This window comes from Mycobacterium paragordonae, from assembly GCF_003614435.1.
Classification (GTDB): Bacteria; Actinomycetota; Actinomycetes; order Mycobacteriales; family Mycobacteriaceae; genus Mycobacterium; species Mycobacterium paragordonae.
Genome location: NZ_CP025546.1, coordinates 4,588,103 through 4,645,773, shown reverse-complemented (window position 1 = coordinate 4,645,773; position 57,671 = coordinate 4,588,103). Strand labels below are relative to the sequence as shown.

Annotated in this window: 45 protein-coding genes and 2 pseudogenes (2 of these 47 running past the window's edge); 21 read left to right on the top strand and 26 right to left on the bottom strand. The window is 67.4% G+C overall.

Going from position 1 to position 57,671, the window contains the following annotated elements; translation table 11 throughout:
• Positions 1-261, top strand: partial view of an AAA family ATPase gene (locus tag C0J29_RS20930; RefSeq protein WP_065163752.1) — the final stretch only. 615 nt of this gene lie to the left of the window's left edge; 261 of the gene's 876 nt are visible here — the last part of the coding sequence; its start codon lies beyond the left edge, outside the window; it ends in the stop codon at positions 259-261.
• The gene (locus C0J29_RS20925) at positions 261-1,703 is read left to right on the top strand and encodes a vWA domain-containing protein (RefSeq protein ID WP_120793440.1); all 1,443 of its coding nucleotides are present in this window, start codon (positions 261-263) and stop codon (positions 1,701-1,703) included. The genes C0J29_RS20930 and C0J29_RS20925 overlap by 1 nt, the downstream gene beginning before the upstream one ends.
• A gap of 12 nt (positions 1,704-1,715) precedes the next feature.
• On the opposite strand, the gene C0J29_RS20920 is transcribed toward C0J29_RS20925, so the two are convergent.
• On the bottom strand, positions 1,716-2,708 hold the full coding sequence (locus C0J29_RS20920) for a class I SAM-dependent methyltransferase (protein ID WP_120793439.1): 993 nt from the start codon (positions 2,706-2,708) through the stop codon (positions 1,716-1,718).
• A 207-nt stretch (positions 2,709-2,915) separates the two neighbouring features.
• Between C0J29_RS20920 and nadD the strand changes: the two genes are divergently transcribed.
• From nadD to C0J29_RS20895, 5 genes are all read left to right on the top strand, one after another.
• Positions 2,916-3,581: a nicotinate-nucleotide adenylyltransferase gene (gene nadD, locus C0J29_RS20915; RefSeq protein ID WP_120793438.1), complete on the top strand. Its 666-nt coding sequence runs from the start codon at positions 2,916-2,918 to the stop codon at positions 3,579-3,581.
• Complete coding sequence (gene rsfS / locus C0J29_RS20910) at positions 3,578-3,961, top strand: ribosome silencing factor (RefSeq protein WP_065043292.1); 384 nt, start codon at positions 3,578-3,580, stop codon at positions 3,959-3,961. The genes nadD and rsfS overlap by 4 nt, the downstream gene beginning before the upstream one ends.
• A complete protein-coding gene (gpgP, locus tag C0J29_RS20905; protein WP_120793437.1) occupies positions 3,958-4,629 on the top strand; it encodes a glucosyl-3-phosphoglycerate phosphatase in 672 nt (223 codons plus the stop codon). The genes rsfS and gpgP overlap by 4 nt, the downstream gene beginning before the upstream one ends.
• Positions 4,616-5,359, top strand: coding sequence for a diglucosylglycerate octanoyltransferase (gene octT / locus C0J29_RS20900; RefSeq protein ID WP_065043294.1), 744 nt, complete (start codon positions 4,616-4,618; stop codon positions 5,357-5,359). The genes gpgP and octT overlap by 14 nt, the downstream gene beginning before the upstream one ends.
• 103 nt (positions 5,360-5,462) lie before the next feature.
• Positions 5,463-6,293 (top strand): DegV family protein, encoded by an 831-nt coding sequence (locus C0J29_RS20895; protein WP_174814852.1) that lies wholly within the window; start codon positions 5,463-5,465, stop codon positions 6,291-6,293.
• An 11-nt stretch (positions 6,294-6,304) separates the two neighbouring features.
• On the opposite strand, the gene C0J29_RS34495 is transcribed toward C0J29_RS20895, so the two are convergent.
• The 7 genes from C0J29_RS34495 to C0J29_RS20860 all read right to left on the bottom strand — a co-directional run bounded on the left by C0J29_RS34495 (position 6,305) and on the right by C0J29_RS20860 (position 18,340).
• Positions 6,305-7,840: a PecA family PE domain-processing aspartic protease gene (locus tag C0J29_RS34495; RefSeq protein WP_120793435.1), complete on the bottom strand. Its 1,536-nt coding sequence runs from the start codon at positions 7,838-7,840 to the stop codon at positions 6,305-6,307.
• A gap of 78 nt (positions 7,841-7,918) precedes the next feature.
• Positions 7,919-10,840 (bottom strand): MMPL/RND family transporter, encoded by a 2,922-nt coding sequence (locus tag C0J29_RS20885; protein ID WP_065043297.1) that lies wholly within the window; start codon positions 10,838-10,840, stop codon positions 7,919-7,921.
• Positions 10,837-11,292, bottom strand: a complete 456-nt coding sequence (locus C0J29_RS20880; RefSeq protein WP_120793434.1) for an MmpS family transport accessory protein — start codon at positions 11,290-11,292, stop codon at positions 10,837-10,839. The genes C0J29_RS20885 and C0J29_RS20880 overlap by 4 nt, the downstream gene beginning before the upstream one ends.
• A 166-nt stretch (positions 11,293-11,458) precedes the next feature.
• Complete coding sequence (locus tag C0J29_RS20875) at positions 11,459-12,517, bottom strand: NAD(P)H-dependent amine dehydrogenase family protein (RefSeq protein WP_065043299.1); 1,059 nt, start codon at positions 12,515-12,517, stop codon at positions 11,459-11,461.
• A gap of 53 nt (positions 12,518-12,570) precedes the next feature.
• Complete coding sequence (gene pe, locus C0J29_RS20870) at positions 12,571-13,671, bottom strand: acyltransferase PE (RefSeq protein WP_120793433.1); 1,101 nt, start codon at positions 13,669-13,671, stop codon at positions 12,571-12,573.
• Positions 13,672-13,765: 94 nt separating this feature from the next.
• Positions 13,766-16,777: an MMPL/RND family transporter gene (locus tag C0J29_RS20865; protein ID WP_120793432.1), complete on the bottom strand. Its 3,012-nt coding sequence runs from the start codon at positions 16,775-16,777 to the stop codon at positions 13,766-13,768.
• 141 nt (positions 16,778-16,918) lie between these two features.
• Positions 16,919-18,340 (bottom strand): condensation domain-containing protein, encoded by a 1,422-nt coding sequence (locus tag C0J29_RS20860; protein ID WP_120794870.1) that lies wholly within the window; start codon positions 18,338-18,340, stop codon positions 16,919-16,921.
• A gap of 342 nt (positions 18,341-18,682) precedes the next feature.
• Here C0J29_RS20860 and C0J29_RS20855 point away from each other — a divergent pair, with 342 nt between their 5' ends.
• Positions 18,683-29,743, top strand: coding sequence for a type I polyketide synthase (locus C0J29_RS20855; RefSeq protein WP_120793431.1), 11,061 nt, complete (start codon positions 18,683-18,685; stop codon positions 29,741-29,743).
• Here C0J29_RS20855 and C0J29_RS20850 read toward each other — a convergent pair.
• The 6 genes from C0J29_RS20850 to C0J29_RS20825 form a co-directional block, all read right to left on the bottom strand.
• Positions 29,740-30,162: a PPOX class F420-dependent oxidoreductase gene (locus tag C0J29_RS20850; RefSeq protein ID WP_065163762.1), complete on the bottom strand. Its 423-nt coding sequence runs from the start codon at positions 30,160-30,162 to the stop codon at positions 29,740-29,742. The two genes, C0J29_RS20855 and C0J29_RS20850, sit on opposite strands and share 4 nt — an antisense overlap.
• 16 nt (positions 30,163-30,178) lie before the next feature.
• The gene (locus C0J29_RS20845; RefSeq protein WP_065043303.1) at positions 30,179-31,297 is read right to left on the bottom strand and encodes an acyl-CoA dehydrogenase family protein; all 1,119 of its coding nucleotides are present in this window, start codon (positions 31,295-31,297) and stop codon (positions 30,179-30,181) included.
• A 7-nt stretch (positions 31,298-31,304) separates the two neighbouring features.
• On the bottom strand, positions 31,305-32,462 hold the full coding sequence (locus C0J29_RS20840; RefSeq protein ID WP_120793430.1) for an acyl-CoA dehydrogenase family protein: 1,158 nt from the start codon (positions 32,460-32,462) through the stop codon (positions 31,305-31,307).
• A 124-nt stretch (positions 32,463-32,586) separates the two neighbouring features.
• The gene (locus tag C0J29_RS20835; protein WP_065043305.1) at positions 32,587-32,847 is read right to left on the bottom strand and encodes a DUF3618 domain-containing protein; all 261 of its coding nucleotides are present in this window, start codon (positions 32,845-32,847) and stop codon (positions 32,587-32,589) included.
• The gene (locus C0J29_RS20830) at positions 32,834-33,256 is read right to left on the bottom strand and encodes a phage holin family protein (RefSeq protein ID WP_065043306.1); all 423 of its coding nucleotides are present in this window, start codon (positions 33,254-33,256) and stop codon (positions 32,834-32,836) included. Before C0J29_RS20830 ends, C0J29_RS20835 begins: the two co-directional genes overlap by 14 nt.
• A gap of 4 nt (positions 33,257-33,260) precedes the next feature.
• Positions 33,261-34,055 carry an SDR family NAD(P)-dependent oxidoreductase gene (locus tag C0J29_RS20825; RefSeq protein WP_065043307.1) on the bottom strand — a complete coding sequence of 265 codons (795 nt, stop codon included), beginning with the start codon at positions 34,053-34,055 and terminating at the stop codon, positions 33,261-33,263.
• Between the two features lie 141 nt (positions 34,056-34,196).
• Here C0J29_RS20825 and C0J29_RS20820 point away from each other — a divergent pair, with 141 nt between their 5' ends.
• The 3 genes from C0J29_RS20820 to holA are packed head-to-tail and all read left to right on the top strand — an operon-like array spanning position 34,197 to position 37,573.
• Complete coding sequence (locus tag C0J29_RS20820) at positions 34,197-35,030, top strand: ComEA family DNA-binding protein (protein WP_065043308.1); 834 nt, start codon at positions 34,197-34,199, stop codon at positions 35,028-35,030.
• A 44-nt stretch (positions 35,031-35,074) separates the two neighbouring features.
• Positions 35,075-36,583 (top strand): ComEC/Rec2 family competence protein, encoded by a 1,509-nt coding sequence (locus C0J29_RS20815; protein ID WP_120794868.1) that lies wholly within the window; start codon positions 35,075-35,077, stop codon positions 36,581-36,583.
• A gap of 30 nt (positions 36,584-36,613) precedes the next feature.
• Positions 36,614-37,573: a DNA polymerase III subunit delta gene (gene holA / locus C0J29_RS20810; RefSeq protein ID WP_120794869.1), complete on the top strand. Its 960-nt coding sequence runs from the start codon at positions 36,614-36,616 to the stop codon at positions 37,571-37,573.
• Between the two features lie 28 nt (positions 37,574-37,601).
• On the opposite strand, the gene rpsT is transcribed toward holA, so the two are convergent.
• Complete coding sequence (gene rpsT / locus C0J29_RS20805; RefSeq protein WP_055580355.1) at positions 37,602-37,865, bottom strand: 30S ribosomal protein S20; 264 nt, start codon at positions 37,863-37,865, stop codon at positions 37,602-37,604.
• A 141-nt stretch (positions 37,866-38,006) separates the two neighbouring features.
• Here rpsT and C0J29_RS20800 point away from each other — a divergent pair, with 141 nt between their 5' ends.
• The 3 genes from C0J29_RS20800 to C0J29_RS20790 are packed head-to-tail and all read left to right on the top strand — an operon-like array spanning position 38,007 to position 41,526.
• A complete protein-coding gene (locus C0J29_RS20800) occupies positions 38,007-39,701 on the top strand; it encodes a circularly permuted type 2 ATP-grasp protein (RefSeq protein WP_120793429.1) in 1,695 nt (564 codons plus the stop codon).
• Positions 39,701-40,687 carry an alpha-E domain-containing protein gene (locus C0J29_RS20795; protein ID WP_065163521.1) on the top strand — a complete coding sequence of 329 codons (987 nt, stop codon included), beginning with the start codon at positions 39,701-39,703 and terminating at the stop codon, positions 40,685-40,687. Before C0J29_RS20800 ends, C0J29_RS20795 begins: the two co-directional genes overlap by 1 nt.
• On the top strand, positions 40,687-41,526 hold the full coding sequence (locus C0J29_RS20790) for a transglutaminase family protein (RefSeq protein WP_120793428.1): 840 nt from the start codon (positions 40,687-40,689) through the stop codon (positions 41,524-41,526). Before C0J29_RS20795 ends, C0J29_RS20790 begins: the two co-directional genes overlap by 1 nt.
• Before the next feature lie 7 nt (positions 41,527-41,533).
• On the opposite strand, the gene C0J29_RS20785 is transcribed toward C0J29_RS20790, so the two are convergent.
• The 3 genes and pseudogenes from C0J29_RS20785 to C0J29_RS20775 all read right to left on the bottom strand — a co-directional run bounded on the left by C0J29_RS20785 (position 41,534) and on the right by C0J29_RS20775 (position 44,342).
• A complete protein-coding gene (locus C0J29_RS20785; RefSeq protein WP_082994215.1) occupies positions 41,534-41,863 on the bottom strand; it encodes a PE family protein in 330 nt (109 codons plus the stop codon).
• A 634-nt stretch (positions 41,864-42,497) separates the two neighbouring features.
• Positions 42,498-43,379: pseudogene (locus tag C0J29_RS34990) on the bottom strand (PE family protein); the annotation flags it as partial.
• A 120-nt stretch (positions 43,380-43,499) separates the two neighbouring features.
• Positions 43,500-44,342 (bottom strand): ribonuclease Z, encoded by an 843-nt coding sequence (locus tag C0J29_RS20775; protein WP_120794867.1) that lies wholly within the window; start codon positions 44,340-44,342, stop codon positions 43,500-43,502.
• Between the two features lie 141 nt (positions 44,343-44,483).
• Here C0J29_RS20775 and C0J29_RS20770 point away from each other — a divergent pair, with 141 nt between their 5' ends.
• A complete protein-coding gene (locus C0J29_RS20770; RefSeq protein WP_065043315.1) occupies positions 44,484-44,912 on the top strand; it encodes a CBS domain-containing protein in 429 nt (142 codons plus the stop codon).
• Positions 44,913-45,031: 119 nt separating this feature from the next.
• Here C0J29_RS20770 and C0J29_RS20765 read toward each other — a convergent pair whose 3' ends face one another.
• Complete coding sequence (locus C0J29_RS20765) at positions 45,032-45,643, bottom strand: type II toxin-antitoxin system PemK/MazF family toxin (protein WP_065043316.1); 612 nt, start codon at positions 45,641-45,643, stop codon at positions 45,032-45,034.
• On the opposite strand from C0J29_RS20765, the gene lepA reads away from it, so the two are divergent.
• Positions 45,637-47,574 carry a translation elongation factor 4 gene (gene lepA, locus C0J29_RS20760; RefSeq protein WP_120793426.1) on the top strand — a complete coding sequence of 646 codons (1,938 nt, stop codon included), beginning with the start codon at positions 45,637-45,639 and terminating at the stop codon, positions 47,572-47,574. The two genes, C0J29_RS20765 and lepA, sit on opposite strands and share 7 nt — an antisense overlap.
• 15 nt (positions 47,575-47,589) lie before the next feature.
• Here lepA and C0J29_RS20755 read toward each other — a convergent pair whose 3' ends face one another.
• Together C0J29_RS20755 and C0J29_RS20750 are read right to left on the bottom strand one after the other, a co-directional pair.
• Complete coding sequence (locus C0J29_RS20755; RefSeq protein WP_065043317.1) at positions 47,590-48,021, bottom strand: hypothetical protein; 432 nt, start codon at positions 48,019-48,021, stop codon at positions 47,590-47,592.
• A gap of 17 nt (positions 48,022-48,038) precedes the next feature.
• Positions 48,039-49,991: a glycoside hydrolase family 15 protein gene (locus C0J29_RS20750; protein WP_162951633.1), complete on the bottom strand. Its 1,953-nt coding sequence runs from the start codon at positions 49,989-49,991 to the stop codon at positions 48,039-48,041.
• A 200-nt stretch (positions 49,992-50,191) separates the two neighbouring features.
• Between C0J29_RS20750 and C0J29_RS20745 the strand changes: the two genes are divergently transcribed.
• The 5 genes from C0J29_RS20745 (at position 50,192) to C0J29_RS20725 (ending at position 54,541) form a co-directional block, all read left to right on the top strand.
• Positions 50,192-50,395, top strand: coding sequence for a hypothetical protein (locus C0J29_RS20745; RefSeq protein ID WP_120793425.1), 204 nt, complete (start codon positions 50,192-50,194; stop codon positions 50,393-50,395).
• Positions 50,396-50,745: 350 nt separating this feature from the next.
• Positions 50,746-51,786, top strand: a complete 1,041-nt coding sequence (locus C0J29_RS20740; protein WP_065163516.1) for a sulfate ABC transporter substrate-binding protein — start codon at positions 50,746-50,748, stop codon at positions 51,784-51,786.
• Positions 51,783-52,655, top strand: a complete 873-nt coding sequence (cysT, locus tag C0J29_RS20735) for a sulfate ABC transporter permease subunit CysT (RefSeq protein WP_065043320.1) — start codon at positions 51,783-51,785, stop codon at positions 52,653-52,655. The genes C0J29_RS20740 and cysT overlap by 4 nt, the downstream gene beginning before the upstream one ends.
• Complete coding sequence (gene cysW / locus C0J29_RS20730) at positions 52,652-53,464, top strand: sulfate ABC transporter permease subunit CysW (protein ID WP_065043321.1); 813 nt, start codon at positions 52,652-52,654, stop codon at positions 53,462-53,464. Before cysT ends, cysW begins: the two co-directional genes overlap by 4 nt.
• Before the next feature lie 24 nt (positions 53,465-53,488).
• Positions 53,489-54,541, top strand: coding sequence for a sulfate/molybdate ABC transporter ATP-binding protein (locus C0J29_RS20725; protein WP_065163514.1), 1,053 nt, complete (start codon positions 53,489-53,491; stop codon positions 54,539-54,541).
• Positions 54,542-54,557: 16 nt separating this feature from the next.
• On the opposite strand, the gene C0J29_RS20720 is transcribed toward C0J29_RS20725, so the two are convergent.
• The 5 genes and pseudogenes from C0J29_RS20720 to C0J29_RS20705 form a co-directional block, all read right to left on the bottom strand.
• Positions 54,558-54,794 carry a DUF6480 family protein gene (locus tag C0J29_RS20720; RefSeq protein ID WP_082977815.1) on the bottom strand — a complete coding sequence of 79 codons (237 nt, stop codon included), beginning with the start codon at positions 54,792-54,794 and terminating at the stop codon, positions 54,558-54,560.
• Between the two features lie 138 nt (positions 54,795-54,932).
• On the bottom strand, positions 54,933-55,667 hold the full coding sequence (locus C0J29_RS20715) for a sirohydrochlorin chelatase (RefSeq protein ID WP_371872423.1): 735 nt from the start codon (positions 55,665-55,667) through the stop codon (positions 54,933-54,935).
• Positions 55,651-55,719 (bottom strand): annotated as a pseudogene (locus tag C0J29_RS34835) (16S rRNA (guanine(966)-N(2))-methyltransferase RsmD); the annotation flags it as partial. The gene C0J29_RS20715 and the pseudogene C0J29_RS34835, both read right to left, overlap by 17 nt.
• A 1-nt stretch (position 55,720) precedes the next feature.
• Positions 55,721-56,461 carry a phosphoadenylyl-sulfate reductase gene (locus tag C0J29_RS20710; RefSeq protein ID WP_120793424.1) on the bottom strand — a complete coding sequence of 247 codons (741 nt, stop codon included), beginning with the start codon at positions 56,459-56,461 and terminating at the stop codon, positions 55,721-55,723.
• Positions 56,458-57,671, bottom strand: the 3' portion of a protein-coding gene (locus C0J29_RS20705; protein ID WP_120793423.1) for a nitrite/sulfite reductase. 457 nt of this gene lie beyond the right edge of the window; 1,214 of the gene's 1,671 nt are visible here — the last part of the coding sequence; its start codon lies off the right edge, out of view; it ends in the stop codon at positions 56,458-56,460. Before C0J29_RS20705 ends, C0J29_RS20710 begins: the two co-directional genes overlap by 4 nt.

The window sequence follows — 57,671 nt, the reverse complement described above, 5'->3', positions numbered from 1 at the left end:
CTGGAACGGCGCATCCTGCTCTCGCGGGTGCCCGAACTGCCCGAACACCTGGCCGAGGAGTTGGTGCGCATCATCGGCGTGCTGCGCGGTATGCAGCTCAAGAAGGTGCCGTCCATTGCCGAGACCATCGACTGGGGACGGACGTTGCTGGCGCTGGGCATGGACACCATCGACGATGCCGTCGTCGCCGCCACGCTCGGCGTGGTCCTCAAACACCAGTCCGACCAGCAACGCGCCACCGGCGAGTTGAGGCTGAACTGATGGCCTCCCGACGCATCCGTCCGTCCCGGCCGCTCGCGCCGCACGGGCTGCCCGGGCACCTGGTCGGGTTCGTGGAAGCGCTTCGGGGAAGCGGGATTTCGGTGGGCCCGTCGGAAACGGTGGATGCCGGCCGGGTGATGGCGACGCTGGGTCTGGAAGACCGAATGGTGCTGCGCGAAGGCCTGGCGTGTGCGGTGTTGCGCCGGCCGGATCACCGTGACACCTACGATGCCATGTTCGACCTCTGGTTCCCTGCGGCGCTGGGGGCCCGGGCCGTCGTTGCCGATGCGGACGCTGCCGGGGATGCCGAAGGTTTGCCGCCCGACGACGTCGAGGCGATGCGGCAGATGCTGCTGGACCTGCTGGCCGACAACCCGGACCTGGCCGACATGGACGAACGGCTGGTCCGGATGATCGCCCGGATCGTGGAGGCCTACGGCAAGTACAATTCCTCACGCGGCCCGTCGTTCTCGTCGTACCAGGCGCTCAAGGCGATGGCGCTGGATGAACTGGAAGGCAAGCTGCTGGCCGGGCTGCTCGCCCCGTACGGCGACGAGCCCACGCCCAGTCAGGAGCAGATTGCGAAAGCGATAGCGGCGCAGAAGATCTCGCAGCTGCGGAAGATGGTCGATGCCGAGACCAAGCGGCGCACCGCCGAGCAGCTCGGCCGCGAACACGTTCAGATGTACGGAATCCCACAGCTTTCCGAGAACGTCGAGTTCCTGCGCGCCTCGGGTGAGCAGCTGCGGCAGATGCGCCGCGTGGTGGCGCCGTTGGCCCGCACCCTCGCGACCCGGCTCGCGGCGCGGCGCCGCCGGTCTCGCGCCGGGACGATCGACCTGCGCAAGACGTTGCGCAAATCCATGTCCACCGGTGGCGTGCCGATCGACGTCGTATTGAAGAAGCCGCGTCCGGCGCGACCGGAATTGGTGGTGCTGTGCGACGTGTCCGGATCCGTCGCCGGGTTCAGTCACTTCACCCTGCTGCTCGTTCATGCGCTGCGGCAACAATTTTCGCGTGTTCGTGTCTTCGCGTTCATCGACACGACCGACGAGGTGACGCATATGTTCGGGCCGGAGGCCGACCTGGCGGTGGCGATTCAGCGCATCACCCGCGAAGCGGGGGTTTATGCCCGCGACGGCCACTCCGACTACGGCAACGCGTTCGTCTCGTTCGTGCAGGCAAACCCGAATGTGCTGTCGCCGCGCAGCTCCCTGCTGGTGCTCGGGGACGGCCGCACCAACTACCGTAACCCGGCCGTCGACGTGCTCGCCGACATGGTCAACGCCGCCCGGCATGCGCACTGGCTCAACCCGGAGCCCAGGCACCTCTGGGGCAGCGGAGACTCGGCGGTGCCGCGGTACGAGGAAGTCATCACGATGCACGAGTGCCGTTCAGCCAAACAGCTGGCCTCGGTCATCGACGCGTTGTTGCCGGTGTAGCTTTCGCTGGCTTCAGCGGGTCTTACGGAACACCAGCCAGCGCATCTCGATCGGGCTCTTGTCCCGTCCGACGGGGAACACGTCGAGCCCGCTGACCCAGTCGGCGTACCAGCTGGTCGGCGGCCAGGCGCCGGTCGGCAGGTTCGCCTGCTCGTATTCGTACACCGAGTCGTCAGCGACCAGCTCCAGGGGCAGGCCTTCGCAGGCGGTCGACACCTCCTGCCGGGAGAACATGCTCGTGTACGCCTGCTGCCCGAACTCCCGTGCCGCGTCCTCGAGTTCGTAGCCGTGTCGTGGCAGAAACGCATTGAAAACCAGCCGTGCCCCGGGCGCCAGACACTTCGCGGCCAGTTCGAAGAGGCCGCGCAATTGCTGGGTTGTCCGGAAATCGGATACCACTTCCGAGAGCAGTATTAACTGATAGTCCTGTCGCAAATCGTCGGTGGTCTCGAAAACATTGCGCACGATAACGCGTAAGTCGAGATTTTCGGCCCAGGCTTGAGACCGGATGATCTCGGCGAACTTCGGCGTCAGTTCCACCACGTCGACGGGGTGTCCACGGCGCGCAAGCGCAAGTGCGTTACGACCCGTTCCAGCGCCGATGTCGAGCACCGGGTGCGAACGGGCGTCGGGCGCTTCGTTGGCCAGCGCCCAAACCCGGGCATCGGGCTCGGTGCCGAACAAGGGTGGTTCGCGGGTGGCGATCCAGTTCTCGTAGGCTTCGGCGACGGTGAACCACCGGGCGTTGACCTGGTAGTGCAGGGTCGGGCCAACGGGCGCGTTGTAGCTGACCACGATGTTGGAACGGTGTGAGATCGAGTAGGCCTCGGCCAGCTGGTTCTGTAGCACGGTCCGCAGGTGGGCGAGTTCCTCGTCGTTGAACTGCCGGCCCACCCCCGCGAAGATGTTGCTGCACATCTTCACGTACTCGTCCAGCATGTTTGGAATAGCCGGCAGTGAAAGCTCGCCGGTGACCACTGATCGGCTGGAGACACGCCGCCGCATGGCGTCTTTCCACTCTTGCGACTGCCCTGCGGTCGACAGCGAAGGTTCCGTTTCCACAGAACTTCTTCTACAGGATGACCCGCCTTCGGCATGCGACTATTCGATAAACACATAAATTTGCCGGTGATTTGCCGGGCGACCCGGCCGGGCTCCGGTCCCTGCTCGCGCGGTGATGCCAGAGCGCAGGCTCCAGTAAGCTGGCAAACCATGCAAAAGCAGCTGCGCAGGCTGGGGGTGATGGGTGGGACGTTCGATCCTATCCATTACGGCCACCTGGTTGCTGCCAGTGAGGTCGCGCACAAGTTCTCCCTCGACGAGGTCGTGTTCGTGCCCAGCGGGCAACCGTGGCAGAAGGACCGCCAGGTGTCGGCCGCCGAGGACCGGTATCTGATGACCGTGATCGCCACCGCGTCCAACCCGCGATTCTCGGTCAGCCGGGTCGACATCGACCGCGGCGGCCCCACGTACACCAAGGACACGCTGCGGGATCTGCACACCCTCAACGCGGACGCCGAGCTGTACTTCATCACCGGCGCTGATGCGCTGGCGTCCATCCTGACCTGGCACGGCTGGGAAGAGATGTTCGAGTTGGCGCGTTTTATAGGTGTCAGTAGGCCCGGCTACGAGCTGCGCCACGACCACATCACCGAAGTTCTGGGTGAGCTGCCGCAAGAAGCTTTGACGCTCGTGGAGATCCCCGCACTGGCGATCTCGTCGACCGACTGCCGGCGGCGCGCCCTGGAACACAGGCCGCTGTGGTACCTGATGCCCGACGGCGTCGTGCAATACGTCTCCAAACGACGCCTCTACCGCACCCCCGAGAGGAGCGAGAACCCGGCCGCCCCCAGCGTGGCCGCCGGGAACAGCACATGAGCGCAAATCAGGAAGCGATCGACATGGCCACGGTGGCGGCCGCCGCCGCCGCATCGAAGCTGGCGGACGACGTGCTGGTCATCGACGTGTCCGGCCAGCTCGTCATCACCGACTGCTTCGTCATCGCGTCGGCGTCCAACGAACGGCAGGTCAACGCCATCGTCGACGAGGTCGAGGAGAAGATGCGCCGGGCCGGCTACAAGCCCGCCCGGCGTGAGGGCGCCCGGGAGGGCCGCTGGACACTGCTGGACTACCGCGACATCGTCGTGCACATCCAGCATCAGGACGACCGCAATTTCTACGCGCTCGACCGGTTGTGGGGCGACTGCCCGCAGGTGCCCGTCGACCTCGGCGACCAGCGTGACGGGACCGCGGAATGAAAGCGCGCCGGCTGGTGATGCTGCGGCACGGGCAGACCGACTACAACCTCGGCAGCCGGATGCAGGGTCAGCTGGACACGGAACTGAGTGAACTGGGGCGTGCTCAGGCCGTCGCCGCCGCCGAGGTGCTGGGCAAAGTGCAACCGTTGCTGATCGTGTCGTCGGACCTGCGGCGTGCCTTCGACACGGCGACCAAGCTGGGCGAGCAGACCGGCTTGGCGGTTCAGGTGGACCCGCGGCTGCGCGAGACCCATCTGGGCGACTGGCAGGGTAAGACGCACACCGAGATCGACAACGAAGTCCCCGGTGCCCGATTGGCCTGGCGTGAGAACGCAGGCTGGGCGCCGCACGGCGGGGAAAGCCGCGTCGACGTGGCCGCCCGCAGCGTGCCGCTGGTGGCGGAACTGGTTGCCGCCGCGCCGGACTGGGGTGGCGCGGGCGAGCCCGAGCGGCCGATCGTGCTGGTGGCCCACGGCGGACTGATCGCCGCGCTGTCGGCCGCGCTGTTGAAAATCCCGGTCGCCAACTGGCCGATCCTGGGTGGCATGGGCAACTGCAGTTGGGTCCAGCTGAGCGGTCACTCGAAGGCGGACGCCGACTTTCAGGACATCCGGTGGCGACTGGACGTGTGGAACGCTTCAGCGCAGGTGTCCAATGACGTTCTCTGATGCCGGGGCCAGGCCCACCCTGTTGATCTTCGCCGACTCGCTGTCTTATTACGGCCCTACCGGCGGTCTGCCTGCCGACGACCCGCGTATCTGGCCCAATATCGTTGGCGCCCAACTGGGTTGGGACGTGGAGTTGATCGGTCGCATCGGCTGGACCTGTCGGGACGTGTGGTGGGCCGCCACCCAGGACCCGCGGGCCTGGGCGGCGCTGCCGAAGGCCGGCGCGGTCATCTTCGCCACCAGTGGCATGGATTCGCTGCCGTCGGTGTGGCCCACCGCGATGCGCGAGCTGATCCGTTACGTCCGGCCGCCCTGGTTGCGGCGCTGGGTGCGCGAAGGCTATGGCTGGTTGCAGCCCCGCCTCTCGCCGGTGGCCCGGTCGGCGCTGCCGCCGCAGCTGACCGCGTACTACCTCGAACACACCCGCGGCGCAATCGATTTCAACCGCCCGGGGATCCCGATTGTGGCATCGCTGCCGTCGGTGCACATCGCCGAAACTTACGGCAAGGCGCACCATGGCCGCGAAGGTACCGTCGCGGCGATCACGGAATGGGCCGAGCGGCAGGAGATACCGCTGGTCGATCTCAAAGCGGCTGTCGGCGAAGAGATCATGAGCGGGCGCGGCAACCCGGACGGAATCCACTGGAACTTCGAGGCTCATCAGAGCGTCGCCGAACTGATGCTGAAGGCGCTCGCCGAGGCCGGGATTCCTCCCGAGAAAACGCGCTGATCGTGCCCTGCGCCGGCGACGATGCAGTGTGGGCGCCACCCGCTTGCGGGGGACGTAGCGATGAGGTGGGGGCCCCACCCGCTTGCGGGGGAGAGTGGCGCCGTTGTCCATAGTGGTAGTCACCGACAGCTCGTCGCGCCTGCCGGCCGACCTGCGGGACCGGTGGGGGATCCGTGAAGTGCCGCTGCACATCCTGCTCGACGGCGCCGACCTGCGCGACGGTGTGGACGACATTCCCGACGACATCCACAAGCGCCACGCCACGACCGCGGCTGCCACCCCGTCCGAGCTGTGTGCGGCCTACCGGCTGGCCCTGGCCGACAGTGACGGCGAAGGTGTTGTGGCCGTGCATATCTCGTCGGGTCTGTCCGGGACCTGCCGGGCCGCCGAGGTGTGCGCGGCCGAGTTGGGGTCGTCGGTCCGGGTGATCGATTCCAAGTCGACGGCGATGGGTACCGGGTTCACGGCGTTGACCGCGGCGCGGGCCGCCGCGGGTGGGGCCGATCTCGACACCGTCGCCCGGGTCGCCGCGGATGCGGTGACCCGCACGCACGCCTACATGGTGGTGCACCGCCTGGACAACCTGCGCCGCAGTGGCCGCATCGGCGGCGCGAAGGCCTGGTTGGGCACGGCACTGGCGCTCAAGCCGCTACTGCACATCGATGACGGAAAACTTGTTCTGGCGCAACGTATAAGGACCACCAGAGGTGCGATCGCCGCCATGGTCGACGAGGTCTGCGAGATCGTGGGGGAGCACCCCGCGGCGCTGGCGGTGCACCACGTCGCCAACCCTGCCGGCGCAAGCGACGTGGCCGGCGCGTTGGCCGAACGGCTACCGGCCTGCGAACCCGCGATCGTGACGCCGTTGGGCCCGGTGCTCGCACTGCACGTCGGTGACGGAGCGCTGGCGGTCTGCCTGCAGCTGGGCGAGTGACTCCGGCCGGGTCAGATCTGCTGGACGAAGACCGTCCTACCTATTCCGTCGGCGGTGTTCTCGAAATAGACCGGCAGCAGTGAGAAGGGGTACGACCCTGTGTTGAACACGTAATAGCCGGAACCATACGTGGGGCCCGTCGCTGACGTGACAACAAATGGGGTGTTGTCAGCTGTGACCGTCTGCGTGTAGAGGGGCACGCCATTGATGGTCGAGACGCTGATCACCGTTCCCGCCGGCAGGTGGTTACCGATGTTCAGGCCCGGCACCAGCGACTGCGGGACGGCTCCGAGTGCACCGCCGGTATCGATGAACGCGCCGACGGTCTGCGGTAATTCATGGTTGATCTGAACTTGCACAACGGTTCTGGGTGATCCGCCTAACCCGACATAAGGCGGCAGCGGATTGGGTCCGAACTGCATCGTGCCGCGCGGCAGGTTGACCAGCACTCCATCGTCCAAGTGGTCAGGTAGAGCCTCGATCACCGAAGTCGGGAACGGGTAATCGTTGTTCTGGCCCACGCCCAGATAGGCGGGCAGGGACGACAGGTCTACCGCCCTTCCGCCCAGCGAAGCCGAGGTGGCGACGCCGATGGTGGTCGGTTCCGTGACGATGCCGTTCCCGAAGTTCAGGGTGGTCTGATACGTCTGGTAATTGACTAACAGCGAGCCGCCGTAACTGACGCTGCCCGTTCCGGTGGGGGCGCCGAGCGTGGCCAGGTCGACGTACTGAGGCGGCACCACCAGGCCGGACGCGCCGGAGTCGACGATGACGGGCGACGTCGGTCCGCCACCCACCTTGATATTCAGCATCGGGCTGCCGTACTGACCGGGATAGATCAGCGTTTGATCAGGGCCCAGCGCGGTGCTGATCCCCGCGGTGCCGGGCTCGCCCAGCAAGCCGCCCCGGCCGCCGATGCCGCCCACGCCGCCGGGACCGCTGGCCCCACCGGTGCCGCCCATGCCGATCAGGCCAGCCGAGCCGCCCGCGCCCCCGGGCATCCCGCCGTAGAGATTGGCGCCGCCGGTGCCTCCGTTGCCCACCAGCAACCCACCGGCGCCGCCGGCGCCCCCGGCCGCCCCGTAACGGACGCTGACGCCGCCGGTGCCGCCGTTGCCGAACAACCAGCCACCGGCTCCGCCGGGTGTTCCCACCCCTTGAGCGGTCGTGTAGCCGTCGGCGCCGTCGCCGAACAGCGGGCGCCCGGTGGCCTGTAGAACGGGGTCGTTGATGAGGTGTGAGACGTTGGAAACCAGGTACTTGGCGAGGGCGGTCTCGGCTGCGGCATACTCGCGCGCCGTTTCCAGAATCCTGACCCGGAATTGCTCATAGGAAATGGAAAACTGTTCGGCCGCTTGCTGATACTGCTGGCCGTGCTCGGCGAAGAAGGTGGCTACCGCTTGCGAGATTTCGTCGGCACTCGCGGAAACGACCTGGCTGGTGGGCAGCGCCGCCAAGACGTTGACGGACCTCAGGGTCGACTCCAGATCTGCGAGGTCGACGGTCGCCGCCGCAAGGAGCTCAGGAGACACCAGTACCGACGCCACGCCGCCCCCTCACCACCGATCACGACTGCGGGAAGCGTACCTCGGAGCAAATGTTTTCCGATGCGGAACCGGAAATGATCAGGCACCGGCTCCCGTACGAACTGCGCGGACATTGTCGCTGCCCCGTGGATGTACCACTTGCGGCCACCAGAACCACCGACCCAGCAAAGTCGCAATGGACGGCATCAACAGCGTGCGCACAATCAATGTGTCGAGCAGCAGGCCGATACACACCGTTGACCCGAACTGACCGAGCACCCGCAGGTCGCTGCCGAGCATCGATGCCATGGTGAAGGCGAACACCAGGCCTGCGGCGGTCACCACGCCGCCGGTGCCGGCCATCGACCGGATGATGCCGGTCTTGAGACCGGCATGAATCTCTTCTTTGAACCGGGACACCAGTAGCAGGTTGTAGTCGGAGCCGACGGCCAACAGGATGATCACCGACAGCGCCATCACGATCCAGTGGATCTTGATACCGAAGAGGTCCTGCCAGATCAGCACCGACAGCCCGAACGACGCGGCGATGGAGCTGGCCGCGGTGCCGACGATCACCAGTGCGGCCACCACGCTGCGGGTCAGCAGCAGCATGATCATGAAGATCAGGGTCAGTGCCGACACCACCGCGATCATCAGGTCGTACTTGGCGCCGTCATGCATGTCCTTGAACGTCGCGGCGGTGCCGCCGAGATACACCTTCGCGTCGGACAGCGAGGATTGCTTGAGACCCTCCTGCGCCGCGGTCCGTTCCGAATCGACCCGCGAAATCCCTTCCGGCGTCATCGGATCGCCCTGGTGGGTGATGAAGAAGCGCGCAGACTTGCCGTCCGGCGACAGGAACATTCGCAGGCCGGTCTGGAAGTCCGGATTGTCGAACGCTTCGGGCGGGAGGTAGAAGAAGTCGTCGTTCTTGGAGGCGTCGAAACTCTGGCCCATCACCACGGCGGTGTCGCTGAGCGCCTTCATCTGGTCCAGCATCGCCGAGAACGTGGCCTGCATGGTCAGCGTCAGCCCTTTGGTCGTCTTCATCGTGGTGATCATCGGCGGGATCAGCACCAGCATCGAGTGCGTCGCATCGGCCGTGCGCTGGATGTCTTTGGTCAGTAGGTCGAATTGCCCAGCCAATTGGTCGAATCCGTCCAGCGACTCGAACAGGGACCGCAACGACCAGCAGATGGGAATGTCGAAGCAGTGCTTCTCCCAATAGAAGTAGCTGCGGATCGGGCGCCAGAAGTCGTCGAAGTCGGCGATGTGGTCGCGCAGGCGGTTGGTGATGTCGGCGGTCTCCGCGGTGGTTCTGGCGCTGTCGTCGGCGGCGTTGGACAGTTCCGTCGTCACCTTGTACATGCGCTCCATGGTCTCGATCATGAACTGCATCTCGTCGGCCATCTTGGTGATGTCCTTCATGCGGTCCTGCAGGAAAGCCATGTTCTGCATCGTCGTCTGACTCTGCATGCTGTTCTGAAAAGGTATGGAGCTGTGCTGAATTGGGATGCCCAGCGGCCTGGTGATGTCCTGCACCATAGCAATGCCTACGGTGCGCATCACGTTCTTGGCCACCCGGTCCAGCACCAGCATGTCTGCCGGGTTCCGCATGTCGTGGTCGGCCTCCACCATCAACATGTCCGGGTCCATTCGCGCCTGCGAGAAATGCCGGTCCGCGGCCTGCTGACCGAGATTGGACGGGGCAGAAGCCGGCAGGTAGTAGCGATCGTTGTAGCTCGTCACGAAGCTGGGCAGGGCCACCATCCCGATCAGGACGATCGCGGTGCTGACCGCCAGAATCGGTGCGGGCCAACGCACCACCGCGGTGCCGACGCGCCGCCACATCCGCCCCTGCCGGGCGGTGCTCTTGGATTCGAACAGGTGGAACTTGCTTCCGGCGAAGACCACCGCGGGCCCGAGCGTCACGCCCGCCAGCACGACGACCAGCATGCCGATCGCCACCGGCGCGCCCATGGTGTTGAACCAGGGCAACCGGGTGAAACTCAGGCAGTACGTCGCACCCGCGATGGTCAGGCCCGAGCCCAGGACGACCGGAGCCACCCCACGAAAGGTGGTGTAGTAGGCGGTTTCCCGATCTTCACCCGCGCGCAGTGCTTCCTGGTAGCGCCCGATCAGGAAGATGCCGTAGTCGGTTCCCGCGGCGATGGCCAGCATGGTGAGGATGTTGGCGGCGAACGTGGTGAGGCCGAACACGTTGTGGTAGCCCAGCACCGCCACGATTCCCCGTGACGAGGCCAGCGCGACAAAGGTCATGAACAGCTGCACCAGAGTCGTGACGATCGACCGGTAGACCAGCAGCAGCATGAGCGCGATCGCGCCGAGGGTGAACAGGGTGATGGTGGCCAGGCTGGCGTTGCCGATGATGTGCATGTCATCGGACAGCGCCGCGGGCCCGGTCACGTAGGCCTTCACCCCCTGCGGTGGGGGATTGTGCTCCAACACCTTTCGGACGGCTTCGACCGAGTCGTTGGCCAGCGTGGTGCCCTGATTGCCGGCGAGGTTCAGCATCACGTAAGCGCCCTTGGCGTCGGCGCTCTGGGCGCCCGCCGCGGTCAGCCGGTCACCCCAGAAGTCCTGGATGTGCTGGATGTGCTCGTGATCCTGGCGCAGTTGCCGAATCACGTTGTCGTAGTAGCGGTGAGCGTCATCACCGAGCGGCTGCTTGCTTTCCAGCACGATCATGACGGTGCTGTTGGAGTCGAATTCCTTGAAGTTGTGCCCGAGTCGCATCATCGCCACCATGGACGGCGCGTCGACCGGCGTCATCGGAGCGGAGTGCTGTTCGCTGACCTTCTCCAAGGTCGGAACGATGACGTTGACCAGGACCGTCAGGACAACCCAGCCGATGATGATCGGCACCGCGAAGATGCGGATGGTGTGCGGGATGAGTGGCCGGTGGCCGCGTTCCTTCGTGCCGGTGGGCGCCGCGCTTTCGGTGGCGATCGGGGCCGTATCCTCGTTCGCCACATGGGTTCTGCTGTTGAGATCGCTCATGCCGACTTCACCAGGCAGAAGGTCTGGGGATTGACGCCATCGGACTGCTTCTCTTCCTTAACCACGTTGTCGACCGTGATACGGCAGCCGATCTGGCTGCCGTCGCTCTGCGCCATGATGTTGGCGCTCACCGAAGGCAGCGTCGTCGAAATGGTGAACGTCCACGGCAGCGGCGCCGCATCGACCTGGTGAGTGTTCGCATCGGCATCCCAGTAGTTGATGTTGGCGGTGGCTCCGGCCGGCCCGAAGATCTCGTACTTGACGACCTTCGGGTTGAACTGGACGATCTCGATTCCGGCACCGGCGTTGGCGTTGAGGTCCTGGGAACCGAAGATCTTGTGCAACCGCGACACGACCAGTCCGGAGACGGCCAGCACCACGATGAGGATCAGCGGTATCCATGCCTTGCGGAGAAAGCGGGTAAGGGGACCCGCGACCGCACCAGCCTTCATCGCCACCGCCTTTAACGAGTCTCCGGCCACACCTGAAGGGTTGTAACGCACCGTGGGACAGCTTGCTTCCCCGGCGCCCCGCCAGAATATTTGCTCGGCTAAGTATGTTAGCGCTTAGTGGACGGCAGCGTTCCGTCAGGGGCCGGTACTGTGCCACAGCACACAGTCAGCGTGCCACCCGGCCGGTGACCGGCGGCAGGTCGGCGAGCGTCATGATGCCCGGTCTGGCCGCCACCACCGCGGGCACGGCGTTGGTGACCGGCATCGCGGTGTAGATCATGCCCAACCCCATGAAGCCGGGCTCCGTCCAATCTTTGGGCGGCAGGCAGTGCAGCACCGTGCGCATATTGGGCAGCCCGAACACCTGGATGACGTGCCCGTGCTCGAGCGGCTTGGGTGGGACGACGTGGTCTCCCATGGTCCAGTTGAAACCGACGCTGACGACGTTGCGGTCGCCCTCCCAGCCGCGGTGGTATCCGTAGACGCCGCCGACGGTTCCCGCGGGGATCTTCATGAAACCCAGGTCGGTGTCGCCGGTGGCGGCGGTGAACGTCACGTCGAAGGTCATCCGGTCCAATCGGGCGCCGATGGCGTCGGCCATCATCGCGGCCGACTCGGCGAACACCTCGCTCTCCCGCCGCACGCTCTCGGCCAGGCCGGGCGTGGCGGGGTCTTGGGAGAAGCCCATCGCCGTCTGGGTTCCCGCCGACTCGTAGGTCGAGCAGTCGACCGACTCGGTGATCCGGATCTCGTCGACGCGCTCGCAGGAGGCGGACAGCACCATGCCGACCATGTTCGTCATGCCCGGATGCGCGCCGCTGCCGAAGATGGTCGAATTGCCGCGTTCGCAGGCCGCGACGATGCGCTCGCGGTCTTGCGGTGTCTGCTTGCCGCCGGTGATCCACGCCGCGCTGGTGCACACGTTGACGCCGGCCTCCAGCAACCGCACCAGCTCATCGATGTTGGGCCACAACGGGTTATAGCAACATGCGTCGGCGCCCAGGGCGATCAGTGCGTCGATGTCGCTGGTGGCCTGCACGCCGGTCGGCTCCGGCCAGCCGGCCAGCTCGGCGGCATCGACACCGACCTTGTCCGCTCCGTGCGCGTAGACGCCGACGAGTTCCATGTCGGGCCGCCCGATGATGGCGTGCAGGGAGCGGCGCCCGATGTTTCCGGTCGTCCACTGGATGACCCGCAGGGGACGGTCAGTGCTGGTTGTGCTCATCGGGCTCCTTTGCGCCGGTCGACGGGAGCCATTATCGCCGCTGCCGTCCGGCGTTAGTGAGCACCCCGGTTCAGCACGGACATGGCGCCGGACAGGATCTGCGAGAGGGGATCCGAGCCGCCGCCGAAGGTGGCCTGGGTGGCCGGGGCGGTGACGGCCGCTGGGTCGTAGCCGTTGACCGGGTCCACCTGGATGGGAGCGGTCAGCGGATCGTCGTTGCGCGAGTAGCCCGCGTTGACCATCGGCAGCAACACCGCGTCCAGCTCGTTCAGCGTCGGCTCCGGCACGCCCGCGTACTGGAACGGCAGCACCAGCGGAAGATGCCGCTCGGGAATGAGATACGTGGTCGTCGTCGCGCCGCGCGAGTTGACCGTCGACCTGATGTTCTGCGGCGGCACCATGCTCGGATTGGTGAACGCCACCGCGGTATGGCCGGTCATCAGGCCCGCCAGCGTGTTGGCCAGCGACATCCAGTTGTCCGGCCGGTCGGGGAAGTCCGCGATCGAGTCATAGGCCGAGATGAACATCTTGGTGTCGTACTGGCTTTCGACGGGCGGCGGTACCGGATAGTCGAGTGCGGGAACGACGCTGCCGACCGGGAACATGGCGGTCAGGAAGCTCTGGCCGAACGCGTGGCGCGCCACGGGGTCGCCGAATGTGGCGAAGCTCAGTTGGTCCGGCGGGGGAGCGGTGGGGTCATTGGCGAGCCGGGCCTGTAGCGCGTCGAGTACCAGCGCGCCCTCGGACAGGCCGATCGTCGTCCCGGGACCGCCCCGGCGGATCGCCGCATCCAAGTTGTCCGCGCCGACGACGACGGATTCGCCGACGCTCGGCCCGTCCGCGCCCAGACCGGGGAACATTTCGTCCAGCCGGCCGATGCCCGGAAACAATCGGCCGAGCACGTGGCCCTGCACCTGCCCGGCGGGGTAGTCGACGATCTGTCGCCGCAAGCCCGGGAACCAGTCGGCGCCTTCGCGGCGGATGTACTCGTCGTACGGGATGCCCAGCACGTGCGCGCCGCCCAGCGCGTAAGCCGTGCCGCCGTCAGGGGCGGGGTCGGCCGGCGTTTCGTCGGCGATGGCCGTGCCACCGCCGAAAAATCCTGTGGCGGCAACGATTCCCAGCGCGGAAACGCCCGCGATTAGCTTCTTCATCCCCACTCCCGCCTGATCGGGTTGCCTGATCGGGGCCTGATCGGCTTGGTTCCGCGAGTCTCGCACACCGCGCGCGGTCCCGCTAAATCGCTCGTCACGCGGCGCGTCCGGACAGCGGCCGCCGCATGCTCAGCCGCTTGCTCAGCCGGGAAGGCCACCAACTGGCCCGGCCGACCAGCGTGGCAACGGCCGGAACCGTGATGGTCCGGACCAGGAAGGTGTCCAGCAGAATGCCGACGCCGATCACGAAACCACCCTGGACCACGGTGCCGATGGTGGAAAACAGCAGGCCACCCATGGACGCGGCGAAGATCAGGCCCGCGGCCGTGATCACACCGCCGGTAGAGCTCAGGGCCCGGATGACGCCGTAGCGCACGCTGCCCGGCGATTCGTCCCGCATTCGCGAGATGAAAAGCATGTTGTAGTCGGCGCCCACCGCGACCAGGACCACGAAAGCCAAGGGCGGTACCGACCAGTGCAATTGCTGGCCGAGCAGGAATTGAAAGAACAGCACGCCCATTCCGACCGCCGACAAGAACGAAACCACGACGGATCCCACCAAATACAGCGGCGCGACAACCGCACGCAGCAGCGCCATCAACGTCAATAAGACGACGATCAGAGTGACGGCGATGATGAACCGAATATCGTGCTGGTAAAAGTCGCGGGTGTCGCGCAGTGTGACCGGGTATCCCGCCATCGAAATTGACGCGTCCGACAGTGCGGTGTTCGGCTGGGCGCTGCGCGCGGCGTCGGTGATGGCATTGACCTGATCCATCGCTTCCGCACTGAATGGGTTGAGTTTGGTTTGGACCAGGTAGCGCACCGAGTGGCCGTCCGGCGATATGAATATCCGGGCCGCCTTCTTGAATTCGTCCATGCGGAGCAGCTCAGCGGGAATATTGAAGCCCGCCATCGACGGATCGGCCGCGTCATTTTTCAGCGACAGCAGAAAAGCGGCTGCCTCGGCCAGGCCGGCACCCATCTCTTTGACCTGGCCGACGAGCTGTTCCACCCCGTCGGCTACCTGCCGGCTGCCCCCTGCGGCCCGGTCGGCGCCGCGCTGGAGGTTGTTGAGACCGGCCTGCATTCCACCGGGCTGGTCCAGGCCCATGGCATGCATCGCCCTGGTGAGGCCGTTCAGGGCGTTGCGCAGCCGGTCCACCGTCGCGTTCAGGGTTTGCCGGTCCTGGAAGGTTTCCAGCTGGCGAGCCAGCTCGTTGATCTCGTCCAGGCTCCCGTCGTTGCGTGCGGCGACGACCCGCTCGAATTGCGCCCGGGTGGCGCTGCACGAGGTGTCGAGGTCGCAAACCGGGTTGCCCTGCAGGGCGATCAGTACCGGGCCCACCCAGGCGAACATGTCCTTCACGGCGGTGAAGCTCAACCCCATGGAGTTGCCGAGCGAGTTGATGCGGTTGACCAGCTTGGCCGCGGTCGCCACCTCTTTGACCAGCTTGTCGCCGCCGTACTGGCTTCTCATCGACGAGAACGAGTCGAGCAGACCCTGCATGCCGGAAACCATCTGGCTGACCTGACCCCGTACGTCGCCGAGATTGTTTGCCAGCGTGTCGGCGCCTTTGACCAGCCGGTTCAGGTCGTCGTTGTGGTCGCTGATCACGTTGGACCCCTCGCCGAGCCGCGCGCCCACGGCGCCCGCCTGATAGGTGGCCCGGAACTCTTCGGGAACCGCCCCGGTGGGCCGGGTGATACCGGTGACCGCGGCGATATTCGGCAGTTTGCTGACCCGGTCTGCCATCTGCTCCAGGTCGGCCAGGGCCCGCGGCGTGCGCAGATCATGCGGGGACTGGACCAGGATGTATTCGGGAATGGACTGATTCACCGGGAAATGCCGGTCCAGCGCGGCGTAGCCGAGCGAACTCGGGGCGGATGCCTGCACGGCCTTGCGGTCGTCGTAGTTGTAGCGCACCAGGCCCGCGCAGCCCGCCAGGATGATCAACACCAGCACGCTGGCGACCAGGTGGGTCTTCGGCCGGCGGACGATGCGTATCCCGGAACGCCGCCAGAACCCGGCGGTCAACTCGCGCCTGGGTTTGACCCAGCCGCGCGGGCCGGCCACCACCAGGATGGCCGGCAGCAGCGTGACCGCCGCCAGGAATGCGACGCCGACGCCGATCGCCGAGGACACTCCGACCGAGGAGAACACCCCCATCCGGGCAAAACTGATGCCGAGGAAGGTGAGTCCCACCGTGGCGGCGGATGCGGCGATCACCTTGCCGATGGAGATGAGGCCCCGCCGCACGGCTTCGTCATAATCCGGGTCGTGATCCGAGTCGCGGCGCAGATAGTCGTGGTAGCGGCTGATCAGGAAGACCGCGTAATCGGTTCCCGCTCCGGCGATCATCGCGCTCAGAAACACGATGGACTGGTTGGACACACCCAGGCCGCCCGCCTGGGAGAAACCCGCGACCACGGCTTGGGCGATCGCCATGGATATCCCGATCGCCAGCAGCGGCAGCAGCATGGTGACCGGGTTGCGATAGACCACCAGCAACACCAGGAGCACCAGCACCGCGATCGCGACCTCGATCGGGAGTCGATCCCGCTCGCCGGCCACCGTCAGATCAGCGACGGTCGCCGCCGGTCCGGTCAGGTTCGCCGTCAGCGGGCTGCCGGCGAGGCTCTGTTTGACCACGCCGGTGACCTGTTTGAAGGCGGCATAGGAGCGGGGAGTGCCAAGTTCACCGGCGAGGCCGACCGGCAGCACCCAGGACTTGCGGTCCTTGCTGGTCAGCGCCGACCGCAGGGGCGGTGTGCTGACGAAGTCCTGCAACATGACCACGTTCCGGGTGTCCTGACGCAGCGCGGCCACCAGTTTGCGGTAGGCGGCTTCGTCGGCGGGTCCGAGGCCCTTCTCGTTGGTCAGGACCACCAGCAGCAGATCCTCGCTGCCTGATTCGTGGAACGCCTCGGTCATCTTGCGGGCGGTGACGGCGGACGGCGCGTCGCTGGGCAGGATGGCGAGCGGGTGCTTGTCGGCCATCTCGTTCAGGGACGGCAACGTCAGCGGTAGCGCGACCGCCATCGCGACCCAGATACCGATTACGGCCCAGGGCCACCGCACCACAAAATCGGCTAGCCGTCGCAAATTGCCCCCACCTCAAGTTCTCGCGGTCCGTGCCCGCCGGTCACCGCCGGTCCCACTGCCCAATTATGTGTCGCGCCCCGCCGCGACTTCGGGTATTCAACGAAAATAGCGTGCATCAAAGAACTCCGAAGTACTCCCAGACTACGTGACGCGGCCCCAATGTCCGCTATCGGCGACCCGGGTGCACACGGATTTCATTGCCTCGACATAGCGGGCGACCGATTTCTGCGCGATCGGATTATCCGGGAACATGACCGCCATGGCGGTACCCTGCTCATACCGGAATATGTAGATCGTTAATTGATAGGAATACCGGCGGTCGGAATAGATTCCGATGCTCTTGGCCGCGCTCATTTCGGCGGCGGCAATCACGGCGTTCAGCGGGGCGGCGCCGCCGTGCAGAAAATTCGAAACCGGAAAATTGGGCCGCGGCCATTTCAGCCAGGGCGCCAATTCCAGCACGCGGTAATAAGGCACCTTGGCCATATCGAGGCTCGAATCGAATGACTCCTGCGCCGACCACGCGGCTTCGCCGAAAGATGCCGCCGCAATGGGAATGGTGATAGGCACTAGCCCGGTGAACCAGCCCTGGGTCATGAAATTCTCGTTACTGCTGCGCGAGTCCCGGGGAGTGAGCGCGTAATAGGTGGCCGCACCGGTGAACTCGTGGTCCACCAGCGCCATACAGGCGAACAGGCCGCCGACAAAGCGCGCACCGGCCGCTGTGCAGGCCGATTCGAATCTGGCGGTCTGGTCGGCGTCCATCAGGTTTTCGGTGACCATGTCGCTGTTGGTCAGCTCCAATGGGTTGCCCAGCGGAAGCGGAAATTCGGGAAGGCTGCCATTGTTATTCTCGGCGAACTCGATCCATTTGCGGACCTGCGGCGAATCCAGGTCCAACTCCGACGTGCGCTCGCGCTCGCGGACACAGAAATCGTCGTAGCTGCCGCTGTCGGGCAGTGCCAGGGACCCGTCGCCGCCCGCCATCGATGCATACACGGCGTTGGACTCCAGCATGGTGATGCCGATCAGCGTCGCATCACCGTGGACGTGGTCGATGCTCGCGTAGAAGGTGAAGTGGTCCTCGTGCTGGATGATCCCGAAGGAGAAGCAGCCCCACTGCAGCGGGTCGGGCGTCGCCACCACGTGATCGTGAATTTCCTCGACGGTCAACTCGCCCTGGTCGACAGGCACGAATTCGATATCGTCGGGATCCGTCATCGTGTGCCTGATGATGTCGCCGTTGTCGCCGTACTTGAACCAACTGCGGTACGTGTCGTGCCGGCGCAAATATGCGTTGAGCGCCTGATTCATGATCGCGATATCACAATTACCCGGTGCCTCACAGGTGGCGATCAGCAGCCGGGAAAAGTCGAGACCGGAATCGGTTCGCTGCCGGTAATTCTGCAGATGCTGACCCTGCATATAACTGACCGGTACCGAACTGACGGGCGCTTGTAGCGCCTTTTCCCTTGCCGTCGGTGTGGGGTGCCAAGAAATGAGGGTGCCGGGGCGCACTTCCCAATCCTCGAGTGAACCGATCGTGATTTTCCCGATCTGCAAAATCATCCCTTCCCCGGTCGCGCCACCAGGTTTTCCGTGGCTTTCCGCTGTCTTTCCTGGCTTTCCCTGGCTGTGCGGCGGCGCCGATATCACGATAACCGCATCGGAAGCCACGGTAGCGGCCACGGGCTAATGCGCGCGGCGACTCGCATTCGGCCAGCGCCCATGGTAAAGCCCGGCACCTGGCCGAGCGTCGGCAGCACTACCTGGTAATTTGCGCATGTCGGCGCGCGGCGCATTCGTGCTTGCAATAATCGCGGTGGGGGAGATCCATCTGCTGCACGACCGGGCCGTGTCACAGAGCGAACAGTCTCCGCCCACGTCAGTCAGAGAGGACAGTGCATGGCAACCGCCGATGCAGAGGTGACGGAGCCGCCGGCCGGGTTTGCGATAGTCGGCTACGCGGCCCGCTTTCCGGGCGCCGGCGACGCGGAAGAGTTCTGGGAGTTGTTGCGCGAGGGGCGCGACGCCGTCTCCGAGGTGCCCCGGGGCCGCTGGGACGCCGACGAATTCTTCGACCCGGATCCCGACGCACCCGGGAAGGTGGTGACTCGCCGGGCGGGCTTCGTCGACGACGTCACCGGCTTCGACGCGCCGTTCTTCGGGTTGTCGGCACGTGAGGTCAACTTGATGGACCCGCAGCACCGGCTGCTGCTGGAGACGGCGTGGCGGGCGGTCGAGCATTCGGGTACGGCGCCGACCGCCCTGGCCAACACCAACACCGGGGTGTTCATCGGCCTTTCCACCCACGATTACCTGGGTATGGCCTCCGACGAACTGGACTATCCCGAGATCGAGGCCTACATGGCGATCGGGACGGCCGCTGCCGCCGCAGCGGGCCGGATCAGCTATCGACTCGGTTTGCAGGGTCCGGCAGTCACGGTGGACACGGCCTGCAGTTCCTCTCTGGTGGCGATCCATCAGGCCTGCCAGGCGTTGCGGTTGGGCGAGTGCGACCTCGCCCTGGCCGGTGGCGCCAACGTGCTGCTCAGCCCCGCGACCATGATCACCTTCTCCCAGGCCCACATGCTGGCGCCGGACGGCCGGTGCAAGACGTTCGACGCCGCCGCGGACGGTTACGTACGCGGTGAGGGCTGCGGCGTCATCGTCGTGAAGCGGCTCGCAGACGCGATTCGCGACGGCGACCGGATCCGCGCCGTCATCCGCGGCAGCGCGATCAACCAGGACGGCGCCTCAGGTGGTCTGACGGTGCCCAACGGTGTCGCGCAGCAACGGGTCATCGCCGAGGCGCTGCAGCGCGCCGGCGTCGCGCCGGCCGAGGTCGGCTACCTGGAGGCGCACGGGACCGGAACATCGCTGGGCGATCCCATCGAAGTCCAGGCCGCCGGAGCCGTCCTCGGTGCGGGACGCGACGGTGGCCCGCCGCTGCTGATCGGTTCGGCGAAGACGAATATCGGACATCTCGAGGCCGCCGCCGGGATCGCCGGCGTTCTGAAGGTCGTGCTGTCGCTCGAGCACGAGCTGTTGCCGCCTCATCTGAACTTCCGGGAACCCTCGCCCCACATCCCGTGGGACCGGCTGGCCGTGCAGGTTGTTAAGGAGGCCACGCCCTGGGGGCGTGACGGCCGTCCGCGTCTGGCCGGCGTCAGCTCGTTCGGCTTCTCCGGCACCAACGCGCACGTCATCCTCGAGGAAGCGCCCGCAGCCGCCGAAAAGGTGGACGCGGCACCGGATCCGGCGGGGCCACGGTTCAGCGTGCTGCCCCTGTCGGCCCGTACGCCGGCGGCGCTGATCCAGCTCGCCGAGCAGTACCGCAGCTGGCTGGACGAGCATCCGGGGGCAGCCCTGGCTGACGTGAGCTTCTCGGCCGGCGTCGGGCGCGCGCACTTCGAGCACCGCGCCGCGCTGGTGGCCAACTCGACGGATTCGGCGCGTGAGTTGCTCGCTGCGCTCGCCGACGACCGCCCGGCGCCGGGACTGGTGCGCGGCGAATGCGCCGACCCGCCGAAGACCGCCTGGTTGTTCCCCGGGCAGGGCAGCCAGTTCCCGGGCATGGCCCGCGAATTGTTCGACAACGAACCGATTTTCGCCGAGACGCTGAACCGGTGTGCGGCCGTCGTCGCCGACGTGCTCGAAAGGCCGTTGCTGGAGGTGATTTTCGACACCGACCACCCGGACGGCCAAGACTTGTTGCGGCAGACCGCCTACGCCCAGCCGGCGTTGTTCGCGGTGGAGATGGGTCTGGCGCGGCTCTGGCAGTCCTGGGGTTTCGAACCCGACGTCGTGCTGGGGCACAGTGTGGGCCAATATTCCGCGGCCTGCGTGGCCGGCGTGTTCAGCCTCGAGGACGGGGCGTTGTTGCTCGCCGAGCGCGGACGCCTGTTCGGTGATCTGCCGGCCGGCGGACGGATGGCCGCGGTGTTCGCCGACAGCGAGCGGGTGGAAAGCTTCACCGAGGAGTTTCCGCGTCTGTCGGTGGCCGCCTACAACGGCGCCAACACGGTTTTGTCGGGACCTGGCGAGGATCTGGACCGGGCGGTGGCCGGACTCCAAGCCGACGGCGTCCGCTGCGAATGGCTGGACACCAGCCACGCGTTCCACTCCGCGCTGCTGGATCCGGCCCTCGACGAATTCGAGGCGTACGCCGACCGGTTCGAATACCGTTCTCCGCAACGGATTCTGGTGTGCAACCGGACGGGTGCGGCGCTGGGCCGACAGGTGAAACTGGACGGCCTCTACTGGCGTCGTCATGCCCGGCAGCCGATCGAGTTCGCCAAGAGCGTCGCCACCCTGGCCGACCTCGGCTGCAAGCTGCTGCTGGAGGTGGGCCCGCAACCGGTGCTGACCGCGTCGGCGCTGCGAGCCTGGCCGGACCCGTCGACCGCGCCGCGGGCGATAGCGTCGATGCGCCGCAACGGCGCCGACCTCCGCCAGATCACCGAAGCCGTGGCCGACGCCTACGTCGCCGGCCACCTGCCCCGCTTCGGCGCATTGTTGCCGGGGCAGCTGCGCAAGCTCGACCTGCCCACCTATCCGTTCCAGCGCCGCCACTACTGGTACCGCGACAAGCAGGCCAGGCCGACCGGGAAACCCGACCGTTCGGCGGCGCTGCGCACCGAAGCCGTCCGGCTCCTCGAGGACGGCCGGATCGACGAGCTGGCCGCGCTGCTCGACGGGGCGGGCGGCAACCCGCAGACCGTCGATGTGCTGACAAGGCTTGCGGCGCAACACAACCAGCAGCTCTCGACGCAGTCCGTCGCACAGGACCGCTACGAGATCCGCTGGCAGACGTCGAATGTCGCCGCAACGGGTACGGACGCGACCTGGCTGCTGATCGCCGACGACGGCGATGCACTGGCGCCGCTGGTCGACGTGCTGACGGCACGCGGGCATCGGCACCGCGTCCACGGACTACCGGCCTCCGACGCCGACGAGCACCGACTGGAAGCCGTGTTGCGCGAAGCGGTCGCCGACGAACCGGCGCTGCGCATCCTGGTCCTCTCGGCCATCGAAACCGACACCGCGCCGTCCATGCGGTCTCTGTTGCGCATGCAGCACCGGGTGCTGGGTGGCGCGCGGCGACTCTTCCGCGCCGCGGCGGCCGCCGAAATACGCAACCCGATCTGGCTGATCACCGCTGGGGCACAACGGGTTACCGGTACCGACGCGGTGTCGCCGGTGCAGACCTGCCTGTGGGGATTCGGGCGGTCCGCCTCGCTGGAGCATCCCCAGGTGTGGGGTGGGCTGGCGGATCTGTCCTCCCGAAGTCCCGACGAGTGGTCACGGTTGATCGACGCCGTCACGGCCGGCCCGGCGGGTGCGGCGGCTGCAGCGGAAGACCAAGTGGCGCTTCGGGATCAGGCGGTCTACGTGCCGCGCCTGGTGCGCCGTGCCGGTGCGCCGATCGCGACGCCGCCGGCACTGCGCGGTGACGCGACTTATCTGGTGACCGGTGGCCTGGGTTCGGTCGGCCTGGAAATCGCGGGCTATCTGGCCGCCCACGGCGCCAGGCATCTGGTGCTGACCGGCCGTCGTGCGCCGAGCATCGACACGCAGCAGCGCGTCGATGCCCTTCAGCAGCAGACCGGCGCCGAGATCCGGACCGTCGCGGCCGATGTCGCCAACCCGCACGACGTCGACCGGCTGATCGCCACGGTGGCGGCCGAGTTGCCGCCGCTGGTCGGCATCGTGCACGCCGCGGGCGAGATCGGCAGCACCCCGCTGCGCAGCCTGGACGACGCCGAGGTCGATCGCGTCTTCGCCGGAAAGGTCTGGGGCGCATGGAATCTGAGTGAGGCCACGGCGGACAAGCCGCTGGATTTCTTCCTCAGCACCTCCTCGATCGCCTCGGTGTGGGGCAGCTTCGGGCAGACCGCCTACAGCGCGGCCAACGCCTTCCTCGACGGGTTGTCCTGGCGGATGCGCGAGCAGAACTATCTCAGCGTGAACTTCGGTCCGTGGATGTCGGGCATGGCCGATGAGGAGGCCCGCGCACAGCTGAAGAAGCGCGGCGTGGTGACCATGGGGCCGGGCGATGCGCTGGCCGGGATGGCCGAGCTCATGGTCACGCATTCGGCGCAGGGAGTGGTGGCCCGCATCGACTGGGACCGCTTCCTGCCGATCTACCAGCAGACCGGTAGACGGGCGTTTCTGGCCGAACTCGAACGGGAGTTGCCCGAGTCGGCGACGGCACCCACCGCGTCCGGCACCACGAAGCTGGTCGAACAGCTCACCGTCGCCCCGGTGCAGCAGCGCAAGAAGCTCGTCGTGAACTATCTGCGCGACGTCGTCGCGGAGGTCACGCGGGTCGATGCGGCCGAGATCCGCGACGAGGCCGGCTTCTTCGACCTCGGCATGGATTCGCTGATGGCCGTCGAGTTGCGCCGCCGCGTTGAGCACGGGGTCGGCAAAGCCCTGCCCGCGACCCTGGCGATGGACTACCCGCGGCTGGTCGACGTGGCGGATTATCTGCTCACCGACGTGCTGCGGCTGAATGCTCCGGCGGCGGCGAAACCAGAGGCCCCCGCGCCTACGCCGGTGGCGAGCGGCTCCGTCGATGAGCCGATCGCGATCGTCGCGGTCGCCTGCCGCTTCCCGGGCGCCGCTGATCCCGAGGCGTACTGGGACCTGCTGGCCAACGGGGTCGACGCGATCCGCGAGATCCCGGACGACCGCTTCGACGTCGACGAGTACTACGACCCGGACCCCGAGACGCCGGGCAAGATCTACAGCCGCTGTGGGGGATACCTCGACGCGATCGACGGGTTCGATCCCGAGTTCTTCGGCATCTCGCCACGCGAAGCCGTGTGGATGGACCCGCAGCAGCGACTGATGCTCGAAATCGCCTGGGAAGGCCTGGAACGTGCCGGCTATTCGCCGGCGTCGTTGCGCGGCAGCCGAAGTGGCATCTTCGTCGGCGTAGCGGCCAACGAGTATTCGCACCTGTTGACGGCCGAGTCGGTCGACAGCATCGAAGCCCACTTCATCACCGGCAACGCGCTCAACGCGATTGCGGGCCGGGTCGCCTTCGCCCTCGGCCTGGAGGGTCCGGCCGTGGCGGTGGACACCGCCTGCAGTTCCTCGCTGGTGGCCGTGCACGAGGCTTGCGGGGCCCTGCGGTCCGGCGACTGCGATCTGGTGCTGGCCGGTGGGGTGAACGTGTTGCTGAGCCCGGCGTCCCTGATCGCCGCCTCCCGCGCCCGGATGCTGTCCCCGGACGGCCGGTGCAAGACGTTCGATGCCGCCGCCGACGGGTACGTGCGCAGCGAGGGCTGCGGCATTCTGGTGCTCAAGCGGCTCAGCGACGCGGTACGCGACGGCGACCGGGTGCAGGCGGTCATCCGGGGCAGTGCGGTCAATCAGGACGGCGCGTCCAGTGGCCTGACCGTGCCCAATGGCGGTGCGCAGCAACGGCTTATCGCCGCGGCACTGGCGCGTGCGCAGGTTGCCGGCACCGATGTCGACTACCTCGAGGCGCACGGCACCGGCACATCGCTGGGTGACCCGATCGAGGTGCAGGCCGCCGCCGCAGCCTACGGCGCCGGCCGCGACCCGAACCACCCGCTGCTGATGGGCTCGGTGAAGACCAACATCGGCCACCTGGAATCGGCTGCCGGGGTCGCGGGTCTGATCAAGATCGTGCTGTCCTTGCAGCACGAAGTGCTGCCGCAGAACCTGCATTTCGAGAACCCGTCGCCGCATATTCCGTGGGATTCGCTGCCGGTGCGCGTCGTGGACGAAGCGACCCCGTGGCACGCCAACGGCCGCCCGCGCCGCGCCGGTGTCAGTTCGTTCGGGTTCACCGGTACCAACGCGCACGTCCTCATCGAAGAGCCGCCGACGCCGGCGCCGGGCGCCGCGCCCGACGTCTCGGACGGGCCGGTGCAGGTGCTGCCGCTGTCGGCGCGCTCCGAGCAGGCCCTGGTGTCGTTGGCGCAGCGGTATGCCTCCTGGCTGGAGGCTCATCCGGACGTCGACATCAGTGACGTCTGCTACACCGCGGGCGTCGGGCGTTCGCACTTCGAACACCGGAGCGCGCTGGTCCTGGATTCCGGCCCGAATTCTGGGGGTTCTCCGGTCGCTGCGGCCCGCGACCTGCTGGCCGACCTGGCCGCAAATCGGTTGCGGCCCGGCGTGTTACGCGGCGTGTGTGGAGACCGGCCCACGACGGCATGGTTGTTCACCGGCCAGGGCAGCCAGTACCCGGGCATGGCACGCGAACTTTTCGACACCGAGCCGGTGTTCGCCGAAACCGTGCAACGGTGCGCGGACGCGATCGACGGCATGCTGCCGCGTCCGTTGTTGGAGGTGTTGTTCGCCGCCGACCGGGAAACCGGGGAAACCTTGCGGCACACCTCTTTTGCCCAGCCCGCCCTGTTCGCGATCGAGATGGGCCTGGCCCGGCTGTGGCAGTCCTGGGGCATCGAGCCCGACGTGGTCCTCGGGCACAGCGTGGGCCAGTATGCGGCGGCGTGTGTGGCCGGCGTGTTCAGCCTCGAGGACGGGGCACGGCTGATGGCCGAACGCGGCCGGTTGTTCGGCAGCCTTCCCGAGGGCGGCCGGATGGTGGCGATCTTCGCCGACCCGCGTCACGTGGAGGACGTCGCCAACCGGTGGCCGCAGGTGTCGGTTGCCGCCTACAACGGCCCGAACACGGTGCTGGCGGGCCCCGGCACGGATCTCGAGCAGATCGTCGACACGTTCAACGAAGAGGGCATCCGCTGCACCTGGCTGGACACCAGCCACGCCTTCCACTCGGCGCTACTGGACCCGGTGCTCGACGAGTTCGAGGCGTACGCGGCGCGGCTGGAGTTCGCTGTTCCCACCCTGCCGCTGGTCTGCAACCGCACCGGGACGGTCCTCACCGCGGAAACCCCGCTGGACGGCCAGTATTGGCGCCGGCACTCCCGCCAACCCGTGCAGTTCGCCGACAGCGTGCGCACCGTCGCGGCGCTGGGATGCACGGTGTTGATGGAGATCGGCCCGCAGCCGATTCTCACGGCGGCAGCGGTGCAGGTCTGGCCGGAACATTCGGCTGCGCCGCGCGCCATCGTCTCGTTGCGCAAGGGCGCCGACGCCCGCCGGCAGATCTCCGAAGCCCTGGCCGCGACGTACGTCGCCGGGCACCGGCCGGACTTCGCCGCACGCTACCGGCGGCCGGGCCACCGGCTCGAGCTGCCCACCTATCCCTTCCAGCGCCGGCACTTCTGGCCCAAGAGTTCCGGCGTCACGCCCGGCGACGGTGCGGTGGTCGCCGGAATCCTAGGCAGCGCAAAAGATCTCGCCTCCGGCGACGCCGTCTACACCAGCCGCCTCTCGGTCAAGACGCAACCCTGGCTGTCCGACCACGTCATCTACGGCACCGTGGTGGTTCCCGGTGCGACGTACGCGGCGATGGCCCTGGCCGCCGTCGGCGCGCCGGCGCACGTGCGGGACGTGTTCTTCTACGAGCCGATCATCCTGCCGGACAAGAGTTCCCGTGAGGTACAGCTCACGTTGCACCCGCTCGAGGACGGTGGCGGCTGGACATTCCGGGTGCACAGCCGTCCGTACGGCGTTCGCGACGCGGAGTGGTCCCTCAACGCCGACGGGACCGTCGTGAGCGGTGTCCTGGATGAGCCGGCAGAGCCGGCGGCCGAGGCGCCGGATTCCATCGAAGCGGCCACCGAGCGGTTGGGCCGCACGCAGACCCAGCAGCTGTTCGACACTTTCTCGGACATGGAGTTGGCTTGGGGCCCAACGTGGTCCACGTCGCTGAAATCGTTGTGGGTCGGCGACGGCGAGGCGATCGGTGATGTCGCCATCGGCGAGGAACTCGCCGAGCACATCGGCAGCGAGCCGATTCACCCGGTGCTGCTGGACCTGTGCACCGGCGTCGCCTTCCCCGCGTTCCCGGCGCTGCTGGCGGCCGAGCACGGCGTCGCGGATCTGTTCCTGCCGCTGCGGTACGGACGGGTGATGCTGAGCGAACGGATGCCGCGGCGGTTCTACTGCCGCGCGCGTTGGCAGGCAGGCGGTCTGGACAGCGAAACCCAGGTCTTCGATCTCGATTTCGTGGATCGCGATGGACGCCTACTGGGCGGCATTCGCGAATTCACCGTCAAGCGTGCACCTCGGGAGGCGTTGCTGCGCGGGCTCGGCGGCGACGCCACCCGGCTGCTGTACACCCTCGGCTGGAACGAGGTGCCCCCGCCGCCGTCGGAGAGCGCAGCCGAAACCGCCGACGCCACGTGGTTGATCGCCGGATTCGACGAGCTGGCGGAAGTGGTCCCGGACAGCTTGCGCACCAACGACATTGTCGATTCCGAGCACTGGCTGCAGCTGTTCGCGCAGGCCTCGGAGCGGGGCGCGCCTGTCTCCGGCATCGTCTGGCGCAGCGGCCGCCGACCGGGCAGCGATGAGTCGGGCACCGAATTCGCCGGACGCCTGGAGGGCGAGCTTGACCGGCTGCTGACGCTGGTGCGGACGGCGCTCGGGCAGCAGGACCTGAAACTGCCCGGCGGGCTGTGGGTCGTCACCGAGCGGGCCGTGGCCACCGAACCCGGCGAGCCGGTCGACCCCGTTCAGGCCGCGTTGTGGGGTCTGGGGCGCACCGTCATCGCCGAGCAGCCACAGTTGCGCTGCAGGCTGGTCGACCATGACGGGTCGCAGGACGCCGTGCAGTGGCTGGCCAGGCTGCTGACCGGCCCGGCCGCTCCCGTCATCGAACCTGAAATGGCGCTGCGGCAAGGGAAATTCCTGGTATCGCGCCTGCTGCCGTGGTCGCGCGGCGGGCATCTCGCGGTGCCCCGTGCCAGCGACTACGTGCTGGCGCCGACCGAACGCGGCGCCATCGACAACCTCCGTCTGGTCGAGACCGAAGTGACGGCTCCGGATGCGGGCCAGGCGCAGATCCAGATCGAGGCGGCGGGTCTCAACTTCCGTGATGTGCTCAACGTGCTGGGCCTCTACCCGGGCGACCCCGGCCCCATTGGCGGGGACTTCTCCGGGATCGTCACCGAGTTGGGCGACGGCGTAACGGGACTCGAGGTCGGCCAACGCGTCTTCGGCTTCATGCAGGGCGCGTTCGCCAGCCGGGTCAACGTGCCGGCACAGTTGGTCGCGCCGGTGCCGAAGGGTCTGGGCGCGATAGCCGCGGCGAGCATTCCGGCGGCGGCGCTGACCGCGCGCCTGGCCTTCGACTGGGCCAAACTGCGGCCCGGGGATCGGGTCCTGGTCCACGCCGCCAGCGGCGGTGTCGGCCTGGCGGCGGTGCAGTTGGCACGCCAGTGCGGCGCCACGGTGTTCGCCACCGCCAGCGCCTACAAGCGCGCCGCGCTGCGCGAGCTGGGTGTGGAGTACGTATACGACTCGCGCAGCACGGATTTCGCGGACCAGATCCTGGCCGACACGGACGGCGCCGGCGTCGACGTCGTGCTCAACAGCCTGACCAACGAGGGATTCCTCGAGGCCACGGTGCGGGCGACCGCCCGCAGTGGCCGCTTCGCCGAGATCGCCAAGCGGGACATCTGGACACCCGAGCAGATGGCCGCGGTACGGCCCGACATCGACTACGAGATCGTGGCGCTGGACGGCACCATCATGACGGACCCGGAGCACATCCACCGGCTGCTGTGCGAGGTGTCCGACGGGTTGGGCAGCGGAGAGTGGGAACCGCTGCACGCCGAGATTTATCCGCTGACCGAGGCGAAGACGGCGTTCCGCCGCATGCAGCAGGCGCGGCACATCGGCAAGATTGTGTTGCAGATGCCGAATCCGCTTGCGCCGCGCAGTGATCGGACCTATCTGGTCACCGGTGGCCTGGGGGCGCTGGGCCTGCACACGGCGGCGTATCTGGCTCAGCTGGGGGCCGGTGACATCGTGCTGACCAGCCGGCACCTGCCCGACGCGGAGGCCCAGCAGGCGATCGACACCATCATCGAGCGCTACCGGTGCCGGATTCACGTCTTCGGCGCCGACGTCGGCGACGAGTCTCAGGTCGCCGAACTGCTGCAGCGGATCCGCGCCGAGTTGCCGCCGCTTGCCGGCGTGGCACACCTGGCCGGGCTGCTCGACGACGCGCTGCTACCTCAGCAGAGCCTGGAGCGCTTCCGGACGACGTTGGCGCCCAAGGCGTTTGCGGCATGGCACCTGCACCGGCTGACCGAGAACGACGACCTGGAATTCTTCATCATGTATTCGTCGATCTCCGGCGTCCTCGGCTCCCCGGGGCAAGCCAACTATGCCGCGGCCAACGCGCTGCTGGACGGACTGGTGGCTGACCGCAACGCGAAGGGCCTGGCCGCGACCAGCGTCAACTGGGGGCCGTGGGCGAAGGGCGGCATGGCCGCGTCGCACGCTGCGCGCGTCAATCTCGGTGCGCAAGGCCTGATTCCACTGGAACCCACCGCCGCGCTGAGCGCGCTTGGCGAGCTTTTCGCCGAGGGGACCGGGCAGGCAACCGTCATCAAGGCGAACTGGCAGCGCACGGCGAAGGTGCTGGGCGGTTCCCGTCCGCCGATACTCGACTACGTGCTGCCCAGTGCCGTCGCGACCACGCAGGGTGACAGCGAGCTGTTGCGCCAGTTGCACGAGATTCCAGAGGGGCAGCGCGCCGACTTCCTGACCGAATATCTGCAGCAGGAGGTGCAGAGCTTCCTCAGGCTCGCCCAGCCGCCCGCGGCCAGCAGCCGGTTCCTGGATCTGGGCACCGACTCGCTGATGGCGGTCGAACTGCGCAACCGGTTGCTCGGACAGTTCGGCGGCAAGCTGACGATCAGCGCCACCGCGGTCTTCGACTATCCGACGATCAGGTCGCTGGCGGAGTACCTGGCCGAGCAACTGCCGGAGATCATGGCGGGGTCTGACGCGGCGCCGGCCGCCGAAGCCGTCGAACCTGCCGAAGCCGGCGAACCTGCCGAAGCGGCCGAGCCCGCCGAAGTTGCCGAACCTGCCGACGGTTAGTCGCTGATGTCGAACCCGGCGATGACCTTCGTCGGGCGCACCCGCACCACCAGTTCGCCGGGAACCGCGTTGCGGCGCCCGAATTCGCCGGCCCGTTCGGCGCCCATGTACCGGGCGCCGGTGCGGGTGGCGATGTCCAGCAGTTCCTGCGGGTCATCGCTCACCGTCGCCACACCCTGCACCTGCACGAACGAGAAGGGCGGGTGAGGGTCGTCGACGCAGATGACGGTCCGTGGATCCCGCTGCAGGGCGCGACCTTTCGGCGTTTCCTCGTGCGTGGTGAACACCAGCTGGCCGCCGTCGACGACGAACCACACCGGCGCCACCAGCGGCCGGCCGTCCGAGGCGACGAACCCGAGCATCCCGGTGCGGGTGCCCGCCGAGAGGAACTCGACGACTCGGTCCGACAGTTCGGCTATCGCGTCAGGCATCGGCTCAGAGCTTGGCTAAGTCGTATTCGCCGAGGTGCGTTATGAGGACCCGCAACTGATCCGCCGTGGAACCCAGCGTCTGATCGATCGCGGTAAGCCGGGCCGTGTAGTGGCCCACCGGGTATTCGGCGGTCATGCCGATGCCGCCGTGCAACTGGATCGCCTCCTGCCCGATGTGCCGGCCCGAGCGGCCGATTTGCAGCTTGGCGCGCGCGGCGATCACCGGGTCGTAGTTGCCGTCGGCGATCGACATGGCCGCGTACAGATTCATGCTGCGCGCCAGTTCCAGCGACACGTACATGTCGGCGGCCCGCTGCGTGAGCGTCTGGAACTTGTTGAGGGTGACCCCGAACTGCTTGCGGGTCTTCAGGTATTCGGTGGTCAGGCGAAGCGCTTCCTCCATGGCGCCCATCGCCTCCGCGCACAGCGCCGACTGGATCCGGATGATGGCGTTGGCGATGGCCTGACAGGCATCGCCGCCGTCGCCCAGTGGTTGCGCCGCGGCTTCGTCCAGATCGATCTGAGCGCCGCGCTGCCCGTCGAAGGTTCGGAACGGCGCACGCGTGACGGTGGTGTTGTCCTGGGAGGCGTCAACCAGGAACAACCCGGTGCCGCCGTCCGGCAGTGCCGCACTGACCACCAGCGTTTCGGCGCAGTCGCCGGCTAGGACGGGGTTCTTACGCCCGCTGATCGTCCACGAATCACCTTGCTGCACAGCGTGAGTCGCCGGTTGTACCGACCCGCCGCGCTGACCAGGCTCCTGGTGGGCGAAGGCCAGCAGCCGCTGGCCCGCGGCGACCTCGTCGAGCAGTTCTTTCTGCGCGTCGTTGCCGAGTTCGGCGATCAGCGAACCGGGCGCCAGCGCGGCGTGCACGATCGGTTCGGGCGCCAGCCGGCGTCCGACCTCGATGAGCACCGCCATGATCTCCAGCTGCCCGGCCTCCTCGGGCTCGAACCCGAGGCCCAGGATCCCGATCTCCGCGAGCTGGTTCCACACCTCGCGGCTCCAGCCCAGCTCCGTGTCGATCGCCTTGTTGCGGCTTTCGGCGTCGTAGCTTCGCGACAGCAGTTCCCGGGTCGTGTCGCGCAGCAGTGCCTGCTCTTCGCTCAACTGAAAGTCCATGACAGCCTCACAATCCGAGAATGGTCGAGGAGATGATGTTGCGCTGCACCTCGTTGCTACCGCCGTAGATCGAGGTCTTGCGGTAGTTGAGGTAGGTCGGTGCACTGGCCTGCGCCCACTGGGGGGAGGCGATGCCGTCCCCGCCCACCGGCAGCGCGTCGGGACCGGCGACCTCGACCATCAGTTCGGTGGCGATCTGCTGCAGTTGGCTGCCGCGCAGCTTCAGCACGGACGACGCCGGGTTGGGTTTGCCACCCGCGGAACTCGACACCACCCGGGCCTGGGTGAGTTCCAGTGCGAGCACCTCGTTTTCGGCCTCGGCCAGCCGTGCCGCGAACAGCGGGTCCTCGAGCAGCCCGTTCTCGGCGGCATGCCGCTTCACCTCCGCGAGGCGCACTTTGGTGCGGCCCACCTGGGCGATGCCGGTGCGCTCGTTGCCGAGCAGGAACTTCGCGTAGCTCCAGCCCTGATTCTCTTCTCCGACAAGCTGATTGGCCGGCACGCGAGCGTCGGAAAAGAACACCTCGTTGACCTCGACGCTGCCGTCGATCAACTTGATCGACCGCAGCGTGATGCCCGGGGTGTCCATCGACATCAGCAGGAACGAGATGCCGGCCTGGCGTTTGGGTGCCTGGGGGTCGGTGCGAACCAGGCAGAAGATCCAGTCCGCGTACTGGCCGAGCGTCGTCCAGGTCTTCTGGCCGTTGACGACGTAGCTGTCGCCGTCGCGGACCGCGGTGGTGCGCAGGGAGGCCAGATCGGATCCGGCTTCGGGCTCGGAGAAGCCCTGGCACCACCAGATATCCAGGTTTGCCGTCGGCGGCAGGAACCGTTCCTTGACCTCCTGCGAGCCGAACTCGGCGATCACCGGGCCCACCATCTTGGTGTTGAAGTTCAACGGCTCCGGGACGCTGGCCAACTGCATCTCGTCGGTCCAGATCTGAAACTGGGTGGGCGTCCAGTCTTTTCCGCCCCATTCGACGGGCCAGCTCGGCACCGCGATCCCGTGCTCATGCAGCCGTTTGTGAGTGGCGACGATCTCGTCGCGCGTCAAGTGCCCACCGTCGCGGACCCGCTCGCGGATGTCGACCGGGATCTCGGTGGTGAAGAAGGTCCGCAGTTCGTCGCGGAACGCGGCTTCGTCGGGCGTGAGCGCCAGCTTCATCGGCAGCCTCCTGTGTCCGGGGTGGCCGCCGGCGCAGGGGTTACGGCGGTCCTGTACTGCACGTTAGGCGCTGCGCGGCAGCATTGGCCAACCGGGTGGTGGGTTGACGGTGAACGGCGAGTCCTCAGCTGCGCCGGCGTCGCCACCACAGCAGGGCGACCAGGGCGACCCCGACGGCCGAGGCGGCCAGGATCAGCGTTGGTTGTGCGGCGCGGGCTGTTTCTTTCGCCCGCTGGGGAACGTTGGCCTTGGCCGCGAGAGCTTCGACGGTGCCGCTCAGTTGGCTACGGGTGCGCTCGATGTCGCGCTCGATGTCGTCCATGTCGGCGTCCGGCCCCGGCTCGGCCGGCTGGGCTGCGGACGGTGTGCGGTCAGGTTCGGCCATGGCGGGCGCCCTTCACTTCCTGGAGGTCCTTTTTGACGCTGGCGACGGTCTGCGGCGCGGCGGGGGTCACCTCTTTGGTCTGCCGCCTGCTCAACAGCGCCGTCACGCCGGCGACGGCCAGCAGCGCTGCGCCCACGATCAGTGCGGCCGCCCACGTCGGGAGCACCACAGCCAGCCCGGCGATCGCGGCCGCGATCAGACTCGCCACCCCGAAGAACGCCAGCAACCCGGCCGCGCCGAACAGGCCCGCGCCGGCACCGGCGTGCTTGGCCGATTGCGCGAGTTCCTTTTGCGCCAACCGCATTTCGTCGCGGACCAGACGTGAAGTCTGGGCAGAGAGTTGAGATACCAGCTCGCCGATCGACGCGTCGGCGTTGGGCCCGGTGTCCGTCCCGGCATTCACGCTCATCGGTTTACCTCCGTACTTCCTCACTGCGGACCGGCGTCGACATCACCCGGTTGGCCACGGCCTTGACCGAGTCGGGCAGCAGCCTGTTGGAGATGCCCATGGCTTTGGTCAGCATGGATTCCGCGACGACCTTGCGGTCGCCGTCCATCAACGCGTCGAAGCCCTCTCTGGCGACTTCGGCCGGGTCGTCTTTGCGGTTCATGCGGCCCATCCGGGTGCCCGCCATGCCCGCGCGGCGGAAGAAGTTGGTGTCGGTGGGCCCGGGCATCAGAGCCGTGACCGTGACGCCGGTGTCGCGCAACTCGTCGTGCAGCGCTTCGGACAGCGACTGAATGAACGACTTGGACGCGTTGTACACCGCCTGGTAGGAACCGGGCATCGTCGAGGCGATGGACGACGTGAACAGCACCTTTCCGCTGTTGCGCCGCACCATGTCGGGCAGCACCAACTTAGCCAGATGCACGGTGGACCGCACGTTCAGGTCGATGAGGGCCAGCGCATCCTGCACGGTGCTGTCCAGGAATGCCCCGCCGAGTCCCACGCCGGCATTCAGCGCCGCCACGTCCAGCGGTCGACCCTCGGTGCTGACCTGCCGGTAGAGCTCTTCCACTCCCTTGCCGGTGCGCAGGTCCACTTGAATGGAGCGGATGTTGACGCCCGAACGCCCGAGTTTCTGTGCGGCGTCGTGGATGCCGGAGTCATCCGCCGCGATCATGAGGTCGTAGCCGTGCTCGGCGAACCGCCTGGCCAACTCCAGGCCGATCCCACTCGATGCGCCGGTGATCAAAGCCAAACCCATGGCGTCGTGGCTACCCGCCGAATGCGTCCCCAAACGTGCTCGGCCAGACGCTTTTCCACAGTTCCGGATTGATCCACAGTCGGCCCGGCCGGCGCGGCGGCGCGCGCCACGTGCGACGGTGGCCGGACATACCGTCACGGCATGCGAACCGAACTACCCGCCGAGCGACTGCAGCGACGGCTGGCCGGCGACCCTGATCCGCATCCCGCCGACGCCGAATCGGAGCCCGACGAAGACGACCCGAATTCATTGTTGCCGCGGTGGCTTCCCGACGCTGCCGCGCAACGGAACTGGATGGCTCGCTTGCGCGCCGACCCCGGCCGTGCCGGCGCCATCGCGCTCGCGGTGATCGCCGCGCTCGCGGTGCTCATCACCGTCTTCACGGTGGCCCGCGACCGGCCGCCGCCGGTCACGTCGGCCAAACTTCCACCGGTGGAACGGGTTTCGTCACGTAGCCCCGGGGCCTCGACCACTCCGGGGCCAGACCGGCCGGTGGTGGTCAGCGTCGTCGGCCTCGTGCACAAGCCGGGACTGGTCACCCTGGCACCGGGCGCGCGGATCGCCGATGCGCTGCAGGCCGCCGGGGGACCGGTTGACGGCGCCGATACCATCGGACTCAATATGGCCCGGCCACTGGGTGACGGTGAACAGATCGTGGTCGGGCTGGCGCCGGCTCCGGGCAAGCCGGCGGTGCTGGGCAGCTCCGTCGGCGCCGGCGGCCCGGCCGCGCAGTCGCCTTCGGCCGCGCCGAGCACCTCCGGAAAACCCAGGGCAGGCCCCAGGGACGCGCTCGACCTGAACACCGCCACCGCCGAGCAACTGGATGGACTGCCCGGGGTGGGGCCCGTCACGGCCGCGGCGATCGTTGCCTGGCGCCAGACCCACGGGCGGTTCACCAGCGTGGATCAACTCGCCGAGGTCGACGGAATCGGGCAGGCGCGGTTGGACAAACTGCGTTCGCTGGTCCGTGTCTGATCCGCGTGCAGCAGCCGCAGCGCGAGCCGGCCGAGCGCCTGGATGTGCGGCTGGTCCCGGCCGCGCTGACCGGATGGATCGTGACGGCCGCGGGCACGGTATGGCCGGCCGGCGCGGCGCTGGCCGCATGCTGCGCGGTGGTGGCCGCCGCGGCCGCAGTGCTGTGGCGGCGGGTGCGGTGCCGACCGGCGCCTGCCGCGATCTGCGCCGGGTTGATGGCGGTCGGTGTGGTCGGCGCGGGGTACGGGATGGCGATCGCCGTGCGCGCCGACGCGGTCGCTCACCACCCGATCGCCGCGGCCTTCGGCACCGTGGCGCCCGTGACCGTGGTCCCGAGCGAGAGCCCGCGGCCGTTGCCACGGGGCCGGTTGATGTTCCGGGCCACCCTGCAACGGCTCCGCGATGACGAAATAACCGGTCGTGTAACGGTTTTCGCGAGCGCCGCCGATTTCGGTGAGTCGGCAGACGAGGTGATGGTGGGCCGGTCGATGCGGTTTACCGCGCGCATCACCCGGCCGAACCGTCGCGATCTGACGGTCGCGGTGCTGACCGCGACCGGCCGGCCGGAGGTGGGCCACGCCCCCGCGGTGTACCGGGCTGCGCACACCGTCCGCGGCCGGTTCGCGGCGGCGGTGCGCCGGGTGCTGCCCACCGATCAGGCTGCGATGTTGCCCGCTCTGGTGCTCGGCGACACGTCGCTGGTTTCCAGCGTCACCAGCGGGGAGTTCCGGGTGGCGGGCATGAGCCATCTGACGGCCGTATCGGGGGCCAACGTCACGATCGTGTGCGCCGCGATGCTGTTGTCGGCGCGGCTGGTGGGGCCGCGGCCGGCCGTGCTGTTGGCCGCGCTGGCCCTGGTTGCCTTCGTCTTCGTCGTGCAGCCGACGGCCAGCGTGCTGCGGGCGGCCGTGATGGGCGCCATCGCGCTGGTGGCGATGCTGTCTTCCCGCCGGCGTCAGGCTGTCCCGGCGCTGTCGGCGACCGTACTGGTGTTGTTGGTGATGGCTCCGCAGTTGGCCGTCGACCTGGGGTTCGCGCTGTCGGTGGTCGCCACCGGAGCACTGGTGGTGGTGGCGCCGGGCTGGTCTCGCCGGCTGGTCGGGCGGGGCTGGCCGAAACCGCTGGCGGATGCGGTCGCGGTCGCCGGAGCGGCCCAGGTGGTGACCGCGCCGCTGGTCGCCGCCATCTCCGGCCGGTTCAGCCTGGTGGCCGTGCTGGCGAACCTGGTGGTGGCACCGGCGGTCGCCCCGATCACCGTGCTGGGCACCGCGGCTGCTGCGCTGGCGGTCTGCTGGCCGTCCGCAGCCCAGCTGCTGATCCGGTTCACCGGACCCGAGGTGTGGTGGGTGCTGCACGTCGCCCACTGGGCCGCCGGCGTTCCGGGCGCGAGCGTGCCGGTGCCGGCCGGAGCGGCCGGGCTGCTGGTGGTCGGCGGCGCGACCGTACCGATCATCGTGCTGGCGCGACGGCGTGGTGGTCGCGTCGCGCTGGCCTGGGTGACAGCCGGGTGTGCGCTGGCCTGGTCGGTGTCGGCAGCCGTCGTACCCCCGTGACACCATGCTGGGGTGAGCGAGGATTCGTCGTTGCACCTGGTTCTGGGGGAAGAGGAACTGCTGATCGAGCGGGCCGTCGCCCAGATACTGCGGTCGGCGCGCAAGCGGGCCGGCGCGGGCGCGGACTCAGGGATCGCCGACGTCCCGGTCAATCGGATGCGGGCAGGTGACGTCAGCACCTATGAGCTGACCGAACTGCTGAGCCCGTCGCTGTTCGCCGAGGAGCGGATCATCGTGCTCGAAGCCGCCGGCGAGGCGGGCAAGGACGCGGCCGCCCTGGTGGCTTCGGCCGCCGCGGACCTCCCCGCCGGCACGGTGCTGGTGGTGGTGCACTCCGGCGGTGGGCGGGCCAAGGCGCTGGTTTCGGATCTGCGGTCCCTTGGTGCCCGGGAGCACCCGTGCGCGCGGATCACCAAGGCCGGCGAGCGCAGCGACTTCGTCCGCGGCGAGTTCCGCGCGTTGAAGGTCAGGGTCGACGACGAGACCGTGACGGCGCTGCTGGATGCCGTGGGCTCCGATATCCGGGAGCTCGCGTCCGCGTGTTCGCAACTGGTCGCCGACACCGGCGGGGTGGTCGATGCCGTCGCAGTCCGGCGCTACCACAGCGGCAAGGCCGAGGTGAAGGGCTTCGACATCGCCGACAAGGCCGTCACCGGCGATGTCGCCGGCGCCGCCGAGGCGCTGCGGTGGGCGATGCTGCGCGGCGAGCCGCTCGTGGTGCTGGCCGACGCGCTCGCGGAGGCGATCCACACCATCGGCGTGGTGATGCCGCTGTCCGGCGACCCGTACCGGCTGGCCGGACAACTCAAGATGCCGCCGTGGCGGGTGCAGAAGGCGCAGAAGCAGGCCCGGCGATGGTCGCGCGATCGATTGGCTGTCGCGTCGCGGGTGGTCGCCACCCTGAACGCGAATGTGAAGGGGGCCGTCGTGGACGCCGACTACGCGCTGGAGTCCGCCGTACGGCAAGTGGCGGAGTTGGCCTCGAACTGACGGCCCCGCGGGGTTAGCGGGAGAACACTCAGCCGAGCTTGTTGAGCGAGCGCGCCAGCGCCGACTTCTTGTTGGCGGCCTGGTTCTTGTGGATCACGCCCTTGCTGGCGGCCTTGTCCAGCTTGCGGCTGGTGGCCTGCAGCAGCTCGGCCGCCTTCTCCTTCTCGCCTGCGTGGGTGGCCTCGCGGAAGGCGCGGATGGCCGTGCGGAGCGAAGACTTCACCGACTTGTTGCGCAGCCGCGCGCGCTCGTTAGTGCGGTTGCGCTTCTGCTGCGACTTGATGTTGGCCACGCTTCAGTTCCCTATTCCGTTTCGTTTTGGCTTTGCTCGGGGTACCTGCAACCCGACAGCGACTGCTCAGGTTATCAGTCGGTTACGTTTTCGCCCAAAAGCGGAACTCTCGGTCTGCCGGGATGGGGGAATTGAGGCAGCATGACACAGGTGAGTCTTCCGAACCAGATCGAGGCAACCCAGCGCCGGTCGCGCGTCCGTTCCGAGCGCATCTTCGAGGGCTACAACACCTCAGATGCGTATTCGGCCGCCTTCGACGAGATGTTCGACGCTCAGGGCAACGTCCGGGGCCCGTACAAGGGCATCTACGCCGAGCTCGCGCCCACCGACGCCTCCGAACTGAAGGCCAGGGCCGACGCGCTGGGCCGGGCGTTCATCGATCAGGGCATCACGTTCTCCCTGTCCGGCCAGGAACGGCCGTTTCCGCTGGACCTGGTGCCGCGGGTCATTTCGGCTGCCGAGTGGACCCGGCTCGAGCGCGGCATCACGCAGCGGGTCAAAGCCCTCGAGATGTACCTCGACGACATCTACGGCGACCAGGACATCCTGCGGGACGGAGTGATCCCGCGCCGGCTGATCACCTCGTGCGAGCACTTCCACCGCGAGGCGGTGGGAATCGTCCCGCCCAACGGGGTGCGGATCCACGTCGCCGGCATCGACCTGATCCGCGACGACAAGGGCGATTTCCGCGTCCTCGAGGACAACCTGCGTTCGCCGTCGGGTGTGTCGTACGTCATGGAAAACCGGCGCACGATGGCGCGTGTCTTCCCCAATCTGTTCGCCACCCACCGGGTGCGGACCGTCGACGACTATTCCGCGCACCTGCTGCGCGCGCTGCGCAACTCCGCGGCCACCAACGAGGCCGATCCCACCGTGGTGGTGCTGACTCCGGGCGTCTACAACTCCGCCTACTTCGAGCACTCGCTGCTGGCCCGCCAGATGGGCGTCGAACTGGTCGAGGGCCGCGACCTGTTCTGCCGCGACAACCAGGTCTACATGCGCACCACCGAGGGGGAGCGCCAGGTCGACGTGATCTACCGGCGCATCGACGACGCCTTCCTGGACCCGCTGCAGTTCCGGGCCGACTCGGTGCTCGGGGTGGCCGGGTTGGTCAACGCCGCACGCGCCGGCAACGTCGTCATCTCCAGCTCGATCGGCAACGGGGTCGGTGACGACAAGCTCGTCTACACCTACGTGCCCACCATCATCGAGTACTACCTCGGCGAGAAGCCGTTGCTCGCCAACGTGGACACCTATCGCTGCTGGCTCGACGACGAACGCGAAGAGGTGCTGGACCGGGTCCACGAGCTGGTGATCAAGCCGGTGGAGGGCTCCGGCGGGTACGGCATCGTATTCGGCCCGGAAGCCTCCGACAAAGAACTCGCCGCGATCAGCAAGAAGATCCGCGACGATCCACGTGCCTGGATCGCCCAACCCATGATGGAGCTCTCGACCGTCCCCACCCGGATCGAAGGCAGTCTGGCGCCGCGCTACGTCGACCTGCGGCCGTTCGCCGTCAACGACGGCAACGAGGTGTGGGTGCTCCCCGGGGGGTTGACCCGGACCGCGCTGGTCGAGGGATCCCGGGTGGTGAACTCCAGTCAGGGCGGCGGTTCGAAGGACACCTGGGTGCTGGCACCGCGTACCTCGGTGGCCGCCCGCGAGCTGGGCCGCGCCCAGGTCGTGCGGTCGCTACCCCGCTCGGTGCCCGAACAGCACCCCGAGACCGGAAGGACGGCACAGACCCAGCCGCAGCAGCAGCCGCACCAGCCGCTGGACGAGCCCCCGAAGAAGGAACAGCAGCAACAGCAGCAGCAGCAGAGGGCGATCGACTGATGCTGGCCCGCAACGCGGAGGCGCTGTACTGGATCGGCCGCTACGTCGAACGCGCCGACGACACCGCACGCATTCTCGATGTCGCCGTGCACCATCTGCTCGAGGATTCCAGCGTCGACCCCGACCAGGCTTCCCGGCTGCTGCTGAAGGTGCTCGGCATCGAACCGCCCGACCACCGCCTGGATGTCTGGTCGTTGACGGACCTGGTGGCCTTCAGCCCCAATACCGAAGGCGGCTGCTCGATCGTCGACGCGATTTCGGCGGCTCGGGAGAATGCGCGGTCGGCCCGCGAAGTCACCTCCAGTGAGACCTGGGAGTGCATCAACACCACCTACCACGCGCTGCCCGAACGGGAGCGTGCTGCCAAACGTCTTGGGCCGCACGAATTCCTGTCGTTCATCGAAGGCCGTGCGGCGATGTTCGCCGGGCTCGCCGACTCCACGCTGTCCCGCGACGACGGTTACCGATTCATGGTGCTGGGACGCGCGATCGAACGCGTGGACATGACGGTGCGGCTGTTGCTGTCCAGGGTCGGGGACAGTGCGTCGTCCCCGGCCTGGGTCACGCTGTTGCGCTCGGCCGGTGCGCACGACACCTATCTGCGCACCTACCGCGGCGCGATGGACGCCAGCCGGGTGGTCGAATTCATGTTGCTGGACCGGCTTTTCCCCCGCTCGGTCTTCTACTCGCTGAGGCTGGCCGAACACAACCTCGAGGAACTGCTGCACAACCCGCAGAGCCGCATCGGGGCCACCACCGAGGCTCAGCGGCTACTCGGTCAGGCGCGCAGCGAGCTGGAGTTCGTCCAGCCCGGGGTGCTGCTCGAAACGCTGGAGAATCGCCTCGGGGGCCTACAACGAACCTGTCGAGATGTCGGAGATGCGTTGGCGCTGCAGTACTTTCACGCTGCGCCCTGGGTGGCGTGGACGGATGCCGGGCAGCGTGACGTGTTGGCTGAAACGCTGGAAACTCAAGGAGAATCCTGATGTGGCGGATGCGGGTGGTGCACACCACCGGATACGCGTACCGGTCACCGGTGACGGCGTCCTACAACGAGGCGCGGCTCACGCCGCGTTCCAATACCCGGCAGAACGTCGTGCTCAACCGGGTGGAGACCATCCCGGCCACCCGGTCCTACCGCTACATCGACTATTGGGGGACGGCCGTCACCGCCTTCGACCTGCACGCCCCGCACACCGAGTTGACGGTGACGTCGTCCTCGGTGGTGGAGACCGAGCGGCCCGAGGCGCCGGCGACGAAGACGAGTTGGGAGGAGCTGCAATCGGCGGCCGTCATCGACCGCTTCGACGAGGTGCTGCGGCCCACCGACTACACGCCGACCAGCAAACGTGTTGCCGCCGTGGGCAAACGGATCACCAAGAATCACGACCCGGGCGAGGCCGTCATCGCCGCCTCCCAATGGGCGCGCAGTGAACTGGATTATCTGCCCGGTACCACCGGTGTGCGTTCGTCGGGCCTGGATGCGCTGGAGCAGGGCAAGGGCGTGTGTCAGGATTTCGCCCACCTGACGCTGATTTTGTTGCGCAGCATGGGAATTCCCGGACGGTACGTGTCCGGGTATCTGCACCCCAAGCGCGACGCCGTGATCGGCAAGACCGTGGCGGGCCGCAGCCACGCCTGGATCCAGGCGTGGGTGGGTGGCTGGTTGAACTACGACCCGACCAATGACACCGAGATCACCGAGCAGTACATCAGCGTGGGCGTCGGTCGCGACTACGCCGACGTGTCGCCGCTGAAAGGGATCTACTCCGGGCTGGGCGCGACCGACCTCGACGTGGAAGTCGAGATCACGCGGTTGGCCTAGTGCTCCGTCAGGCCGACGGGCCCAGCAGGTCCCGGACGCCTTGCAGCGACGAGGCTGCGGCGGCTTCCGCGTTGCTGTAGGCGGCGCCCCCGGCGTTCAATGCCTGGACGAACTGGTCGTGGAAGTTCGACATCTGAGCGCTGATGTCCTGGTAGCCCTGAGCGTGCGCGTTCCAGAACGACGCGATGGCCGCGGAGACCTGATCGGCGGCAGAGGCGGGAACTCCTGCGGTCTGTTGCGCCGTCGCCGTGTTGGAGTCGCCGATGACGGCGCCGATGCGGGCGAGGTCGCTCGCCGCGGCGGCCATCGCCGCTGGGCCTGCGACAAACCACGACATCCGGCAAACCTCGAGTTCGGTAACGGGCGACGACGGAAGTCCGCCGGTTCGCCTCGCTAACTATTATTACGCGCTCCGAGAGCTTACCGCTGCACAAATTTTGTATTCGAATGCGTGTTCAGCCGTGTTGGCCGGGGCTACCGAGGATGCCAGGTGCACCACCGGCCCCACCTGCACCATTGGTGCCACCGGCCACAGCGGTGCCGCCCGGACCGCCGTTCCCGCCGTTGCCGATGAAGCGGGCATCCCCGCCGGCGCCGCCCGGTCCGCCGCCCGCGCTGCCTGCGATTCCGACGCCGCCGGCGCCGCCATTGCCGCCGCTGCCGATAATGAACGCACCTTCGCCGCCCTGGCCGCCGAAGCCGCCGCCGATTCCGCCGCCCGATCCGCCATTGCCGCCATTGCCGGCGAAGCCGAACAATCCGGCCCCGGCGCCGGTGCCGCCGGTACCCCCACCGGTGACGCCTGCGCCGCCGTCGCCGCCGTTGCCGGCCCAGCCGAAGATTACCGCCGAGCGACCGCCTGCTCCGCCGGTGCCGCCGAATGCCGTGCTGCCGTTGCCGCCGTGGCCTCCCGCGCCGCCGTTGCCGAACGCGTACCCGGAGGCGCCACCCTCGCCCCCGTCACCGCCGAAGTTGCCGGCTCCGCCGCCTCCGCCGAGACCGCCGTTGCCGAACAGCGCGCCGCCGCTGCCGCCATTACCGCCCAGCCCGCCGGCGGCCGCGCCCGAACCGCCGGCCCCACCCACGCCGCCGTTGCCGAACACCTGCGCGTCGCCGCCCAGCCCGCCGACGCCCCCTGCGGCGCTCAAGCTGCCGACGCCACCGGCGCCACCGGCGCCGCCGTTGCCGTAGAACAGGCCGCCCGTGCCGCCGTTTCCGCCGATTCCGCCCAGAACCGTTGCCCCGGCGACGCCGCCGGTCCCACCGGCGCCGCCCCCGCCGAGTAGCCACGCGTTACCACCGGCGCCACCGGCCGCACCGAGGCCCCCGGCGCCGCCCGCGCCGCCGTTGCCGATCAGGCCGGCCGCCCCGCCTGCACCTCCGCCAACCCCGGCCGCCGTGCTGGTGCCCCCGGCGCCGCCGTTGCCGTAGAGAAGTCCGCCGGCGCCGCCCGCCGTCCCGACACCTGCGGCGTTGGTGACGCCGGCGGCGCCGTCACCGATCAGCGGCCGTCCGAGCAGCTGCTGCGTGGGCGCATTGATCACACCGAGCAGATCCTGCAGCGGCGACGCGGCCGCCGCCTCCGCGTTGGCGTAGGCGGCGCCGCTGCTGGACAGCGCCTGGACGAACTGCTCGTGAAACGCCGACATCTGGGCGCTGATGTTCTGGTAGCCCTGCGCGTGCGATCCCCAGAACGCCGCTACCGCCGCCGAGACCTGGTCGGCCGCGGACGCCGGCACTCCGGCCGTTTGCAGAGCCGCGGCGATGTTGGCCTCACTGATCGTGGAGCCGACCCCTGCGAGGCTGTTCGCGGCAGCCGAGACTGCCTCCGGCCCCACGGCGAACCACGACATGCGGCACCTTTCGACGAATCGGCAGGAGCGGATAGTACCGCGATGTCAGCACGGAAACAGCCCTTTACAGCTGCATAAAGCTTTGGTGGCGCCGTCAGTGACGATGTCAGTGGAAGGCCGCTATTGCCGCGCCGAGACCTCGACCCGGTGCAGGTCGTCACCCACCTCCACGCGTCCGCCGAATTCAGTAGACGCCAGCGACCGCCACTGCTCCTCCTGGCCCGGCGCGATGGCGGGCACGTAGTGCGTCATGATCAGGGTGTCCACGCCCGCGCGAGCGGCGGTGGCCGCGGCCTCCTGCACCGACGAGTGGTAGTCGCAGACATCCTTGACCCGCTGCTGCGGAACCTGGGTCAGGATGTCCTTGCGGATCACGGTGTGCACCAAAGCATCTGCGCCAGAAGCTAATTCGTCCAGGGTGGGGCATGGCACCGTGTCGCCGGCCAGCACCACCGACGCGCCGTCGAACTCGATCCGGAATCCGATGGTGGGCGCGACCGGGCGGTGATCGGTCGGCGCCACCCGGATCGTCACGCCGTCGCGGTCCCACACCAGCCCGTCGGTGTGCTCATGGACCTCGATCGGTGGCGGTGCGTTCAGGTCGGCATGGTGGGCGATGCGGTAGCCGATGTCGTGGCCGAACGCCTTGAGCGTCGCCTCTACCACCTCGGCGGTGCCCGGCGGCCCGATGATTTGCAACGGCGGGGGATCCGGCGCGAAGTTGGTCACCCAACTGGTGATCAGTACGTCCCCGAGTTCGGCGATGTGGTCGCTGTGCAGGTGGGTGAGCAGCAGCGCCGAGAGGCCGGCGGCGCCCACGCCCACCGCCGCCGCACGCTGCAACACCCCACGGCCGCAATCCACCAGGAACACCTGGCCACCCGCACGCACCAGGGTGGCCGGTCCGGCGCGGTTGGGATCGGGGATGGGGCTTCCGGTTCCGAGCAGGGTCACCTCGATCATGGCCCCATCCTTGCAAGCCGACCCGGTGTTGTTCACCGCAATCGACCGATTCGGGTGCAGACGTGTTCAGGCGTGTCCTTTCCCGCCGGGCGAGTTAGTCGTAGCCTGTGTGAATCAGATCACCACCGACGGGAGGCATTGATGCGGATCGCGGACGTCTTGCGGAACAAGGGTGCGGCGGTGACGACGATCAACCCAGATGCGACGGTCCGGGAACTGCTTGCCGGTCTGGCCGAACAGAACATCGGCGCCATGGTGGTTATGGGTGACGAGGGCGTGGTCGGCATCGTGTCGGAGCGCGATGTCGTGCGCCAGTTGCATGTGCACGGTCCCAGCGTGCTGTCGCGCCCGGTGTCCAAGATCATGACCAGTGCCGTGGCCACCTGCACCAAGGGCGACACGGTGGACAGCATCAGCGTGCTGATGACAGAGAACCGGGTGCGTCACGTGCCGGTGCTCGACGGCCGCAAGCTGATCGGCATCGTCAGCATCGGCGACGTGGTCAAGACGCGCATGGGTGAACTCGAGGCGGAGCAGCAGCAGCTGCAGTCCTACATCACCCAGGGCTGAATTCGCCTGCGACCAAACCTCTTGCGCCGAACGTGAACTGACGGCGAGAAATCGCGCGCGAAATGTCGCCGTGGTTTCACGGTCGGCGACAGGGGCCGGGCAGCGGGACAGCAGACGACTCAGCGCCAGGAATACTCGGTACGCAGCCGGGCAGCGACCACCTCGAAGGTTTCGCGTTCCAGAATCGCGCCCTCGCGGCGGATACCCTCCTCGGGCACGTCGAGCACCCGGTCCAGGCGCACCCAGCTCGGCCGGCCCTCGTAGTCCCAGTCTCCCGAGCCGATGGCAACCCAGTCCCGATCGTCGGAGTGGCGTTCCTGGCTGGACAGCATGAGGCCCAGCAGGACACTGCGGTCGCGGCCCACCACCAGCACCGGCCGGTCTTTGCCGCGGGTCGGATCGTCCTCGTAGACCACCCAGGTCCAGACGATCTCGCCGGGATCGGCCCGACCGTCGAGGTCGGGTGAATACATCACTTTGCGGGCCCGCTGCGCAGTCGGGAAGCTCGTCTTGGTCACCGGCCGGCCGGCGGTGATCTCCGTCGGCGGCGCCGGCAGACCCATCGCCATGATGTTCGCGGTGACCTTCACCGCCTGCTGGATGGTCTTCAGCGTCTCCTGCGTGTTCTGCAGCCGCTGGACCACCCTCGGAGCCTCGTTGACCAAGTTCTCCGCGAACCGCTGGAACGTCCTCCACTGTGACTTGCCGGACGACTTCTTACCCGGTGCCATGCTCGCAGCATAACCGCGTGATTGTGTCCCGGCTGCCGCGCACCGATACGCTGGGCATACTCGTTGACCGCTCGACCAGGAGATTTCCCATCAGCAGTTTCGCTGACAAGACCTTCACCCCGCCGGCGCAGATTCGCAACTTCTGCATCATCGCTCACATCGACCACGGCAAGTCGACGCTGGCCGACCGGATGCTGCAGCTGACCGGGGTGGTCGACGAGCGCTCGATGCGCGCCCAGTACCTGGACCGGATGGACATCGAGCGCGAGCGCGGCATCACCATCAAGGCGCAGAACGTGCGGCTGCCCTGGAAGTTAGATGAAACCGAGTACGTGCTGCATCTCATCGACACGCCCGGCCACGTCGACTTCACCTACGAGGTCTCCCGCGCGCTGGAAGCCTGCGAGGGAGCCGTCCTGCTGGTCGACGCCGCTCAGGGCATCGAGGCGCAGACACTGGCCAACCTGTATCTGGCGCTGGACCGCGACCTGCACATCATTCCGGTGCTCAACAAGATCGACCTGCCGGCCGCCGACCCGGATCGGTACGCGGGCGAGATCGCGCACATCATCGGGTGCGAACCCGGCGACGTACTGCGCGTGTCCGGCAAGACCGGCGAGGGCGTCGCCGACCTGCTCGACCACGTGGTGCGCGAGGTGCCGCCGCCGCAGGGCGATGCCGACGCCCCCACCCGCGCCATGATCTTCGACTCCGTCTACGACATTTACCGCGGCGTGGTCACCTACGTCCGCGTGGTCGACGGCAAGATCACCCCGCGCGAACGCATCGCCATGATGTCCACCGGCGCCACCCACGAACTGCTCGAGGTCGGCATCGTCTCGCCCGAACCGAAGGCGTCGGCCGGCCTCGGCGTCGGCGAGGTGGGTTATCTGATCACCGGTGTCAAGGACGTCCGGCAGTCCAAAGTGGGTGACACGGTAACGACTGCCCGCCACGGCGCCACCGAAGCGCTGACCGGCTACCGCGAACCCAAACCCATGGTCTACTCCGGCCTCTATCCCGTTGACGGCAGCGACTATCCGAACCTGCGCGACGCCCTGGACAAGCTGCAACTCAACGACGCGGCCCTGACCTACGAGCCGGAAACCTCGGTGGCACTGGGCTTCGGGTTCCGCTGCGGATTCCTAGGCCTGTTGCACATGGAGATCACCCGGGAACGCCTCGAGCGCGAATTCGACCTGGACCTGATCTCGACCTCGCCCAACGTCGTTTACCGGGTGGAGAAAGAGGACAACACCGAGATAATCGTGACCAACCCGTCCGACTGGCCGGAGGGCAAGGTCCGCACCGTCTACGAACCCGTGGTGAAGACCACCATTATCGCGCCCAGCGAATTCATCGGCACCATCATGGAATTGAGCCAGTCCCGCCGCGGCGAGCTCGGCGGCATGGACTATCTGTCGCCCGAGCGGGTGGAGTTGCGCTACACCATGCCGTTGGGAGAGATCATCTTTGACTTCTTCGACTCGCTGAAGTCGCGCACCCGCGGCTACGCCAGCCTGGATTACGAGGAGGCCGGCGAGCAGGAAGCGCAACTGGTCAAGGTCGACATCTTGCTGCAGGGCGAGGCGGTCGACGCGTTCTCCGCCATCGTGCATAAGGATTCGGCCTTCGCCTACGGCAACAAGATGACCACCAAGCTCAAGGAGCTGATCCCGCGTCAGCAGTTCGAAGTGCCGGTCCAGGCCGCGATCGGCTCGAAAATCATTGCGCGCGAGAACATTAGGGCCATCCGTAAGGACGTGTTGTCCAAGTGCTACGGCGGTGACATCACCCGTAAGCGCAAACTGCTGGAAAAGCAGAAGGAGGGCAAGAAGCGGATGAAGACCATCGGCCGGGTCGACGTGCCGCAGGAAGCGTTCGTGGCCGCCCTGTCCAGCGAAGCCCCCGGGGACAAGGGCAAGAAATAGCAACGGTTTTCGCGCTCAGTTCGTGAGTTCGGTGAACAGCGCATGCCGGTATCCGGTGATGATGACGTTGCGGCTCAACTTGTATGGGATGTCCAGCAGATACAGCCGATAATTGAACTGGTCGTTCTGATACTGCCGCAGCGGCGGATGATTCTGAAACCGCGTCACGGGATCGGAAGTGGCAGGAACAGTTCGGTAACCGAGCCCCGCCAGTTCAGCGTCGAAATACCCGATGATGTCGGCTGTTTCAGCGTCGGTTGCGTAACCGCGCACCCGATAGGCGCTCGCTCCGAAGATCGCGTCGGATGTGTTGTCCTCGATGAGTTTTCCGGCGGGGTAAGTCAAGTCGAGCCCCGGAGCACCAGCCAGTGCACGCCGGCTCCCGCTGGCGGCGAACAGCACTAACGCCACCGCGGCGGCGATCAGCACGGCGACCGCCACCAGCACGGCGACGTGACGGGATCTCACACGGGCGCGTTGGCCGGCTGGAACGTTCCCGAACCGTCGGCCTCCTCTTCCGCCCTGATCACGTGGACCACCGCGTTGATCAGCGCCAGGTGGGTGAACGCCTGCGGGAAGTTGCCCAGGTGCCGGCCGGTGCGCGGCTCAATCTCCTCGGCGTACAGGTGCAACGGGCTGGCATAGGCGAGCAGTCGCTCGCACAGCCGCTTGGCGCGAGCCACCTCACCGATCTCGACCAGCGCCGACACCAGCCAGAACGAGCAGATGGTGAACGTGCCTTCCTCGCCGGACAGGCCGTCGTCGGTCTCGTGCACCCGGTACCGCAGCACCAGGCCTTCCTCGGTCAGTTCGTCGGCGATCGCCAGCACGGTCGCGCGCACCCGCGGATCGTCGGGCGGAAGGAACCGGGTCAGCACCACCAGCAGCAGTGATGCGTCGAGCGCGTCGCTGCCGTAGCGCTGGGTGAACACACCCCGGGAGTCCACGCCGTGCTCGAGGATATCGGCTTTGATCTCGTCGGCGATCTCCCGCCACTGCTGGGCATAACTCAGCTCACCCTGCTTATCGGCCAGCTTCGCACCGCGGTCCAGCGCCACCCAGCACATCACCTTCGACGACGTGAAGTGCTGTGGCTCGCCGCGCACCTCCCAAATCCCGCGGTCGGGCTCCCGCCAGTGCTTGATCGCTTCGTCCACCTGCTTTTTCAGCACCGGCCACAGCGTCTCGGGGACCTGCTCGCGAGACTTGGCGTGCAGGTAGAACGAGTCGAGCACCGAACCCCAGATGTCGTGTTGCACCTGGTCGTAGGCCCCGTTGCCGATGCGGACCGGGCGTGCGTGGTCGTAGCCGGAGAGGTGGTTGAGTTCTTCTTCGACCAGGCTGCGCTCGCCGCCGACCCCGTACATCACCTGCAGCGGGTGACGTTCGTTGCTGTTGGCGCCGGACACATCGGCGATGAACGCGAAGAAGTCGTCGGCCTCGCGGTCCAGGCCCAGCGTGTAGAGGCCCCACAAGGCGAACGTCGAGTCCCGGATCCAGGAGTAGCGGTAGTCCCAGTTGCGTTCCCCGTGCGGCGTCTCGGGCAGCGAGGTGGTGCTGGCCGCCAGCAGCGCACCGGTGGGCGAGTACGTCAACCCCTTCAGCGTCAGGGCGCTGCGCTGCAGGTAGGCCCGCCACGGGTGGTCCGGGAAGTTGCCGATGTTGATCCACTGCCGCCAGCACTCGGTGGTCTGCCACATCTTGTCGGCGGCCTCTTGATAGGTTTGCGGCGGCGGATGCTTGGTCCAGCTCAGCGCGACGAACACGTCGTCGCCCTCTTTCATCCGGGTACGGGCGCGCGCCTCGCGGCCCTCCAACCCGATCCGCAGGTTAGTCGTCAGCCGCAGCGTCGGGTGCGCGTCGGGCTGCTTGCTGGCCCGGGCGATGGCCTCGCCGTACGCGTTGGACGAGTATTCCCAGGTGGCGCCCAAGCGGTGGTAGTCGAACGCCGGTTCGCAACTCATCATCAGCTCGACGGTGCCGCTGACGCAGCGCACTGTGCGGAGCAAGATATGTTCGGCATCCCAGTCCATCGGGGTGCGGCGATGCGTCCGGGAACGCCGGTCGATGTCGTGCCACGGACCCATCACCAGTGCGTCGCGCACGATCAACCAGCCGGTATGGGTCTGCCAGGTGGTCTCCATGATCAGGCTGCCGGGTAGGTAGCGCCGCGCCGACGGCACCGAGACGCCGTAGGGGCCGAGCCGGAAATGGCCGGCGCTGCGGTCCAGGATCGCGCCGAACACGCTGGGGGAGTCCGGCCGCGGCACACATAGCCACTCCACCGAACCGGCCGGCGAGATCAGGCAGGTCGTCTCCCAGTCCGACAGGAAGGCGTAGTCGGCGATCGGCGGAAACGGGTTGCGCGACGACGAACTGGACGGGTACGGCGCGATCGATTCGATCTCGACGGGCATCGAAGGGTCGACCGTTTGAAGTTCAGTGGACGCGGAGATCGTTGGCGACTCCTCGACCAATGGGACCACCTCGTCATTAGCTGTATCAGCGGCATCGGGGTGCAGGGCCATCCCGACATCATCGACTGTGGACCCACTTCGCGTCCACCACTGCAACCGAGGTGTTACGTGGGCGCGAACGCACCCGGGCCAGGACTAGGGTGGTCACGGTGAACGGCTTCCTGAATTGGTGGGACGGCGTTGAGCTGTGGCTGTCCGGTCTGCCGTTCGTGCTGCAAGCCCTGGCGGTGATGCCGGTGGTACTCGGCCTGGCGTACCTGCTGGCGACGTTGCTGGACGCCGCGCTCGGCCGGGGCATCCAACTGTTGCGGCGCGCCCGGCACTCCGATGAGACCTCCGGATAACTTCGATGCCCCGTTCGCACGTCACCCTCGTTCTTGTTGCGCTCGTGGCGCTGGTCATCGTCACATGGCTGGTCACACATTGATTTGCCCGCCAAATTGCCAGCGGCGTGAACTCTGTTAGGCTTCGCGACATGCATGCCGCAGCTACGGTTTTGGAGCGCCGCGTTTCGGCGTCCGGCTGCGCCTCTTTCGCCGTGGTGAGTTGCGCCGCGGTCGACGCACGCTGTTGTCGCTGACTCCTGAACCCGTGTGCGGTCTGGGATGGAGTTCGTGATCTCCGTCGTTACTGACTAATCGCCTTTCCGCAGCACGGGACCGCAATCCGACAGTCCCGCACCGAGAGGCAATCAATGTCGCAGAGGTTCTCCGACATCAGATCGCGCTGGCGACAGTTCGCCGCCCTTGCGCTGATCACCGCTGTCGCTGCCGCGTGCAGCGGTGGTCCCAGCGATGTCGTCGGGGGCGGGGGGCTGGCCGACGCCAAGTCGAGCATTACGTTGGTCGCCTATTCGGTCGCCGAACCGGGCTGGAGCAAGGTGATCCCGGCGTTCAACGCCTCCGAAGAGGGCAAGGGTGTGCAGGTCATCACCTCCTTCGGCGCCTCCGGGGACCAGTCGCGCGGCGTCGCCGAAGGCAAGCCCGCCGACCTGGTCAACTTCTCCGTCGAACCGGACATCACCCGGCTGGTCAAGGGCGGCAAGGTCGCCAAGGACTGGGACACCGGCGCTACCAAGGGCATCCCGTTCGGTTCGGTGGTGACATTGGTGGTGCGCAAGGGAAATCCGAAGAACATCCACGATTGGGACGACCTGTTGCGGCCGGGCGTCGACGTGGTGACCCCCAGCCCGTTGAGCTCGGGTTCGGCGAAGTGGAATTTATTGGCCCCGTACGCCGTCAAGAGTGAGGGCGGTCGCAATGGCCAGGCCGGCATCGAGTTTGTCAATCGATTGGTGAGGGAACACGTCAAAATGCGTCCAGGCTCGGGACGAGAGGCGACGGACGTTTTTGTCCAGGGCAGTGGAGATGTGCTGATCAGTTACGAGAACGAGGCCATCGCCGCGGAGCGGGCCGGCAAACCGGTCGAACACGTCACGCCGCCACAGACATTCAAGATCGAGAACCCGATGGCGGTGCTGAGCACCAGCACTCATCTCGCTGCGGCCGTCGCCTTCAAGAACTTTCAGTACACCGCCGCGGCGCAGACGCTGTGGGCGAAGGCCGGTTTCCGGCCGGTCGATCCCTCCGTCGCGGCGGCGTTCCGCGATCAATTTCCGGTGCCGCTGAAGCTGTGGACCATCGCCGACCTCGGCGGTTGGGGCACCGTCGACCCGCAACTGTTCGACAAGAACTCGGGCAGCATCACCAAGATCTACACGCAGGCCACCGGATGACCGCCGTGACGACAACACCGAATCCCGAGGCGATCCGGCCGGAGCTCGACGCCGAGGCCGAAGCGCCGGCCGGCAGCCGCCCGGGCGGCACCTCGCTGCGCGTCGGCGTGGCGACCATCTGGCTGTCGGTGATCGTGCTGATGCCGTTGGCCGCCATCGTCTGGCAGGCCGTCGGCGGCGGCTGGGATGCCTTCCGGCTGGCGGTCACCTCGCACGCGGCGCTCGAGTCGCTGCGCGTGACGCTGACCATCTCCGCCGGGGTGACCCTGCTCAACACCGTGTTCGGCCTGCTGATCGCCTGGGTCCTGGTGCGCGACAACTTCTTTGGCAAGCGCATCGTCGACGCGGTGATCGACCTGCCGTTCGCGTTGCCGACCATCGTCGCCAGCCTGGTGATGCTGGCGCTGTACGGCAACCACAGCCCGGTCGGCCTACATCTGCAGCACACCGAGTGGGGTGTGGGCGTTGCGCTGGCATTCGTCACGTTGCCGTTCGTGGTGCGCGCCGTGCAACCGGTGCTGCTGGAGGTCGACAGGGAATCCGAGGAGGCCGCAGCTTCACTGGGTGCCAGTGGCCCGAAGATCTTCACCGCCGTGGTGCTGCCGGCTTTGTTGCCGGCCCTGTTGTCCGGTGCCGGACTGGCCTTTTCGCGCGCCATCGGTGAGTTCGGTTCGGTGGTGCTGATCGGCGGTGCGATACCCGGCAAGACCGAAGTGTCCTCGCAGTGGATCCGGACGTTGATCGAGAACGACGATCGCACCGGCGCTGCCGCGATATCCATTGTGCTGCTGTCGCTTTCATTCATTGTGCTGCTGGTGCTGCGCGTCGTCGGTTCGCGCGCGGCGCGGCGAGAGGAGGTGTCCGCGTGAACTCCTCCCGGACCGTCCGCTACCTGCTTCGTTACACCGCGCTGACGTATATCGTTGTACTGCTGCTCATTCCGGTGGCGCTGATCCTGTGGCGCACCTTCCAGCCCGGGCTGGGTCAGTTCTACGACTGGGTCAGTACGCCGGCCGCGGTGTCGGCGCTGAACCTGTCGCTGCTGGTGGTGGCGATCGTGGTGCCGCTGAATGTCGTATTCGGCATTCCGACGGCGCTGGTGCTCGCCCGCAACAGGTTCCGTGGCAAGGGCATTCTGCAGGCGGTCATCGACCTGCCGTTCGCGGTTTCGCCCGTGATCGTCGGCGTTGCGTTGATCGTGCTGTGGGGCAGTGCCGGCGCTCTGGGGTTCGTGGAGCGTGACCTCGGATTCAAGATCATTTTCGGTCTGCCCGGCATCGTGCTGGCGAGCATCTTCGTCACCCTGCCGTTCGTGGTGCGCGAAGTCGAACCGGTGCTGCACGAACTGGGCACCGATCAGGAGCAGGCCGCCGCGACGCTGGGTTCGGGATGGTGGCAGACCTTCTGGCGGATCACGCTGCCGTCCATCCGCTGGGGTCTGACCTACGGCATCGTGCTGACCGTCGCGCGGACCCTGGGTGAGTACGGCGCCGTCATCATGGTGTCGTCCAACCTGCCCGGGCAGTCGCAGACGCTGACCCTGCTGGTGTCCGATCGCTACAACCGTGGGGCGGAGTACGGCGCTTACGCCTTGTCGACGCTGTTGATGGGGGTCGCCGTGCTGGTGCTGATCGTTCAAGTGGTGCTCGACGCCCGTCGGGCAAAAGCAAGCAAATAGGCCGGGACAAGGGAGACTCGAATCATGACCGGGACCGACCAGGGCAAAAACGCGATCGTCGTGCGGGACGCCTACAAACACTATGGCGACTTCGTCGCCCTGGACCACGTGGACTTCGTGGTGCCCACCGGGTCACTCACCGCGCTGCTGGGCCCCAGCGGTTCGGGCAAGTCGACACTGTTGCGCACCATCGCCGGCCTCGACCAGCCCGACTCCGGAACCGTCACGATCAACGGCCGCGACGTCACCCGGGTGCCGCCGCAACGCCGCGGCATCGGCTTCGTGTTCCAGCACTACGCGGCCTTCAAGCACCTGACCGTGCGCAACAACGTCGCGTTCGGGTTGAAGATCCGCAAGCGTCCCAAGGCGGAGGTCAACGAGAAGGTGGACCATCTGCTGGAAGTGGTGGGGCTCAGCGGTTTTCAGAACCGCTATCCCAACCAGTTGTCCGGCGGTCAACGTCAGCGCATGGCGCTGGCCCGGGCACTGGCGGTCGACCCGGAGGTGCTGCTGCTCGATGAGCCGTTCGGCGCGCTGGACGCCAAGGTGCGCGAGGACCTGAGGTCCTGGTTGCGGCGCCTGCATGACGAGGTGCATGTCACGACCGTGCTGGTCACCCACGACCAGGCCGAGGCGCTGGATGTGGCGGACCGGATCGCCGTGCTCAACAAGGGCCGTATCGAGCAGATCGGCTCTCCGACAGACGTTTACGACGCGCCCCAGAACGCTTTCGTGATGTCCTTCCTGGGCGCGGTGTCGGCGCTCAACGGAGCACTGGTCCGCCCCCACGACATCCGGGTGGGCCGCAATCCAGAGATGGCGATCGCCGGCGGTGACGGCACGGCGGAGTCGATCGGTGTCGTGCGCGCCACCGTCGACCGGGTGGTGACGCTCGGATTCGAGGTCCGCGTCGAACTGACCAGCGCCGCCTCCGGGGGCCCGTTCACCGCCCAGATCACCCGGGGCGACGCCGAAGCGCTGGCCCTGAAGGAGGGCGACGAGGTGTACGTGCGCGCCACCCGGGTGCCGCCGATCGCCGACGAGGTGCCCGCGGAGTCGACGCTCACCTCGGCGTGATCGCCGGTTGAGCCGATTAAGGCAGGCTCGCCAGCATCCACAGCGCGACCCCGACAAAGATCAGGGCGAACACGATCACCGCGATGATGCTGGTCAGCACCAGCGGGGTGAGGATCCGTTTCGGGCGGGGCTGTTGCGCCGACACTCCTGAGGTCTGCGCCGAGTCGGGCGGGGTCGAGCCGGGCGGGACACCACCGCCGGGCTCGAGGCCCGGTACTTGAGCCGGATTGGGGTCTGGAGGCATAGCCGTCATGGGTGCGCGGGTACCCGGTCGCGCGCGCGTCACACCGATGGGGCGTTGCGTGGTTGAGCCTGCGCTCCTGGCGGGGTGTACTCGAACTTTGTCGCCACACGTGCAGACTCAGTGAGTCAGGGCGGCGGCTGAGGCAAATTACGCGGCGGCGCGCTCCGAAGCGGCCTGATCGAAGCGATCCAGGACCGTCTCGGCCACCAACGGATGCGCTCCCAGGGGCGCGGCCATCCTGACGCCCGCCTCGGCTGCGAAGCGCTCTACCCGGTCGGGTATGCGACCCGGGGCCAGGAACCACGGCGCGATGACCACCCGGCCGGCGCCCCGGTCGCGCAGCCGTTGCACCGACTCGGCCAACGAGGGCTCCCGATGCGTGGCGAACGCGGTTGACACTGCGGCCCAACGGGTTCCGGCCGCAAGCCGGGGCGCGACGTCGGCGGTCCGGGCATTTGCGGCCGCGTTCGACGACCCGATGGCCACCACCAGTACGCCCAGGGTGTCGTCGAGTCGGGAGGCTCCCGACTCGATCACCCGCCGGCGCGCCACCGAGATCAGCCGGTCGTCCTCACCGAGCACGGCGGCCTGCCGGATCCGGTCACCGACCGCACACTGGGCGATCTGGGCGGGAATGTCGACGCGGGCATGGTAGGCATCGGCGAGCAGCAGGGGAGTGACGACGGCCTCGGCCGGGCACGCGTTCAGCACCTCGACCAGTCCCGGCGCATTGTGCTCACAGAAGGCGACCCGCACATCCAGGCCCGGACGCAGGCGCGCCACCTGATGCGCGACGGCCCGCGCGTTGGCTGCCGAACGAGGGTCCGCGCTGCCGTGCGCGGTCAAAACCAGCGTCGTCTGGATGGCGCCGCTCCTCCTCATCGCTTCGTCCCCCGCAAGCGGGAGGTGCCCCCACTGCATCGTCGCCGGCGCGATCACGACGCGTGCAGACCGCACTCGGTCTTCGACAAGCCCTGCCAACGTCCGCTGCGCGGGTCGGCGCCCTCCACCGGCTTGGCCGTGCAGGGAGCGCAGCCGATCGACGGATAGCCTTCGTAGACAAGGGGATTGACCAGGACGTCGTGCTCATCGATGTAGTTCTGCATGTCGTCGTCCGACCAGGCCGCGAGCGGGTTGATCTTCACCAGCTTGAACGCCTCGTCGAAGCTGATCAGCGGAGCGTTGGCGCGGGTGGGCGCTTCCACCCGCCGGATGCCCGTCACCCACGCCGAATAGCCGCGCAGCGCCTTGCCGAGCGGAGCGACCTTGCGCAATCGGCAGCACTCGCCGGGATCCCGGGCGAACAGGTCCTTGCCCAGCAGCTTGTCCTGCTCGGCCACCGTGTGCTCGGCGTTGACGTTGACAACCCTGATGTCGTAAACGGATTCGACCGCGTCGCGGGTGCCGATGGTCTCCACGAAGTGATATCCGGTGTCCAGGAACATCACCGGCACACCCGGTCGTACCTTGGCTGCCATGTCAACCAACACCGCGTCCTGCATGTTGGAGGCCACCACGTAGTTGCACGTCGCCCAGCCGCGCGGTCCGTTGATATTGCCGAAGTTCTCTTCGGTCCACTTCAGCAGCTCGACGGCGTCGGCGCCGGCGAGTTCCGCCGCCCCGCGCGCCGCCAGCTCGCGCAGCTCTTCTTCGGTCAGTCTGGGCGCCTGGCTCATCGCAAATCGTCCTCCTCGGCCCGGACGGCCCACTGCGCGAAGCGCTCGCCCTCATGGCGGTGTTTGAGGAAGTTGCGGGTCACCCGATCGATGTAATCGCCCAGCTCGTCGCTGGTGACCTTGTGCTGACGCAGTTTTCGTCCGAACCCGCTGTCCAGGCCGAGACCGCCGCCCAGGTGCACCTGGAATCCCTCGACCGAGCCGCCTTCCCCGTCGTCGACCATCTGGCCCTTGAACCCGATGTCGGCGACCTGGATTCGGGCGCAGGAGTTCGGGCAGCCGTTGATGTTGACGGTGATCGGCACGTCGAGGCGGGAGTTGACGTCTACCAGTCGGTTTTCCAGCTCGGGCACCAAAGACTGTGCGCGCACCCGGGTTTCGGCGAACGACAGCTTGCAGTACTCGATTCCGCTGCACGCCATCAGGTTCCGGCGCCACTGCGACGGCTGTACTTGCAGGCCAAGACCTTCCAGTCCGGCAACGGTCTCTTCGACTTTGTCATCGGGAACGTCGAGGAGAACCAGTTTCTGATAGGGGGTGAAGCGGATCCGGTCGGAGCCGGCCCGCTCGGCGAGCTCGGCGACCGCGGTGAGTATGGTTCCGGACACCCGACCGGCGATGGGGGCAGCCCCGATGGCATTGAGCCCGTTCTTGGTGCGCTGCACGCCGACGTGGTCGATCGGATGCGCGATCGGGTCGGGCGCTGGGCCGTCGATCAATGGGCGCTTGAGGTACTCGGTCTCGAGAACATCCCGAAACTTTTCCACGCCCCAGTCCTTGACCAGGAACTTCAGCCGCGCCTTGGCCCGCAGTCGCCGGTAGCCGTAGTCCCGAAATATCGACGTCACCGCCTCCCACACTTCGGGCACCTCGTCCAGCGGAACCCACACGCCGAGTCGCTGGGCCAGCATCGGGTTGGTCGACAGCCCACCGCCGACCCACAGATCGAGGCCGGGTCCGTGCTCAGGGTGGTTGACGCCGATGAACGCGATGTCGTTGATCTCGTGCGCGACGTCTTGCAGGCCGGAGATCGCGGTCTTGTACTTGCGCGGCAGGTCGGCGTATTCAGGCTTGCCGATGTAGCGGCGCACGATCTCGTCGATCGCCCACGTCGGGTCGATGACCTCGTCGAGCGACTCGCCGGCCAGCGGGGAGCCCAGCACCACACGGGGGCAGTCGCCGCACGCCTCGGTGGTCTGCAGGCCCACCT

What these genes read in the sequence shown, in the direction of transcription:
- C0J29_RS20830 (WP_065043306.1), bottom strand. Translation starts at nt 33,256, where the DNA reads ATGAGCGTGAATGCCGGGACGGACACCGGGCCCAACGCCGACGCGTCG.
- C0J29_RS20885 (WP_065043297.1), bottom strand. Translation starts at nt 10,840, where the DNA reads ATGAGCGATCTCAACAGCAGAACCCATGTGGCGAACGAGGATACGGCC.
- C0J29_RS20750 (WP_162951633.1), bottom strand. Translation starts at nt 49,991, where the DNA reads ATGCCCGTCGAGATCGAATCGATCGCGCCGTACCCGTCCAGTTCGTCG.
- C0J29_RS20800 (WP_120793429.1), top strand. Translation starts at nt 38,007, where the DNA reads ATGACACAGGTGAGTCTTCCGAACCAGATCGAGGCAACCCAGCGCCGG.
- C0J29_RS20775 (WP_120794867.1), bottom strand. Translation starts at nt 44,342, where the DNA reads ATGATCGAGGTGACCCTGCTCGGAACCGGAAGCCCCATCCCCGATCCC.
- C0J29_RS20740 (WP_065163516.1), top strand. Translation starts at nt 50,746, where the DNA reads ATGTCGCAGAGGTTCTCCGACATCAGATCGCGCTGGCGACAGTTCGCC.
- C0J29_RS20845 (WP_065043303.1), bottom strand. Translation starts at nt 31,297, where the DNA reads ATGGACTTTCAGTTGAGCGAAGAGCAGGCACTGCTGCGCGACACGACC.
- octT (WP_065043294.1), top strand. Translation starts at nt 4,616, where the DNA reads ATGACGTTCTCTGATGCCGGGGCCAGGCCCACCCTGTTGATCTTCGCC.
- C0J29_RS20880 (WP_120793434.1), bottom strand. Translation starts at nt 11,292, where the DNA reads ATGAAGGCTGGTGCGGTCGCGGGTCCCCTTACCCGCTTTCTCCGCAAG.
- C0J29_RS20925 (WP_120793440.1), top strand. Translation starts at nt 261, where the DNA reads ATGGCCTCCCGACGCATCCGTCCGTCCCGGCCGCTCGCGCCGCACGGG.
- C0J29_RS20765 (WP_065043316.1), bottom strand. Translation starts at nt 45,643, where the DNA reads ATGGCACCGGGTAAGAAGTCGTCCGGCAAGTCACAGTGGAGGACGTTC.
- pe (WP_120793433.1), bottom strand. Translation starts at nt 13,671, where the DNA reads ATGAAGAAGCTAATCGCGGGCGTTTCCGCGCTGGGAATCGTTGCCGCC.
- C0J29_RS20720 (WP_082977815.1), bottom strand. Translation starts at nt 54,794, where the DNA reads ATGACGGCTATGCCTCCAGACCCCAATCCGGCTCAAGTACCGGGCCTC.
- C0J29_RS20875 (WP_065043299.1), bottom strand. Translation starts at nt 12,517, where the DNA reads ATGAGCACAACCAGCACTGACCGTCCCCTGCGGGTCATCCAGTGGACG.
- C0J29_RS20835 (WP_065043305.1), bottom strand. Translation starts at nt 32,847, where the DNA reads ATGGCCGAACCTGACCGCACACCGTCCGCAGCCCAGCCGGCCGAGCCG.
- C0J29_RS20710 (WP_120793424.1), bottom strand. Translation starts at nt 56,461, where the DNA reads ATGAGCCAGGCGCCCAGACTGACCGAAGAAGAGCTGCGCGAGCTGGCG.
- C0J29_RS20785 (WP_082994215.1), bottom strand. Translation starts at nt 41,863, where the DNA reads ATGTCGTGGTTTGTCGCAGGCCCAGCGGCGATGGCCGCCGCGGCGAGC.
- C0J29_RS20855 (WP_120793431.1), top strand. Translation starts at nt 18,683, where the DNA reads ATGGCAACCGCCGATGCAGAGGTGACGGAGCCGCCGGCCGGGTTTGCG.
- C0J29_RS20725 (WP_065163514.1), top strand. Translation starts at nt 53,489, where the DNA reads ATGACCGGGACCGACCAGGGCAAAAACGCGATCGTCGTGCGGGACGCC.
- nadD (WP_120793438.1), top strand. Translation starts at nt 2,916, where the DNA reads ATGCAAAAGCAGCTGCGCAGGCTGGGGGTGATGGGTGGGACGTTCGAT.
- C0J29_RS20715 (WP_371872423.1), bottom strand. Translation starts at nt 55,667, where the DNA reads ATGAGGAGGAGCGGCGCCATCCAGACGACGCTGGTTTTGACCGCGCAC.
- C0J29_RS20790 (WP_120793428.1), top strand. Translation starts at nt 40,687, where the DNA reads ATGTGGCGGATGCGGGTGGTGCACACCACCGGATACGCGTACCGGTCA.
- cysT (WP_065043320.1), top strand. Translation starts at nt 51,783, where the DNA reads ATGACCGCCGTGACGACAACACCGAATCCCGAGGCGATCCGGCCGGAG.
- C0J29_RS20795 (WP_065163521.1), top strand. Translation starts at nt 39,701, where the DNA reads ATGCTGGCCCGCAACGCGGAGGCGCTGTACTGGATCGGCCGCTACGTC.
- gpgP (WP_120793437.1), top strand. Translation starts at nt 3,958, where the DNA reads ATGAAAGCGCGCCGGCTGGTGATGCTGCGGCACGGGCAGACCGACTAC.
- C0J29_RS20770 (WP_065043315.1), top strand. Translation starts at nt 44,484, where the DNA reads ATGCGGATCGCGGACGTCTTGCGGAACAAGGGTGCGGCGGTGACGACG.
- C0J29_RS20920 (WP_120793439.1), bottom strand. Translation starts at nt 2,708, where the DNA reads ATGCGGCGGCGTGTCTCCAGCCGATCAGTGGTCACCGGCGAGCTTTCA.
- rsfS (WP_065043292.1), top strand. Translation starts at nt 3,578, where the DNA reads ATGAGCGCAAATCAGGAAGCGATCGACATGGCCACGGTGGCGGCCGCC.
- C0J29_RS20825 (WP_065043307.1), bottom strand. Translation starts at nt 34,055, where the DNA reads ATGGGTTTGGCTTTGATCACCGGCGCATCGAGTGGGATCGGCCTGGAG.
- C0J29_RS20820 (WP_065043308.1), top strand. Translation starts at nt 34,197, where the DNA reads ATGCGAACCGAACTACCCGCCGAGCGACTGCAGCGACGGCTGGCCGGC.
- C0J29_RS20840 (WP_120793430.1), bottom strand. Translation starts at nt 32,462, where the DNA reads ATGAAGCTGGCGCTCACGCCCGACGAAGCCGCGTTCCGCGACGAACTG.